General features: G+C 68.2%; 58 protein-coding genes and 3 pseudogenes (2 of these 61 running past the window's edge). 42 read left to right on the top strand and 19 right to left on the bottom strand.

From position 1 onward, the window contains the following. Positions 1–717: the 3' portion of a class I SAM-dependent methyltransferase gene (locus ABZ725_RS32300; protein ID WP_358806028.1), read on the top strand. The gene continues 27 nt to the left of window position 1, outside the view; 717 of the gene's 744 nt are visible here — the last part of the coding sequence; its start codon lies beyond the left edge, outside the window; the stop codon is at positions 715–717. Positions 718–795: 78 nt separating this feature from the next. Here ABZ725_RS32300 and ABZ725_RS32295 read toward each other — a convergent pair whose 3' ends face one another. After that, entirely contained in the window at positions 796–2,871 is a 2,076-nt protein-coding gene (locus ABZ725_RS32295) for a glycoside hydrolase family 36 protein (RefSeq protein ID WP_358806219.1), read from the bottom strand. A 258-nt stretch (positions 2,872–3,129) separates the two neighbouring features. Between ABZ725_RS32295 and ABZ725_RS32290 the strand changes: the two genes are divergently transcribed. Further along, positions 3,130–4,197 carry a LacI family DNA-binding transcriptional regulator gene (locus ABZ725_RS32290; protein ID WP_358806027.1) on the top strand — a complete coding sequence of 356 codons (1,068 nt, stop codon included), beginning with the start codon at positions 3,130–3,132 and terminating at the stop codon, positions 4,195–4,197. 571 nt (positions 4,198–4,768) lie between these two features. Then, positions 4,769–5,914: a tyrosine-type recombinase/integrase gene (locus tag ABZ725_RS32285; protein ID WP_358806026.1), complete on the top strand. Its 1,146-nt coding sequence runs from the start codon at positions 4,769–4,771 to the stop codon at positions 5,912–5,914. A gap of 34 nt (positions 5,915–5,948) precedes the next feature. Here the strand turns inward: ABZ725_RS32285 and ABZ725_RS32280 are convergent, their stop codons facing one another. The 6 genes from ABZ725_RS32280 to ABZ725_RS32255 all read right to left on the bottom strand — a co-directional run bounded on the left by ABZ725_RS32280 (position 5,949) and on the right by ABZ725_RS32255 (position 10,654). Beyond that, a complete protein-coding gene (locus ABZ725_RS32280) occupies positions 5,949–6,161 on the bottom strand; it encodes a helix-turn-helix domain-containing protein (RefSeq protein ID WP_358806025.1) in 213 nt (70 codons plus the stop codon). Then, a complete protein-coding gene (locus ABZ725_RS32275; protein WP_358806024.1) occupies positions 6,158–6,754 on the bottom strand; it encodes a WhiB family transcriptional regulator in 597 nt (198 codons plus the stop codon). Before ABZ725_RS32275 ends, ABZ725_RS32280 begins: the two co-directional genes overlap by 4 nt. A gap of 211 nt (positions 6,755–6,965) precedes the next feature. Continuing rightward, on the bottom strand, positions 6,966–7,859 hold the full coding sequence (locus ABZ725_RS32270; RefSeq protein ID WP_358806023.1) for an aminoglycoside phosphotransferase family protein: 894 nt from the start codon (positions 7,857–7,859) through the stop codon (positions 6,966–6,968). Continuing rightward, positions 7,856–9,256, bottom strand: coding sequence for a helix-turn-helix transcriptional regulator (locus ABZ725_RS32265; RefSeq protein WP_358806022.1), 1,401 nt, complete (start codon positions 9,254–9,256; stop codon positions 7,856–7,858). Before ABZ725_RS32265 ends, ABZ725_RS32270 begins: the two co-directional genes overlap by 4 nt. A gap of 264 nt (positions 9,257–9,520) precedes the next feature. Beyond that, on the bottom strand, positions 9,521–9,724 hold the full coding sequence (locus ABZ725_RS32260; protein ID WP_358806021.1) for a DUF397 domain-containing protein: 204 nt from the start codon (positions 9,722–9,724) through the stop codon (positions 9,521–9,523). A 12-nt stretch (positions 9,725–9,736) separates the two neighbouring features. Beyond that, positions 9,737–10,654: a helix-turn-helix transcriptional regulator gene (locus ABZ725_RS32255; protein WP_358806020.1), complete on the bottom strand. Its 918-nt coding sequence runs from the start codon at positions 10,652–10,654 to the stop codon at positions 9,737–9,739. 380 nt (positions 10,655–11,034) lie between these two features. Here ABZ725_RS32255 and ABZ725_RS32250 point away from each other — a divergent pair, with 380 nt between their 5' ends. From ABZ725_RS32250 to ABZ725_RS32215, 8 genes and pseudogenes are all read left to right on the top strand, one after another. Continuing rightward, positions 11,035–11,529: an ATP-binding protein gene (locus ABZ725_RS32250; RefSeq protein WP_358806019.1), complete on the top strand. Its 495-nt coding sequence runs from the start codon at positions 11,035–11,037 to the stop codon at positions 11,527–11,529. A gap of 237 nt (positions 11,530–11,766) precedes the next feature. Then, positions 11,767–13,113: an ATP-binding protein gene (locus tag ABZ725_RS32245; protein WP_358806018.1), complete on the top strand. Its 1,347-nt coding sequence runs from the start codon at positions 11,767–11,769 to the stop codon at positions 13,111–13,113. Further along, positions 13,106–13,525, top strand: coding sequence for a roadblock/LC7 domain-containing protein (locus ABZ725_RS32240; RefSeq protein WP_358806017.1), 420 nt, complete (start codon positions 13,106–13,108; stop codon positions 13,523–13,525). Before ABZ725_RS32245 ends, ABZ725_RS32240 begins: the two co-directional genes overlap by 8 nt. Before the next feature lie 23 nt (positions 13,526–13,548). Continuing rightward, complete coding sequence (locus tag ABZ725_RS32235) at positions 13,549–13,875, top strand: DUF742 domain-containing protein (protein WP_358806016.1); 327 nt, start codon at positions 13,549–13,551, stop codon at positions 13,873–13,875. After that, on the top strand, positions 13,853–14,473 hold the full coding sequence (locus ABZ725_RS32230; protein WP_358806015.1) for an ATP/GTP-binding protein: 621 nt from the start codon (positions 13,853–13,855) through the stop codon (positions 14,471–14,473). The genes ABZ725_RS32235 and ABZ725_RS32230 overlap by 23 nt, the downstream gene beginning before the upstream one ends. Then, positions 14,470–15,708, top strand: coding sequence for a cytochrome P450 (locus tag ABZ725_RS32225; RefSeq protein ID WP_358806014.1), 1,239 nt, complete (start codon positions 14,470–14,472; stop codon positions 15,706–15,708). The genes ABZ725_RS32230 and ABZ725_RS32225 overlap by 4 nt, the downstream gene beginning before the upstream one ends. Then, a complete protein-coding gene (locus ABZ725_RS32220; RefSeq protein ID WP_358806013.1) occupies positions 15,701–16,924 on the top strand; it encodes a cytochrome P450 in 1,224 nt (407 codons plus the stop codon). The genes ABZ725_RS32225 and ABZ725_RS32220 overlap by 8 nt, the downstream gene beginning before the upstream one ends. A 21-nt stretch (positions 16,925–16,945) precedes the next feature. After that, a pseudogene (locus ABZ725_RS32215) lies at positions 16,946–17,110 on the top strand (LuxR C-terminal-related transcriptional regulator); the annotation flags it as partial. A gap of 72 nt (positions 17,111–17,182) precedes the next feature. Here the strand turns inward: ABZ725_RS32215 and ABZ725_RS32210 are convergent. Next, a complete protein-coding gene (locus ABZ725_RS32210; protein ID WP_358806227.1) occupies positions 17,183–17,344 on the bottom strand; it encodes a hypothetical protein in 162 nt (53 codons plus the stop codon). An 80-nt stretch (positions 17,345–17,424) separates the two neighbouring features. Between ABZ725_RS32210 and ABZ725_RS32205 the strand changes: the two genes are divergently transcribed. From ABZ725_RS32205 to ABZ725_RS32165, 9 genes are all read left to right on the top strand, one after another. Then, positions 17,425–17,841 carry a 6-carboxytetrahydropterin synthase gene (locus ABZ725_RS32205; protein WP_358806012.1) on the top strand — a complete coding sequence of 139 codons (417 nt, stop codon included), beginning with the start codon at positions 17,425–17,427 and terminating at the stop codon, positions 17,839–17,841. After that, entirely contained in the window at positions 17,838–18,584 is a 747-nt protein-coding gene (locus ABZ725_RS32200; protein WP_358806011.1) for a 7-carboxy-7-deazaguanine synthase QueE, read from the top strand. Before ABZ725_RS32205 ends, ABZ725_RS32200 begins: the two co-directional genes overlap by 4 nt. Before the next feature lie 61 nt (positions 18,585–18,645). Then, a complete protein-coding gene (folE, locus tag ABZ725_RS32195) occupies positions 18,646–19,275 on the top strand; it encodes a GTP cyclohydrolase I FolE (RefSeq protein WP_358806010.1) in 630 nt (209 codons plus the stop codon). Next, complete coding sequence (locus ABZ725_RS32190; RefSeq protein WP_358806009.1) at positions 19,275–20,096, top strand: hypothetical protein; 822 nt, start codon at positions 19,275–19,277, stop codon at positions 20,094–20,096. The genes folE and ABZ725_RS32190 overlap by 1 nt, the downstream gene beginning before the upstream one ends. Further along, positions 20,093–21,184: a hypothetical protein gene (locus ABZ725_RS32185; protein ID WP_358806008.1), complete on the top strand. Its 1,092-nt coding sequence runs from the start codon at positions 20,093–20,095 to the stop codon at positions 21,182–21,184. The genes ABZ725_RS32190 and ABZ725_RS32185 overlap by 4 nt, the downstream gene beginning before the upstream one ends. Further along, positions 21,181–21,873 carry a thymidylate kinase gene (locus ABZ725_RS32180; protein ID WP_358806007.1) on the top strand — a complete coding sequence of 231 codons (693 nt, stop codon included), beginning with the start codon at positions 21,181–21,183 and terminating at the stop codon, positions 21,871–21,873. The genes ABZ725_RS32185 and ABZ725_RS32180 overlap by 4 nt, the downstream gene beginning before the upstream one ends. A gap of 26 nt (positions 21,874–21,899) precedes the next feature. Beyond that, the gene (locus tag ABZ725_RS32175; protein WP_358806006.1) at positions 21,900–22,823 is read left to right on the top strand and encodes a DUF2797 domain-containing protein; all 924 of its coding nucleotides are present in this window, start codon (positions 21,900–21,902) and stop codon (positions 22,821–22,823) included. Between the two features lie 66 nt (positions 22,824–22,889). Continuing rightward, the gene (locus ABZ725_RS32170) at positions 22,890–23,732 is read left to right on the top strand and encodes a class I SAM-dependent methyltransferase (RefSeq protein ID WP_358806005.1); all 843 of its coding nucleotides are present in this window, start codon (positions 22,890–22,892) and stop codon (positions 23,730–23,732) included. Positions 23,733–23,737: 5 nt separating this feature from the next. Continuing rightward, entirely contained in the window at positions 23,738–24,271 is a 534-nt protein-coding gene (locus ABZ725_RS32165) for an NUDIX hydrolase (protein WP_358806004.1), read from the top strand. Between the two features lie 20 nt (positions 24,272–24,291). Here the strand turns inward: ABZ725_RS32165 and ABZ725_RS32160 are convergent, their stop codons facing one another. Next, positions 24,292–24,822 (bottom strand): NUDIX domain-containing protein, encoded by a 531-nt coding sequence (locus ABZ725_RS32160; protein ID WP_358806003.1) that lies wholly within the window; start codon positions 24,820–24,822, stop codon positions 24,292–24,294. A gap of 113 nt (positions 24,823–24,935) precedes the next feature. Here ABZ725_RS32160 and ABZ725_RS32155 point away from each other — a divergent pair. The 5 genes and pseudogenes from ABZ725_RS32155 (at position 24,936) to ABZ725_RS32135 (ending at position 32,636) form a co-directional block, all read left to right on the top strand. Then, positions 24,936–25,867, top strand: a pseudogene (locus tag ABZ725_RS32155) (IS5 family transposase). A gap of 152 nt (positions 25,868–26,019) precedes the next feature. Further along, complete coding sequence (locus ABZ725_RS32150) at positions 26,020–27,258, top strand: hypothetical protein (RefSeq protein ID WP_358806002.1); 1,239 nt, start codon at positions 26,020–26,022, stop codon at positions 27,256–27,258. A 268-nt stretch (positions 27,259–27,526) separates the two neighbouring features. Beyond that, the gene (locus ABZ725_RS32145; protein WP_351902796.1) at positions 27,527–27,838 is read left to right on the top strand and encodes a CU044_2847 family protein; all 312 of its coding nucleotides are present in this window, start codon (positions 27,527–27,529) and stop codon (positions 27,836–27,838) included. Further along, positions 27,835–28,656 carry a serine protease gene (locus ABZ725_RS32140; protein WP_358806001.1) on the top strand — a complete coding sequence of 274 codons (822 nt, stop codon included), beginning with the start codon at positions 27,835–27,837 and terminating at the stop codon, positions 28,654–28,656. Before ABZ725_RS32145 ends, ABZ725_RS32140 begins: the two co-directional genes overlap by 4 nt. Positions 28,657–29,666: 1,010 nt before the next feature. After that, entirely contained in the window at positions 29,667–32,636 is a 2,970-nt protein-coding gene (locus tag ABZ725_RS32135) for a BTAD domain-containing putative transcriptional regulator (protein WP_358806218.1), read from the top strand. A gap of 137 nt (positions 32,637–32,773) precedes the next feature. Here ABZ725_RS32135 and ABZ725_RS32130 read toward each other — a convergent pair whose 3' ends face one another. Continuing rightward, a complete protein-coding gene (locus ABZ725_RS32130; RefSeq protein ID WP_358806000.1) occupies positions 32,774–33,214 on the bottom strand; it encodes a PPOX class F420-dependent oxidoreductase in 441 nt (146 codons plus the stop codon). Positions 33,215–33,944: 730 nt separating this feature from the next. On the opposite strand from ABZ725_RS32130, the gene ABZ725_RS32125 reads away from it, so the two are divergent. Genes ABZ725_RS32125 through ABZ725_RS32115 form a run of 3 tightly spaced genes read left to right on the top strand, consistent with a single transcriptional unit; the run spans position 33,945 to position 36,766 of the window. Beyond that, a complete protein-coding gene (locus ABZ725_RS32125) occupies positions 33,945–34,418 on the top strand; it encodes a hypothetical protein (protein WP_358805999.1) in 474 nt (157 codons plus the stop codon). Between the two features lie 3 nt (positions 34,419–34,421). Further along, entirely contained in the window at positions 34,422–35,537 is a 1,116-nt protein-coding gene (locus ABZ725_RS32120; RefSeq protein ID WP_358805998.1) for an MAB_1171c family putative transporter, read from the top strand. Between the two features lie 29 nt (positions 35,538–35,566). Further along, on the top strand, positions 35,567–36,766 hold the full coding sequence (locus tag ABZ725_RS32115; RefSeq protein WP_358805997.1) for an amidohydrolase family protein: 1,200 nt from the start codon (positions 35,567–35,569) through the stop codon (positions 36,764–36,766). A 39-nt stretch (positions 36,767–36,805) separates the two neighbouring features. Here ABZ725_RS32115 and ABZ725_RS32110 read toward each other — a convergent pair whose 3' ends face one another. After that, a complete protein-coding gene (locus ABZ725_RS32110) occupies positions 36,806–37,714 on the bottom strand; it encodes a helix-turn-helix transcriptional regulator (RefSeq protein ID WP_358805996.1) in 909 nt (302 codons plus the stop codon). A gap of 1,466 nt (positions 37,715–39,180) precedes the next feature. On the opposite strand from ABZ725_RS32110, the gene ABZ725_RS32105 reads away from it, so the two are divergent. From ABZ725_RS32105 to ABZ725_RS32055, 11 genes are all read left to right on the top strand, one after another. Further along, positions 39,181–39,579 carry a hypothetical protein gene (locus ABZ725_RS32105; RefSeq protein WP_358805995.1) on the top strand — a complete coding sequence of 133 codons (399 nt, stop codon included), beginning with the start codon at positions 39,181–39,183 and terminating at the stop codon, positions 39,577–39,579. Further along, positions 39,576–40,331 (top strand): ATP-binding protein, encoded by a 756-nt coding sequence (locus ABZ725_RS32100; protein WP_358805994.1) that lies wholly within the window; start codon positions 39,576–39,578, stop codon positions 40,329–40,331. Before ABZ725_RS32105 ends, ABZ725_RS32100 begins: the two co-directional genes overlap by 4 nt. A gap of 131 nt (positions 40,332–40,462) precedes the next feature. Beyond that, positions 40,463–41,080 carry a WhiB family transcriptional regulator gene (locus tag ABZ725_RS32095; protein WP_358805993.1) on the top strand — a complete coding sequence of 206 codons (618 nt, stop codon included), beginning with the start codon at positions 40,463–40,465 and terminating at the stop codon, positions 41,078–41,080. Next, positions 41,077–42,780 carry a hypothetical protein gene (locus ABZ725_RS32090; RefSeq protein ID WP_358805992.1) on the top strand — a complete coding sequence of 568 codons (1,704 nt, stop codon included), beginning with the start codon at positions 41,077–41,079 and terminating at the stop codon, positions 42,778–42,780. Before ABZ725_RS32095 ends, ABZ725_RS32090 begins: the two co-directional genes overlap by 4 nt. Then, complete coding sequence (locus ABZ725_RS32085; RefSeq protein WP_351902763.1) at positions 42,777–42,968, top strand: hypothetical protein; 192 nt, start codon at positions 42,777–42,779, stop codon at positions 42,966–42,968. The genes ABZ725_RS32090 and ABZ725_RS32085 overlap by 4 nt, the downstream gene beginning before the upstream one ends. A 100-nt stretch (positions 42,969–43,068) precedes the next feature. Beyond that, a complete protein-coding gene (locus tag ABZ725_RS32080; protein WP_358806217.1) occupies positions 43,069–43,305 on the top strand; it encodes a hypothetical protein in 237 nt (78 codons plus the stop codon). Positions 43,306–43,607: 302 nt separating this feature from the next. Then, entirely contained in the window at positions 43,608–43,964 is a 357-nt protein-coding gene (gene mobC, locus ABZ725_RS32075) for a plasmid mobilization relaxosome protein MobC (RefSeq protein ID WP_358805991.1), read from the top strand. Next, complete coding sequence (locus ABZ725_RS32070; RefSeq protein ID WP_358805990.1) at positions 43,961–45,688, top strand: relaxase/mobilization nuclease domain-containing protein; 1,728 nt, start codon at positions 43,961–43,963, stop codon at positions 45,686–45,688. The genes mobC and ABZ725_RS32070 overlap by 4 nt, the downstream gene beginning before the upstream one ends. 82 nt (positions 45,689–45,770) lie before the next feature. Then, positions 45,771–46,217, top strand: a complete 447-nt coding sequence (locus tag ABZ725_RS32065; RefSeq protein ID WP_358805989.1) for a hypothetical protein — start codon at positions 45,771–45,773, stop codon at positions 46,215–46,217. 103 nt (positions 46,218–46,320) lie between these two features. Beyond that, positions 46,321–47,016 (top strand): hypothetical protein, encoded by a 696-nt coding sequence (locus tag ABZ725_RS32060; protein WP_358805988.1) that lies wholly within the window; start codon positions 46,321–46,323, stop codon positions 47,014–47,016. A gap of 173 nt (positions 47,017–47,189) precedes the next feature. Then, complete coding sequence (locus ABZ725_RS32055) at positions 47,190–47,645, top strand: NUDIX domain-containing protein (RefSeq protein ID WP_358805987.1); 456 nt, start codon at positions 47,190–47,192, stop codon at positions 47,643–47,645. Between the two features lie 99 nt (positions 47,646–47,744). Here the strand turns inward: ABZ725_RS32055 and ABZ725_RS32050 are convergent, their stop codons facing one another. From ABZ725_RS32050 to ABZ725_RS32030, 5 genes are all read right to left on the bottom strand, one after another. Further along, complete coding sequence (locus tag ABZ725_RS32050) at positions 47,745–48,686, bottom strand: hypothetical protein (RefSeq protein WP_358805986.1); 942 nt, start codon at positions 48,684–48,686, stop codon at positions 47,745–47,747. Between the two features lie 48 nt (positions 48,687–48,734). Beyond that, positions 48,735–49,256, bottom strand: a complete 522-nt coding sequence (locus ABZ725_RS32045) for a hypothetical protein (protein ID WP_358805985.1) — start codon at positions 49,254–49,256, stop codon at positions 48,735–48,737. Positions 49,257–49,271: 15 nt separating this feature from the next. Further along, a complete protein-coding gene (locus ABZ725_RS32040) occupies positions 49,272–49,958 on the bottom strand; it encodes a DUF317 domain-containing protein (protein ID WP_358805984.1) in 687 nt (228 codons plus the stop codon). A 78-nt stretch (positions 49,959–50,036) separates the two neighbouring features. Further along, complete coding sequence (locus tag ABZ725_RS32035; RefSeq protein WP_358806216.1) at positions 50,037–50,321, bottom strand: hypothetical protein; 285 nt, start codon at positions 50,319–50,321, stop codon at positions 50,037–50,039. Positions 50,322–50,440: 119 nt separating this feature from the next. Beyond that, positions 50,441–50,800 (bottom strand): DUF317 domain-containing protein, encoded by a 360-nt coding sequence (locus tag ABZ725_RS32030; protein WP_358805983.1) that lies wholly within the window; start codon positions 50,798–50,800, stop codon positions 50,441–50,443. A 328-nt stretch (positions 50,801–51,128) separates the two neighbouring features. Here ABZ725_RS32030 and ABZ725_RS32025 point away from each other — a divergent pair, with 328 nt between their 5' ends. After that, positions 51,129–51,761: a DUF2461 family protein gene (locus ABZ725_RS32025; RefSeq protein WP_358805982.1), complete on the top strand. Its 633-nt coding sequence runs from the start codon at positions 51,129–51,131 to the stop codon at positions 51,759–51,761. A gap of 98 nt (positions 51,762–51,859) precedes the next feature. Here ABZ725_RS32025 and ABZ725_RS32020 read toward each other — a convergent pair. The 3 genes and pseudogenes from ABZ725_RS32020 to ABZ725_RS32010 all read right to left on the bottom strand — a co-directional run. Further along, a pseudogene (locus ABZ725_RS32020) lies at positions 51,860–52,241 on the bottom strand (IS30 family transposase); the annotation flags it as partial. A 268-nt stretch (positions 52,242–52,509) separates the two neighbouring features. Next, entirely contained in the window at positions 52,510–53,061 is a 552-nt protein-coding gene (locus ABZ725_RS32015; RefSeq protein WP_358805981.1) for a DUF4325 domain-containing protein, read from the bottom strand. 24 nt (positions 53,062–53,085) lie between these two features. Continuing rightward, a complete protein-coding gene (locus ABZ725_RS32010) occupies positions 53,086–53,934 on the bottom strand; it encodes a hypothetical protein (RefSeq protein ID WP_358805980.1) in 849 nt (282 codons plus the stop codon). Positions 53,935–54,050: 116 nt separating this feature from the next. On the opposite strand from ABZ725_RS32010, the gene ABZ725_RS32005 reads away from it, so the two are divergent. After that, a complete protein-coding gene (locus tag ABZ725_RS32005; protein ID WP_358805979.1) occupies positions 54,051–55,061 on the top strand; it encodes a cyclic GMP-AMP synthase DncV-like nucleotidyltransferase in 1,011 nt (336 codons plus the stop codon). Positions 55,062–55,165: 104 nt separating this feature from the next. Further along, on the top strand, positions 55,166–56,635 hold the 5' portion of the coding sequence (locus ABZ725_RS32000; protein WP_358805978.1) for a ThiF family adenylyltransferase. The gene runs 168 nt beyond the window's last position; 1,470 of the gene's 1,638 nt are visible here — the first part of the coding sequence; it begins with the start codon at positions 55,166–55,168; the stop codon falls past the right edge of the window.

The following is a 56,635-nucleotide window of genomic DNA, read 5'->3' as shown; positions in this document are numbered from 1 at the left end:
GATGTCGCCCAGCGCTATGACACGCCCGGCTCCGGCATGTTCGCGCCCGAGGTCTTGGGGCCGACAGTGGACCGTCTCGCCCGGCTCGCCGGGGGCGGAGCAGCGCTTGAGTTCGCCATCGGGACCGGGCGGGTGGCCGTCCCGCTCGCCGAGGCAGGAGTCCCGGTCACCGGCATCGAGCTGTCGCTCCCGATGGTGGAGCAACTGCGAACCAAGGCAGACGAAGCAACGATCCCCGTGGTCATGGGTGACATGGCGACCGCCGTCGCCCCCGGGGAGTACACCCTCGTCTACCTCGTGTACAACACGATCTCCAACCTGCTCACCCAGGATGAGCAGGTCCGGTGCTTCCGCAACGCGGCCCGCCACCTTGCGCCTGGTGGTCGGTTCGTGATCGAGCTCTGGGTACCCGAGTTGCGCAAGCTTCCACCGGGTCGGACGGCCACCGTCTGGCAGTCCGAGCCCGGCTACATCGGGTTGGACACCTACGACGTCCTGCGCCAGCACGTGGTGTCGCACCACTTCCGTTTCGATGAGACCGAGCAGGCGCGGTTGTTCCGGAGCCCGCATCGCTATATCTGGCCGGCCGAACTCGACCTCATGGCTCAACTGGCCGGATTCGAACTGGAGACCAGACATGCGGACTGGGCCGGCGCCGCATTCACCGCCGAGTCGCGTTCTCATGTCTCCGTCTACCGGATCCCGCCGGCGCGGTAGCTCCGCGCGGCCGGGACGGATGCCGCGTCTCCGACCTTGCCCCATGGGGATGCGGCGCAGTCGGTGCCGGGTGAGTCCTCAGACCGACGGTGTGGGGGTCAGGCGGAGGAGCACGGCGGTGTCGGGGCGCGGAAGGGAAACGGTGAGCCTGCCGTCCGCGGCGGCCCAGGTCGCATCCGAATGGGCGGTGGTGGGATAGAGCGTGCTGACGTGAACGTCGTATCCCCTCAGGTGCGGGATGAAGACAGCGCAGTCACTGTTGTCCTGGTCCGGGCGGTCGGCGATCCCCGACTGTCCGGCGGCGGCCGACTCCCGTCGCCAGACCGTGAGAAGCGTGGAGCCGGAACCACGCAGACCATGAGCGATCCAGGTGTCCTGCCAGGAGGGCAGGCCGAGCGGCCAGAACGGCCGGCCGCTTCCGATCTCCGGTCGAATGCTCCGGTAGACGGAAATGCCCGAGCGGACGAGTTCGAACTGCTCCGGGCTCATACGGTCGAGGAACCCGGACAGATGGACACGGCCCAGCAGCGCCCCGGTGACGGAGAAGGCGATCTCGTCGAGGCTGAAGTGCGGCTGGGGGTAGGCCCATACGGCGGCCTGCTCGGGCGTCGCTGCGGTGGCCGCCGCCGCCGCGATGGGCGGATAGCGCCACGGGTCCTGCTGGTCGCTCGTGGACTGCACCTGTACGACGCCGAGTTGCGCGTAGTCCATGCGCAGACCGCCCGACGCGCAGTTCTCCAGGACGAGGCCGGGGTGACGGTCGAGGAGGGAGCCGAGCCAGTCGAGATGCGCACGGTGGTGCCCGAGCAGGCCGGCGCCCGCGCTCTCGGCGCCGGTCTCGGTACCGGGGCCGATGTTGATGTTGTAGTCGAGTTTCAGATAGCCCACCCCCCAGTCGCCCACGATCCGGTCGACGACCCGGTCGAGGTGGGCGCGGGCAGCGGGGTGGCGCAGGTCCAGGTGATGGCGGCCGTGCTCGGTGACGCGCAGGCCGCCCCGCCGGAAGAACGCCTCGGGCGGCAGCGTGTCGGCCAACGGGCTGCGTACGCCGACCACTTCGGGTTCCAGCCAGAGTCCGGGGGTCATGCCGTGCGCCCTGATGGCGTCCAGGACCTGCTGGATTCCGCCGGGGAAGCGACTGGCGGAGGGCTCCCAGGCGCCGACGGCGTCCCACCAGCCCTGGGCGTCGTCGTCGTACCAGCCCGCGTCGATGACGAAGACCTCGGCGCCGACGGCTCCCGCCGCTTCGACGAGCGGCAGGAGCTTGTCGGTGGTCGGGTCGCCCATCAGGGTGTTCATGTAGTCGTTGTAGATCACCGGCAGTGCCGTGTGGTCCGGGTGGGCGCGGCGCATTCGGCGGCGGTAGGCGGTGAGTTCACCGAACGCGGCGTCCGGGCCGCCGGCCTCGACCCCCACCAGGACAGCCGGGACCGTGGTGAACTCCTCGCCGGGCGCCAGGATGTGGCGCCACTGGTGGTGGGCGTCGTCGGGTCCGAACAGGGCGAGGTAGGCGGCGCCCTCCCGTTCGCCGGTCTCGTAGCGCCAGCCGGCGCTGGACTCGATCTGCCAGAGCCAGGCGCGGCCGGTCCGGTCGGTGAGCGCGGCGATCGGCAGGTGCCGTCCCGTGGACCAACCGCCCTGCGAGCACCGCTCGAAGCAGCCGCGTCCTTCGTGGCCGTGGGCGGATCGGTTCAGGGAGACGATGTGCTCGCGGAAGGCGGCCTGCCGCCAACGGCACTCGGCCAGCCAGTCATTGTCCGCCCAGTGGAGGGTCAGACCGTCGAGCGCGCCCGTCTCGTCCACGATGCCGCCGAGGGCCAGGCTCGACACGCTCTCCAGCTGAATCGGGGCGCTCCCCTCGTTGACCAGGCGTACCTGTGAGCGGAGGAATCCTGAGCCGGGAAGCGTCCGCAGCGTGATGTCGGCGGCAAGGGCGGTCGCCGGGTCCGTCAGCCGGATCGTCGTGCAGTGCCAGTCCCCGTCATGGCCGGCCTCCCGACCCCGATAGACCATGCGGTCACCGATGGCGGTGTCGATGAAGCGTTCCCCCGACCAGGTACGGCCGTGGCCGGTGGCCGTGACCTCGACGAGAGGAACCAGCATGTCCCAGCTCCGGCCCGGCGCTCCCAGCCTGACCGACCCGACCGCGTCCATGACGACATGCAGCCCGAGGGTGTCATGGGACCAGAGAAGAGATCTCTCGGCTGCTCTGGCAGCTGTGGTCAACGCGGTTTCCCCTTCTGCGGTGTGCGATCTTGTGCGGGCCTGCAACCGGCATCGGTCGGCCCTTGGGGAGGGCAGGCTGCACTTGGGCAGGGCAAGCTGCACGTGGAGCTCGTGAGGTGACCGCTCGGGCGAATCGCCGGTTTCGATCCCTTGACCGCCGGCAGCGTGAGCGTTCACAATCCTGACATGGATGTGACCGGTCACACAAGCGGTAAGCCCAGTTCCGGACCGGCACCGCGCAAGGCAGCCAGTATTCGTGATGTCGCCCAGGCGGCGGGCGTCTCCTACCAGACCGTTTCGAGGGTCATCAACGGCCACCCGAACGTCCGGGAGGAGACGCGCAAGCGGGTCGAGGCAGCAATCGGTGCGCTGGGATTCCGGCGTAACGCCACCGCGTTCGCACTCGCCAGCGGCGTGACCCGGTCCGTCACCGTCCTGACCTCCGACACCACCCTCTACGGCTACGCGGCAACACTGCAGGGTCTGGAGGAGGCGGCCCGCGCCGCGGGCTACTCGCTGGGGGTGAAAGTCCTGACGGCCGAGGACGACCTCGACCGCACCGTCTCCTCAGCCGCCGCCAACGGCGGAGGGCTGATGGTCATCGGCTTCGACCGGCTCGCCGCATCGGCACTGAGCCGTGTTCCGGCGGACGTGCCGTGCGCCGCGGTCGTCGAAGCGCCGTCGCACGGCCAGGCCCCTCCCCGTCCGGCCGTGTGGGCCGACGACCGCGAGGCCGCCCGCGCCGCCACCGCGCACCTGCTCCAGCTCGGACACCGGACCGTCCACTACGTCGCCATCCCCACCTCGGCAGGAACCCGGCGCTCGGAGGGACCGCGCACCCAGGGCTGGCGAAGCGCCCTGGAGACTGCCGGCATCACCCCGCCCGAACCCCACGGCGGCAAGGGCTGGGACGCACAGGCCGGCTATGACGAGGGCCGCCGGCTCGCCGACGACCCGGACGTCACCGCGATCCTGTGCGGCAACGACGACCTGGCGCTGGGCGTACTGCGCGCCCTGCACCACGCCGGACGGTCCGTGCCGGGAGACGTCAGCGTCATCGGTTTCGACGATGCCCCGCACTCGGGGTTCCTCACCCCCTCCCTCACCACCGTGCGCATGGACTTCCAGGGGCTGGGCCGCGACGCCTTCAACCTCCTGCGCAGCCAACTGGAGGACCACTTCGAGCCGCCCGCCCCGACCTTCGTCGGCACCGACCTCATGATCCGCGAAAGCTCCGCGCCGCGGCACACATGACGGTGTTGCGACGGGTGCGCAGCCCCCGGCGAAGAAGGCCTCTCTCTGCGCCGGCGTCTGGTGGCCGACCAGGATTTCGGGGATGCTCGGTCCAGCGGGCCGCAGCAGGGATCTCCACTCCAGAGCCCGCATGAAAGCGAACCGTGCCCGAGCCTGGGATTGAGACGCGAAGTGCTGACGACGCTCACCACGAACAGCTCCGCGCTTCTGGTGAACCGTCCCACAGGCAGCGTCTCCACGCCTCCCCCCTCCGGCAGGACCACCCCCGGAAGCCGAACCACCACACCTGTCTCTCGGGCCGATCCACGCACGCGCCGGGCGCACCTGATCCCCCGTCACAGAGATCGGCGTTCGGTCGGCGTCAGCACCGACGGAACCCGCTTCGGGCCGCCCTGAACCGCCAAGATCGTTAACTGGCCCCACCCAGCCTGACCTGCAAAAATTGAGGTCAGGGGCTCATACGCTAGCCTCACAGGAGGTATCCGATGAAGATGCTGATCAACGTTCCCTAGTTTGGCGCGGCCGCAGGTCAGGACCATGCTGAGGGCTCCTTGGTCAGCAAACTCCCAGCATGAGTCAGGAGACGCGCACGTTGGCGACTCAACTCGTCCGTGGCATGGGCAGCTTCTTCAAGCTTTGCGCCTGCTCTCGCCAGAACCGGTGTCCCCACCCGTACGCCATTCGCTACCGCGACGCGGCAGGTCGCCAGCGCGAAGAGACAGGCTACGCGACGCAGCAATCCGCGATCGAGCGGCTGACCAAAGCCTATGCCGAGAAAAGCAACACCCCACGCCAGCAGGCAGACCTCAAGCGCGAAATCGGACGCCAGCGATTCGGGGCCTATGCCTCCAACTGGCTCACACGGCAGCGGCACTACGCCCCAAGCAGCGTCCGCTCAGTCAATCAAGTCCTCAACGGCCAAGTTCTTCCGATCCTGGAATCCCGCCGGATGAACACGTTTACTTCGACCGTCGTCGAAGACTTCATCAAGTCGATGGAGGATCACTCCGTCGGCCTGGCCGCACAACAGAATGCCTTCGAAACTCTCAAGAAGATCCTTCTCGACGCGCGGCGACGGGGCGGCATCACCGAAGACCCGTTCGACGGAGTCGTCCCGCCCGGGTACATCCCTCGAAAGATCACCATCCCCACCCTGGACGAGATCCACCGACTCAAAGAGGTCGGCAGCGATGAACTGCGCCTCATCATCGACCTGATGTCCGGCTGCGGACACCGGAACGGAGAGGCCTACGCCGCCAACCTGGAACGTATGGTCGCAGACGACGTCTATCGCATCACCGAGCAGATCGACGGAGTAAAACGCGAGCGGGCACGCCTCAAGCACCGCAAGCCAGGAGAATTCCGCGAAACTCCGATGCCTCCTACCGTCCGCGACTCGCTGTTGCGATACGAGAAGGACCACGGAACCGATCCGAACGGATACCTCCTCCGGACCCAGAGGGCCCCGTACTGGGCACACACCACGCTTGAGTACCAGTGGAACACCGCGAAGAAGAAAGCGGGCATCACAAGGAGGTTCACTACCTACTCACTCCGTCACTTCTTCGCGTCCAACTGTCTGTCCAGAGGGATACCTGTCACGGACGTCGCAGAGTGGATGGGTCACAAGAACATCAACATGACCTTCAAGATCTACCGTCACCTGATGCCGGCGTCGATCGGACGCGCGGCTAAGCTCCTCAACGAAGGCCTGTAGCAAACGAGAGGCCCGGGATATCCCGGGCCCCTCATCAAGAAACCTTCTGCTGTTGCGCCCAGCGATCCAGGTCCGTGACTTTGAATCTGAGCTTGCCACCGAAGTAGTACCGAGGCACCCCGTGGCGACCTGATTCTCGGTACATCCAACGCCGGCTCAGACCAAGATGCTCTGCGGCCTCTTCGACGCCGACATAACTGCTACCCGTCTCATTACGTGCGCCGCAGCCGGACTCACCTCTACTCACGCCAGGATCGCCTCGGCAGACGCCCTCGGATAGTCCTCCGCCCTCTGACCACTACTACCCTTGAGGTTGCGCCGCTCCATTCGCAAGAGCTTCCCAACATGCGCCTCCGACACCTTGAGAACTGCCGCCAGCCGAGGCGTGGATGTACCTGCCATGGCCACCCACCGGATCAACGTCTGCCGCTCCGTACGACTGAGATAGACGTCCCTCCCTGTCAGCGCGGCCTCGACTCTCGCAGGATCACATCGCAGCTCAAACTGATGCCAGGCCGCCCTACGCTCATTCACCGTCATGCCGCCTCGAATACCGCAGAAGTCGCCGCTCTCGAGAGCGGCATCAAGGCACATCTCTCTGACCGGGCAGGATGAGCAGATCCTTTTCGCGTCTGCGATCCGCCGTTCGTCAGCGGATTTTTCAGGAAAGTAGAGATCCGGGTCCATCGCCACCTCAACTGCTCCGACACACGCCGCCCTCTCCTGCCACGTTTGATCGCCTCTGCTCCTGGGCCTAATGGACCCTTCGTACGCCACTAGATTTTTCCTGTTCTGGTGCTTGCACTGGGCCAGCCGGAAGGATTTCGACCCAACGGACATACCAAGCATCCGAACAAACGCTGGTTTCCCTAACCGGGGATCATCGGCTACCTTGCTGGCTCGCGTCGACCTCAACGGCCGGAGCGAGGCCCCAGAGCTGCCACGGACGCATTGTCCAGCACACTCCGACACATCCGGACCAGGCACTACGACGCCTAGGTACAACCGTGTACACGACCTGGCAGTCGCCCCTAGGTAGTCTCGTCAACTGCTACGCGACCGCTTCCCACGCCCAGGGGCGTGATCCGTGACGTCCCCGGACACATTCCACGCGGTAGCGCGCCTGACTCAGCGCACGGGGGTTCTGGTCGGCAGTCTGCAGGGCGAAGGTGGTCAGTCTCAGCTCACGGATGCCACACAGTATCGGATACCCCGGCCAACGCATCACGTCGTATCCGTACAGTTCGCAATACCTTCGATACTCCTCCTGCGACAGCTTGCCGAAGGTGTCGTATGCGACCGCGGTCGAAGTGAGGTCCCACTCAGGAGGGCCGACGGAGGTCCGCTCGAAGTCCAAGAGCAGGGCCAGTCGGTTGGGCTTTTCGATCACGGCGCAGTTGCCTGCCCAGGCGTCCCCATGGATCACGCACTCGGGACGACCTGCCGGAAGGTCGTTCCACTCCGTCTGTAGATCTGACAGGCGCCGGAGCAGCCACTGTCGATCATCCTCTTCTACTGAAAGCGCAGACTTCAGGCGCTCAGCGATTCGGACGAAGGGATCCAGCCTGCCGAGAGGGAACTCCGGCTTGGGCAGGTCATGCAACTGACGCAGGAGGGGGGCCAGATCGGCTTCCGAGCCGTGCCGGTGAGGCGGCAGAAGCTCCCAGAAGGTCGCTGTCCGGCCACCTGCCTCGACGGGTTGGTTCATGGGCAGGGGCCGAACGGCCGGCACCTCGTTCTCGGCGAGCCAGCGCGCCACGGCCACCTCTCGGGCCGCAGCACTCTCTTGCCCAACTCGCGCAATTCGGACTACGACCCCGCCCGGCAGCCGCCACAAGTCGTTCTCGGCGAGCCGAATGGGCTCTGCTTGAGCCGCCGAGAGTCCCGCAGCAACGGCGATCTCCTTCAGTACAGCGAGCGACTCCTCAATCCGGGTGGTGGTCATGCGTCAACCGTAATGGCGATGCGTTCCCGCAGCGCAGCGACCTCCGGGTTCTGGGAGTAGCGTGCGGACGCCTTCGACAAAGCCCTGACGTCGTCGATGGCCCGTCTGGACCTCAGACGACCGACTTCGTCCAGTGCGCGGTGGGCGATCGAGACGGCTTGCTGGCGATCCCCCAACGCCATGATCAGCGTTGCAAGCTTCGTACCGGAGATCGCGCGTGAGCGCACGTACGCGTCTGTGTGCTCGTCGATCGCGGTCTGGAGCCGACGCACGGCCATCAGGGACGGCTGGCCAGGCATGAGCGCAACGTCGAACGCCGCATGCCCCGTGTCGCCGTGATGCTGGGCGTTGTCGTAGTAGGCCATCCAGGACTCGTCCTCGCCGGCCCGCGCAAGGCTGAAAACCTCGTCGGAGAGGCCGATCGCCGCCAGTGCCTCCTGAGGCCGCTGCATTTTCGCGAGTGCCCGTGCTCTGGCGTTATGGAGCATCGCTTGCTCACGTGGGGTGAGCCGATCGGCCCGCACCAGACCGTTCTCGGCATGGGTCAGGCCGGCGTCAGGGTCTCCACACCAAATGGCCTGTCTGGCCAGCCAGTTCAAAGCGTTTGCCCGGAGATGCCAGTTGTCGGCCTGTTCCGCGCATCTCCGACCGAACGTCAGAAGGTGGGCCGCATCGTCATGGGCATAGGCGTCGAAGGCGCTGGAGCCCATGACGATGGCCAAGCGTCCCACCGCGGTGAAGAGGTCCGCCTCCAGTTCTGGGGCGTAAGCAGCATCCAGAAGTCCACTGGCCCACGCAAGCTGTCCCATCAGCGAACTGCGTACGAGGCCACCGCCTCCGTACAGGTTGTCCCATCCCGCGAGTGTGGTCGCGGCGACTCGTACCTGCTCTACGTCCTCGGGCCGGACGACCTCGGGCAGCAATGGCTGGTTGAGGCGTGGAATGAGGTCGGCGAACGAGCCAGGAGCGACAGTCACGAGGCCACCGATGGCCATGATCGCGCGACGCTTCACGGGTGACGGGCTCCGATCCCGAAAGGTGCGTGCATCAGCCTTGAACGTGTCCGTTGACAGCTCAGCGAGGGTGTCCTCTGCAGGCGGAGCGGACGGCTTGTCCGCATCATCGGGGTTCCTCTTGTCCGCATCCTCTTCTACGAGGCACCACAGCCTCCGCAAGGCTCCGCCGGCCTCCAAAGCGTCGTCGAACCGCCCCGCCAGCGCGGCATCGCACGGCCGCTCATTCTTCTCGATGCGCTCGATCGTGGAGCCGCTGACGTGCACCTTCAATCCCAGGGCCCTCGTGGACAAACCCCGGACATTGCGCCAGTTCCTGAGCTCCTTCCCCCACCAGTCTCGAACCGACCTGCTCTCGTCCAAGGGCCTCGGTTTCTGCGGCATGACTTCTCCCTTCGAAGCCCTGATGCGGACAACGTCGGCGACTCGCGGCTGTCCGCGTCACCGGTCGGGTGCGGGAATCTTCGTGGCCCGGCTACGGTGCTTCCCCTCCTCAGTACCGTATAAAACGAGGTCAGTTCAGGTCTTCGATACAGATCAGGACGCTCCACCCGTGGGGATTGCCCGTCCGCCAGGGGCCACTGCACACGTACTACGGCCCGGACCCTTGCCTACGGGTTCCGGGCCGGCACGGCAGGTCAGGACAGGTCAGAGCTCGGCAAGATCGTCGAGCCGCAGCGCTGAAGTGAAGGTGATCCACGCAGTGCGCGGAAAGGTAAGGGTCGCCCGCTGCGGGTTCTTCGAGTCACGGACAAGGACAGCGTGTGGTTGCGCCGCACACTCCACGCACTCATTCGTGGGCGAGCCGCTGTACGTGCTCTTGAACCATTCGGGCTGGGGCTGTTCGGCCACGACTTGTCCTCGCTACTTTCGGTTTCGCAGGTGCGTCTTGCCGGCTTCGGCGATCAGCTCCGCCGAAGAGTCCTTGTCCAGCGCCACTTGACGCAGGAAGGAGAAGCCTGCGGCGTACTCCTCCAGAGCGGGCGTCTCCTCCAGGAACAGCGAGCCAACCTGGTGCTCGAGGAAGACGACGTCCAGGGAGGGGTCAGGACCACCGAAACCACCGAAGACGATAAAGCTGTTGAGCGCCGCGCTGTACGCGCCGGCACTGAACGGCAGCACCTGAATGGTGACGTTCGGCTCCTGCCCACGTGCCAGCAAGTGATCCAGTTGAGCAGACATGACCTCAGGGCCTCCCACCTGCCGGCGAAGCACGGCCTCGTCCAAGATCACGTGGTAGGAGGGAGGGGTGGGCCGATCGAGGATCCGTTGTCTCTGCATCCTCATCGCCAGATAGTCCTGGAGTTCTTCCGGCGGCAGGGTGTTCTCTGGCGTCGACTGGATCGCCTGCGCGTACTCCAGCGTCTGCAGGAGGCCGGGGACAACGCCCACCGTGTGGTGGCTGATGCGTGTCGCCTCGTTCTCAAGTGCGAGAAGCATCCGCATCGGGCCAGGCAGTTTCCCGGCGAAGGGTACCCACCAGGCCTCCGTAGCCCTGCTGTTCTTCGCCAGGTCCACCAGGGCGTCGCGCTCATCGTCTGTGGCCCCGTAGACCCTGCACAGCTGGTCGACCTGATTCCAGCGAACGTTGCCCTTGGCGCGCTCGTACCGGCTGACGGTGGCTTTGGAAACGCCTGCCCGCTCGCCGGCTTCTTCGGCCGACAAGGCGGCCACTTCCCTCAAAGCCAGCAAACGAAGCCCGAGTTGCCGACGACGTGTCGTCGGACCAGCCTCTTCGGCTAGCTCGTTCGTTGCGGCCGGCGTCGTCGGCCTTGTCGTCATGATGCTCCCTCGGACGAGTACTGCCAGTCTCCCTGCTGGCTTGTAGCCGCCACAAGGAAGTTACACGGCGGAACAAGCCTGGCGTCGCGACCCCCTGCATATGCCCGCAACGCTCATGCGGACACTTTCGCTGCGAGCGTTACACGGCGAGAGACGCAGGGACATACTCCAACTCGATCGCAGCCGACGGCGGTTCAAGCGCAACTCCGATTCATCCGGAGCAGCGCGTCACACCCCACGACACAAGGACGCCCGCGATGGCCCGGACTCTGACCACCTCCTTAGCAATCTCGTGCGGCAGCCCTTCCACGCTTCGCATGGTCGACGCGGAGCATCGCCGTCCGATCGCAGCGCAGACCAGGTGGCCCAGGGAGCAAGTCATGATCACCTCATCAGGAACGGGCGTCCGAGAGTTCCGGCAACACCTCAATGCCACTCCGGAAATCGTCGGCCCTGTTCGAAGGATCGTCGTAGAGCGCATGCAGTGTTGGGGCTGGGACGAGTTCATCAGCCCTGCGACCCTGTGTGTCACGGAGATGCTGACCAACGTTCATCGGCATGTCGAGTCAGACGTCTGTCTCCTTGTCTTGCGCTGCTCTCCGTCCCGCCTCCGAATCGTGGTGCGGGATTGCAGCCCGCTGCTTCCCGTCGTCGGCGAGCCCGACGACCTCGCAGAGAGTGGTCGCGGACTCTTGCTCCTCTGCTCGCAAGCAGACGCGTGGGGTGCTGCGCCGCGCCATGACGGCAAGGACGTGTGGGTCGAGTTCCGCCAGGACGTGACCGCGGCGGTCGATCCGCAACAGCAAGGGGTCGGGATACCGCCGCTTGGCCAGGAGAACGACCACCGCCTTCGCCTACTCGGACAAACCCGCTGATGCAGATGCTCGGCCTGCCCCTGACCCACTACTCCAGATCAAGGACCCCACCGTGTCACTGATCGTGGACCACATCCTCGTGGGAGACCAGCGCACCGCGTGCCTTGTCGATCACGGCGGCAAAGCCTCGTGGCTCTGCCTTCCGAGGTTCGACTCGCCAGCCTCAGCTCATCCGCATTGCTGCCAGCCACTCCGCGGCTCTTCACAGGCCTTCGAGCCCACACCAACGAGGATCTGATGACTGACCTGATACTGACGATCGCCGCACTGATGGCGGTGGCCGAGGCCTGGGCAGCATGGCATTACCGGAAAAGGCAACGTGCCTCGCAATGCCGCGCCGACCGTCTCCACGCGCACTGCCAAAGGCTCACTCAGCAGTTGCGCTCCGCGGAGATATACGTGGGGCAGTTGTCCGACACGGTCATCCCGACCATCGTCACCGCCGCAAAGAACGGTCGCGGGCCACAGCTCGATCTGGCAGTGCCTGACCAGCTCAGAAACACCCCACTGGCCGACCGGCTCCACGAGCTCGTTGAGCGACTCGGGGCCGGCATCGTCCAGGTAGGCCAGCAGGCGCAGATTGCGTCTACTCAGCAGATCACGCATGTCCGCTTGGAGACGGAGCGCCAGGTTGCGCAAGCGCGACATGAATCGGTGGACGTCGCCCGAGCCTCGGTACGTTCCTTCGCCAAGTCCGTGGTCCAGCGGGCCGCGAAGCTGAGCAGCATGATCAGCGCCGGCGTGCGCCAGCATGTGTCGGACGAGGCGTACGCGACGCTGGTCGAGATCGATCACCTGGCGCAGCAGATGCTGCTGACCGCCTCCGGCTACGCCGTGCTCGCCGGGGACAAGTTGACCCGTCGCTGGCCGGCCACCACGTTGACCGAGATCGTGCGCAGCGCGATGGGGCGGATCGAGGGCTACGAGCGTGTCCAGCACCCCTCCATGGACCTGGTTGCCGTCGAGGGCCGGGCGGTGGAGGCTGTGGTGCACACCCTTGCCGTCCTGCTGGACAACGCGCTGCGCTACTCGCCCCCGGCTGCCGGCGTGTACGTCACGCTGCAGCAGGGCCACAGCGCCAGCTTCCTGATCGTGGACGACGCCGGGCTGCGGATGGAGGACGAGCGGCTGGTCTGGGCCCGGGATGTGATGTCCGGCAAGCGACGCGACGACATCACGCAGCTCGGGGCCTATCCGCAGACCGGTCTGCGCGTGGCGTCCCGGCTCGCCGAGAATTACGGCTTCCGCGTCGAGGTGACCGCGCCCAACCTCTACCAGGGCACGCGCACGGTGATCGTGCTGCCGCCGGCCCTGCTGACCGCTCCCGTACCGAGCCAGCCGGTGACCGCACCGGTCGATGCCCCCGGTACAGCGCTGCCGGAGCCGGGTTCGGCGTCAACGACGGCGAGCGGGCTCACCGTCCGCCGGCGCGCCACCCGTCCTGCCCCTGCCGTCCGCGCGCTGTCCGGCGACGTGGTGGAACCGGGCCGTCCCGAGGTTGCGGCCGCCTGGGTCGCCGGCTCGCGGCGCGGACGCGAGGGCCAGAGCACTCCCGTATCGACGAAGGACATGGATCATGGCTGACACGACCTCCAACGATCTCGGATGGCTGCTCGACGAACAGCTCGGCTCCGTCCCCGGCGTCCGCTACGCCGTGCTGATGAGCGGCGACGGCCTGCTGAAGGCCCGTACCAAGACCATCGGCCAGGACGACGGGGAGAAGTTCGCCGCACTGACCGCCGCACTGCGTGCCGCAGGCAAGGCGTGGGACGAGTTCACCGGTGGCCAGAGTCTGCGCCAGGTGCTGATCGAGTCGAACCAGTGCTTCGGCCTGACGACCTCGGCAGGGGACATGACGATGCTGTCGGTCTGCACCGATCCTGACGCGGACATCGGCTTGATCAGCCATCAGATGGCGCAGTTGGCCGTCCGGCTGGGCACGCAGTTGGGCACCGCGGAGCGCCGTACCAGCGTGGAAAGCGGCTCGCCGGCATGACCGGGCCGCGGCGGGATCCCGACATGGTCAGGCCCTACGTCCGTACGGTCGGGCGGGTCCGCCCGCGCCGGGATGTGCGCCTGGAGAGCGTGGTCATCGCCGCGAGCGGTCCTGCCGAGAGCCTGGTTCCGGATGCCGTCCGGGTGATGAAGCTGTTCTCTTCCGGCCGAGGTGGCCTGGCGGTCGCCGATATCGCCGCCGCGCTGGAACTGCCGCCCTCGACCGTGCGGATCCTCGTCTCCGCCCTGATGGACAGCGGTCATCTGACCAGCCCGGTCGCCGCCGTAGCCGACCAGCCCGACCTCGAATTGCTGCAGGAGGTGCTCCGTGGACTGCGCGCCATGGTCTGACCCGCCCGTCACCTACGTGCCGGCCGTGGTGACCCGGTCCGCAAAGATCGTGGTCGCCGGCGGCTTCGGCGTGGGCAAGACGACGTTCATCGGGAGCGTGTCCGAAGTGGCCCCGCTGCGGATGGAGGAACCCATCACCGCCGACAGCGTCGGCGTGGACGACCTGCACGGAACCCCGGAGAAGACCACCACGACCGTCGGCATGGACTTCGGGCGAATCCACATGTCCGGCGGGCGTCTCGTGGTCTACCTGTTCGGTCTGCCGGGCCAGCTCCGATTCCAGCTGCTGTGGGAGGACCTGACCGAAGGCGCACTCGGGTGTCTGGTCCTCGTCGACACACGCAACCTCGACGCCTGCCACGGTGCGCTCAGCCTCCTGGAAGCCCGGGCAATCCCGTACGCCGTCGTCATCAACGTCTTCCCCCATGCCCCCATGTACGAGGAAGACGAACTCCGTCACGCCCTCGCCCTGGATGCCCGCACCCCGCTGATCACCTGCGACGCCCGTGACCGCACCGACTGCGTGCACGCCCTGATCACGCTCACCGAACACCTCGCCGCGCTCCGCGCAGCCACCCCTCTGGAGCCTCTGCGATGACCCCGCCCTTCCCCGGCCCAGCAGCATCGCCGGACCGGATCGCCCTGTACGAACCGGATTTCGCCGCCGACCCACACGCCGCCTACGAGCGCATGCGGCGCCGACACGGAGCCTTGGTGCCCGTCGAGCTGTCCCCCGGAATCCCGGCGACGCTGGTGATCGGATACCAGCAGGCCCGCCAGATCCTCAACGACCCCCTCCGCTTCCCCGCGGACCCACGGGTCTGGCAGCAGTTCGTGCCGGAATCCTGCCCGGTGCGGCCGATGATGGAGTGGCGCCCCAACGCGCTGCGGTCCGCCGGCCCCGAGCATGCCCGCTACCGGGCCGCCAACACCGCTAGCCTCGACGCCGTCGACCAACACGAACTGCGCGCCCACGTCGAGAAGATCGCCTCCAGCGCCCTCGGCGACTTCCGCGCCGTCGGCCGCACGGACCTACTGACCCAGTACGCCTGGCCCATCGCCTTCCGTGTCCTCAGCGCACTGCTGGGCTGCCCGGATCAGATCGGGGCACGCATCGCCGACGGCATGGCCAAGATCTTCGAGGCCGAGGCCGCCGAGGCCGCGCGCGGCAACCAGATCCTCGGCCAGGCCGTCGCCGAACTCGTCGCCCTGCGCCAGCAACAGCCTTGCGACGACGTCACGTCCCGCCTGCTCGCACACCCCGCCCATCTCAGCGACATGGAGATGGCCCACCAGCTCGTCACCCTCTACGGTGCCGGCATCGAACCGCTGACCAACCTGATCAGCAACGCAATCCTGAAGATCCTCACCGACGAGGACTTCTCCGACACCCTGCACGCGGGCCAGTCCACCGTGCGCGACGCCCTCGACACCGTCCTGTACACCGATCCACCGCTGGCGAACTACTGCATCACCTACCCGCCCTACCCGGTCGACATCGACGGTGTCCTGCTCCCCGCCCATCAGCCTGTACTGATCTCCATGGCGGCCTGCAACACCGACCCCACTCTCACTCTCGGAATCCCCAAGAGCGCTCTCACCGGCAATCGCGCCCACCTCGCCTGGAGCATCGGCCCTCACACCTGCCCCGCCCGCTCCCACGCCTACCTCATCGCGGAGACCGCGATCACCTACCTCCTCGACGCCCTGCCGGAGATAGACCTCGCCGTTCCCGCAGCCGACCTGAAGTGGCGCCCCGGCCCCTTTCACCGTGCCCTGGAATCCCTCCTCGTTCTCTTCCCCGCAGCCCCCAAGGAGATCGTTCATGCCTGAGCAGCAGGTACTCGTCCTGGACCCCACCGGATCCGACCACCACACCGAACATCTGGCCCTACGCGCGCAGGGCCCTGCGGCCCGCGTGGACATCCTCGGCGTCCAGGCGTGGGCCGTCACCGACCCCTTCCTCCTCAAGCGCCTGCTGACCAGCCCCGACGTCTCCAAGGACGGCCGCACGCACTGGCCGGCACACGCCGAGACCGTCACGCGCTGGCCGCTCGCACTGTGGATCGCGGTGCAGAACATGTTCACCGCCTACGGCCCCGACCACACCAGGCTGCGGCGCATGATCGCGCCCGCCTTCAGCGCACGCCGTATCGCCCGCATGCAGCCGGCCATCGACGCGATGGTGACCACCCTGCTCGACGACCTGGCCACAGTGCCCGTCGACGAGGTGGTGGACCTGCGCGAACGCCTGGCCTACCCGCTGCCCATCGCGGTGATCGGCCACCTCATGGGCGTACCCGACAGCCAGCGCGACGACTTCCGCCACGTCGTGGACGGCGTCTTCGACACCACGCTGAACCCGGACCAAGCCCGGGCCAACACCGCCCGGCTGTACGAGCACCTGGACCACCTCATCGCCGCCAAGCGCCACGACCCGGGCGACGACATGACCTCCCTGCTGATCGCCGCACGGGACGACGAAAACGGCGGCGTCGGGCTCGCACACCAAGAACTCCGCGACACCCTGTTGTTGATGATCAGCGCCGGCTACGAGACGACCGTCAACGTCATCGACCAAAGCGTCTTCACCATGCTGGTGCTCCCCGACCAACTACAGCTGGTCCGCACTGGAGTCATCGACTGGGACGACATCGTCGAGGAAACCCTGCGTCACGAGCCGGCCGTCAAGCACCTCCCCCTGCGCTACGCCGTCAACGACATCCTCCTGCCCGACGGCCGGACCATCGCGCGCGGCGAGGCGATTCTCGCCTCCTACGCAGCAGCCAACCGCCACCCCGAATGGCACCCTCGCGCGGACACCTTCGATGCCGTCCGCGCCGACAAGGACCACCTGGCGTTCGGCCACGGCGTCCACTACTGCCTCGGCGCGCCCTTGGCCCGCCTCGAGGTCGCCACCGCCTTGCAGATGCTCTTCGAGCGGTTTCCCCACATCCGGCTCGCGGCCTCCGCCGCTGAACTGAAGCCCGTGCCATCTCTCATCAGCAATGGTCACCAGACGCTTCCCGTGCGCCTGCACGCCAACTAGCCGGCCACCACTGGACCCTTCATGACCACAACAGGAACCATTCCGCTCTCCCCAGCCGAAAAGCGCATCGCCGAATACCTCATTGGCGGTGCCAGGCCCGGGGAAATAGCCGCCCAGACGCACCTGTCTCCGCACACGGTCAAGAACCACCTCCGCGTACTGCGCAGGAAAGTCCGCTGCCCTCACCGCTGTTCCCTGCCGGTCCTCGTACACGCTCTCCTCACTTCGCGGCAGATCGCTCCGCCCACTCCAGTCGAATCAGCGCCAGACCTCGGCCCCGAACAGCGGCTGTTGCTCCGGGCTGTCGCCAACCAGACCGGTGCGTACGACATCGCTGAAGCCGCGCAGATCGTGCCTGCCGACGTCCGCGCCAACGTCGAGGCGCTCGTCGCCGGCACAGGCGCCAACGACGCCGTCCACTTGGTGGTCCTCGCACACGGTTGGGGCTTGCTCGCTCAGGAGCGGAAGGTTCCCTTCCGGCCTCACGAAAGGTGAGTCATATGAACAGTGCACTCGACGCTGTTTCCCTGCCCAAAGGCACGACCACGATCGGCAAGACCTTCGACTTCGAAGCCGGCCATCTGCTGCCCGACCTGCCGAGCGGGCACAAGTGCTCACGCCAGCACGGGCACAGCTACCAGGTCGAGGTCGTGCTGACCGCCTCCACCCTGGAAGCTCCCGGGTTCGTCACCGACTTCGGCGCCCTCGCCCCCTTCAAGAAGTTCCTGGACACCGAGCTCGATCACCGCAACCTGCACGAGATCCTGCCCTGCGCCCCGACCTCAGAGAATTTGGCACGGTTCTTGGCGGGCTGGTTCATCCAGCACCTTCAGCCCGACATTCCCGGACGCCTGGTCGCCGTCCGGGTCCGCGAGACCGAGCGGAGCTGGGCACGGTTCGACGTGGAGGAGCAGTGAGCGCGCCGGGACCGGTCCCCTCGAAGCTCACTACGGGCGACGCCGAGTTCTGGCTTCTCGTCGCGGAGTGCTTCGGCATCGAGAAGCCGACCTTCCAGGGAGAGGGCCCCAGCTGCGGGCACCCGGCCCTGTTCATCCGCCTGTCCCGATGCAACCTGACGTGCACCCGCTGCGATACGAAGTACACCTGGGACTGGACCCAGTTCGACCCCCGAAAGGAGTCGACGAGGCGGTCCGTCGCGGACCTGATCAGCTGGGCCGCGTCCTCGCCGGTCGAACTGGTCGTGATCACCGGCGGTGAGCCGCTGATCCAGCAGACCAAGCTGATCCCGCTTGTCGAGGGCCTGCTGGCGGGCGGAAAGCGGGTGGAGTTCGAGACCAACGGCACTCTGGCGCCCGACCATGCCCTGTTGCTCGACGGCGTCCGCTTCAACGTCTCCCCCAAGATCTCCAGCTTCGGGGAGTCCGAGGGCAAGAGCATCGTGCCCGCCGCCCTGGACGCCTTCGCCAGGTCCGGGCAGGCAACCTTCAAGTTCGTCGCCTCCTCGATTCAAGACCTCGACCGCATCGCTGAGCTGGCCGATGCGCACGCACTCGCACCGGTGTGGGTGATGCCGGAAGGCACGACCACAGAGTCGATCACCGCGAGGACTCAGGTGCTCGCGAACGCGGTGGCGGCCCGGGCTTGGTACTTCACCACCCGATTGCACGTCTTGGCGTTCGCCAGTGCCCGAGGCCGCTGATCGCTCTCCCTCGCTCATTCCCCTTTGGTTCCCTCCCGTCCCCGGAAGCGAGACAAAGCCCATGACGAACGCCGTCGTCAACCCCACTGCCGCCGCACCCCCGCCCACTCGGCACGCCTCGGGCCAAGGCAATGCCAGTCGCGTCGCCGACCTGATAGCCCAGCTTCTGATCGCACTGGGTGAGGACCCTGGCCGCGAAGGACTGGCCGGGACGCCGGACCGAGTCGCGGCCTGGTGGGGCGACTTCCTGTCCCCGGACACATCCCCGAGGGCGAATTGCTTCACCGAATCCCACCTGAGCGGCCAGCTGGTCGTCGTGGGCGGCATCAGTGTGTGGTCACTCTGTGAGCATCACATCCTGCCCATGAACTTGCAGGTGGCGGCCGGGTATGTCCCTGACGGCGAGGTGGTGGGGCTGTCAAAGTTCGGCAGGATCGCACAGCGTCACGCCGGGCGGCTTCAGGTTCAGGAGCGCTTCACGCGGCGGGTCGCCGAGGAGATCACCGACGTGATCGGGCGTGAGGACGTGGCTGTCGCCGTCCGCGGCACGCACTTGTGCATGAGCATGCGCGGGGTGCGGATGGAGGGCGCCCGGACCACGTCGGTGCACGCGGGCGGCTGCTTCCGCAACGATGCCGTCCTCTCGCAGCAGTTCCTCACGATCGTCGGCGGGCAGTGGGAGGCGATGTGATGACCCGCGGCATCGACTTCTCCGTCATCGCCCCGTCGGCGTACCTGGACTCCTTCGTCGCGCAGGATCCGGCCCGCGTCCATCACGTTGCCGCGCATCAGGTCCTGTCCGATGAGGCCTACCGGTCGTTCTTCGCTCGCGAGGCCGAGCGCGGTGCGGAGATCATCGTCGACAACGGCGTATTCGACCTCGGTCGCTCTCTGCCCGCCGCCGACCTTGTCGCAGCAGGCCGGGCGGTCGGCGCGAGGGAGGTCATTCTCCCGGACGTAATGCGGGACGGCCCGGCGACCCTCAGGGCGAGCGAGCACGCCGCCCGGGAGATCCAGGACCTGGCCGGGGACGCCTTCCGGCTGTGCGCGGTCCTGCACGCCGCTGACGACGAGGAGTGGCTGCGCACCTACGACGAGCTCGTCACCAGCGGCTACGCCGGAGCCATCGCCCTGCCCGCCTCCCGGTGCCCGGAACGCATCGGGCAGCTGTGCCGCACGCGTTGGGCAGCGACCCGCTACCTGGAAGACCGCGGCTTGGTCGACGACCGGATCGTCTACCGGCTGCTCGGTCTGGGCTTCACCGGACACCTGGAGTTGATCGAGCAACGCGATCACGAATGGATCGCCTCCGTGGACGGCGCGGCCCCGGTCATCCTCGGCACGATGGGCATCGCCCTTCTGCCGGACGGCCCGTACGACAAGCCCAGCACGCCCCGCATCGAGAAGCTCGGCCCGATCCCCACGGACCGCTTCGCCCTCATCCGGCAGAACATCGACGTGGTCCGTCAGGCGGCCGGCAGCAGCGTGCGGATCGCCGAGGTCCGCCGATGAGCCTGACGCCGAACTCCCTGCTCGCCGAGCCCGCGCGTGGCCTGCTGCGGGCAGCCCCGATCGCCGTCGACGGGCACACCATGAGCTCCGAGAGCCTGCTGCGCTACCTTCAGATCAAGGTCCACCACCTCATCCAGGAACAGGACTGGGACAGCATCCGCGTCGTCGGCGGCTACGACCGGACGGCGGTGATCTCCCGGCACGAGAAGACCGGCAAGCTGTTCAACATCGAGCGGCCCACGGCCGAAGCCCGCGGCCGTGACCTGGTCATCAAGACGTTTCCCGGCGCCGACTACGTCCATCACTACGCACTGGTCATCGCCACCTATCTGGCCATGACCGGCCGTACGTCCGACGCCGTCTCCTATCAGCCGCCCGGCGAGGAGGAGTGCCGCACGGCCGTCGAAGCCCTCGACCTCGATCTGGACGGCGATCTCGTGATCGTCGGCTGGGGCCTACAGCACCTCGCCCCCGCGGACGGTGTGTGGACTCGCGGAAACGGCTACGCCTGGCAGCGCGCCGAGGTCGCCGGTCGCCGAGTGGTCTACCTCGGCTTTCTCCACAGCATCTGGGGCGACGTCGCGGGCCGGGTCGTCGCCCGCTTGGCCGCGCTCGGCGCACGCGACGTCGTCTACGTCGGCAAGGTCGGAGCGCTGTGCCCGGGCATCGAGCCGAACACGCGCCTGGCCACCGGCAACGAGAGCCTCGTCGCCGGCGCGCTGGTCGCCTGGGACGACTTCTTCGGCGAGTTCGCCGCTGCGCAGCCCGGCGTACAGGTCGGCCTCCACGCCACCTCGCCGTCGATCCTGTTGGAGAACCGCGCATGGCTTGCCGAACACGCCGAATACGCCTTCGTCGACCCGGAGATCGGCCCCATGGGAGCGGCCTCACGCCAGGCGGGCATCAGATTCGGCTACCTCCACGTCATCTCCAACAACCTGGCCCGGCACTACCCCGCCGACCTTTCCAATGAACGCCACGGCGACGTCCTGCGGCGGCGCGCCGTCCTGGTCGACCGGATCCGCGGCATCATCGCGGACCGACTTGCCGCCAGCCCGATCCCCTCACATGGAGGAAGCAGGCCATGACGGTCGCACCACACCCCGCCCCCGCGCCCGGACGGGAGATCACGGTCACCGGCATCGACGGAGCGGGCAAGTCCACCCTCGCCACGCGTCTGCACCACGCCCTCAACGACGCCGGCCACCAAGCGATCCTCGTCGGCAAGCACAGCACCGAAGTCCCCATGGACGCGGAGCTCTCCGCGTACGTCGACCGCTTGAACGCGCTGGTCTACCGCCGCGACGCCCGCCTCGCCCAGGCATGCGGCGATCACTACTGGCTGCTTGCGCTGGCCTCCTGGTACACCCTCCAGGACCGGCTCGTGATCCGTCCCGCGCTCGCCGCCGGCACCCACGTGATTCTCGACAACGCGCACCACAAGATCCTCGCCCGGTACGCCGTCAATCCCGCCGTCTCCACCCGCCTCGCCGAACAGGTCTTCGCCCACCTCACCCAACCGGACCTAGTGATCTTCCTGAGGGTCAGCGCCCGCGAAGCCCTCGCCCGCAAAGGCTCGTTCACCTCTCTGGAGACCGGCCACTCCGGCAGCGGCGACGAGGACTTCATCCGCTACCAGGACACCGTCCTGAACCAACTGCGCGAGCAGGAGCAGCGCGGTGGGTGGCTGTCGATCGACGTCACCGGCATGGACCGGGAAGCAGTCTTCAAGGCCACGGCGACCGCGCTTGCCGACCACTTGAATCTCAGCGTCTGACCCGCCCCCATCACGAGGAACACGCCATGCCAGCGACGCCGCCCACCAACGGCACATACGTGTGTCACGGCATCACCTGGGCGACCGGAGAGCCCCGGCTCCTGCTCGCCCTGCTGTCCGGCGGGCCACCGGCCTACGCCGAGATCATGAACCAACGCCTCGGATTTCAGGTGAACGGTACCGACCGGTGGTGCACCGGCCGGTACCGCTTCGCCGACGCCGTCCGCGTCGAAGCCGTCCCGTGCCCCGACCGGGCACTCGTCGAGCAGAACGGCCAGTGCTCACGCTGCCAGAGCCAGGACGACTTCCGGTTCGCCCACCGGTTCCACCACGGCGGCCACGCCCCCGAGGCCCTGACCACGTACATGGCCCAGCCGCACTGGCTGTACTTGGCCACCTTCGCCGACGGCACCAGCAAGGTCGGGACCGCGGCCGAACCACGCAAGCGCTCCCGCCTCGACGAACAGGGCACCCTGTTCGCCACCTACCTCGCCAAGAGCGCCGACGGCCGCACCGTACGCCTCATCGAAGACGCTCTCACCCGCCACATCGGGCTGCCCCAGGCCGTCCGGGCCACAACCAAACTCCAGGCCCTGGCCGATCTACGCGATCTCTCCCAGGCCCGAGCCAAGCACGAGCACAATCTGGCCCGGGCGGCCGCAGCCTTGACCGACATGAACATCCCCACGGCAGTTGAGTCGTGGACTCCGCCCAGCGAGGGCGACCGGCTGCGGACGGCCGACTCCGAGCGGTCGCTCTACCCTCACGACCTACGCCAGGGCGAGCACGGCCTACGGCCCATCTCCTGCGTCGGCTCGCAGGTGCTCGCCCTCGTCGACAACGACGACGAGATGGCCTACGTGCTGGACCTCGGTGCTCTCAAGGGCCGCCTCATCACCCTCGGCGAGTTCAGCTCGCAGAGCAGCGCCGTTCAATCCGCGCTCTTCTGACCCTGGCCCCCGGCGGGACCCAATCCGGCCGACCGGGGCCTCTTCCCTGAAGCGAGGCACTGAACGATGGCACCTCACGACGCGGTACTCGGCTGGGACGAGTACGCCACCGCCGAGGCGTACGCCGCCTTCACCCGCGAATACCCCATGTACAGCGCCACCAGCCGCGACCTCGCCCACCGCGCCGGCCTGGCCGACAGCGAGCTGGTGGTCGACCTCTGCGGGGGTGCCGGCGCAACCGCCCGGGCGATCCTCGACCTCGCCCCGCACCGGGTCAGAGTCATCTCCTTGGACAGTGCCGCCGCGATGCAGCGCGTAGGCCGCCGCACCCTGAACGACCCTCGCCTGTCCTGGATCGCCGCCCCGGCGGAGAACATGTCCCACCATGTCCCGCCCGCTGACGTCGACGCCGTCGTGTGCAACTCTGCGATCTGGAAGACCCACACCCCCACGGTGTTCGCCGCAGTCCACCGCGCCCTGCGGCCGGCCGGGCGGTTCGTCTTCAACGTCGGTGGCGGCTTCGCCGGAGTCCGCCACCCCGACGAACTGACCGCCCGCACCAGGCCTTCGCTGAACACCCTCATCAGCCAGATCGCCGCCCGCGACTACGGCTGCAGCCCGGCCCCCGCTGTCGACAGCTCCCCCAGACTGCCGCTGGAAACGATCACCAAGCAGCTGACCGCTGTCGGCATGACCGTCCTCGCGACCGAAGTCACCGTCCAGCGCAGCACCATGGCGGAGAAGAAGGCGTGGCTTTCCATCCCCGTGTTCGCCCGGCCCGCGGGCGACTTCACCCATGCCCAGCGCATGAAGATCCTGCAGACGGCGTACGCCTTGACCACTCCCGATGCTCCGACCGTCACGAGCTGGCTCGTCGTGGTCGCCCAGCGGCCGGGCGGGACACAGTGAGCGCCGTGACAGCCTCCACGGCCGGCGAAAGCCACTGTGACCACACTAGCGTCGGGGTGCTCATCTCCTCGCCGGACGGCCTTCTGGTGTTCGAGCGGGCGACGCCGCCCGCTGGGATCGCACCGGTCGCCGGCCACCTGGACCGTCACGGCAGCCCTGAGCACGCCGCGCGCAGGGAAGTCGCCGAGGAAGTCGGCCTCACCGTGACCCATCTCCGTCTGCGGCTGGAAGGGTGGCGGCCAAACCAGTGCCGACGCATCCCCATCGGGCCCGTCGGCCACCGCTGGTGGATCTTCGACGCCCAAACATCCGGATCAGTCCGCCCCTCCGCCCGAGAGGTACGCAATCCCCGATGGATGACTCCCGACCCACTCAAGTCGTACGCGCTGCGCACGGCCGCCTACGCCGAAGGTCACCTGGGCAGGCAGGAGTTCGAGCAGGAGCCCGGCCTTGCACCTGTATGGGTCCGCTTCCTGCACGACCTGCAAGTCCTCACCTTGCCCCGCGACGTCCTCGACGGGATCGAGACGGTCGTCTGACCGGCAGCCAGAAGCAGCTCTCAGCGAAGTCCGACCGCGCGATCCGCCACCATCCGCCGTACGTGCGCGCGGATCCGAGCGCGATCCTCCGGGAAGACGCTCTCCCACTCCTCGTCGAGGCTCATCCACGCCGCCGGCTGCCCCTTCTCTCCGGCCAACGGCACCTGACGGTCGACGATCGCCGCATAGGACAGACCCAGAGTCAGGGACCAGTCAGCCCGATAGGACCGAACCGCGACGGCCGCAGGCTCGGGCAACAGCTTCGCCGACAGGCCGGTCTCCTCCAGCAGTTCACGAGCTGCGGCGTCGCGCGGGGTCTCGGTCGGCTCGACCTTGCCGCCGGGGGGAACCCATCCGCGCACGCGGTGCTTGACCAGCAGGATGTGAGCGAAGCCGGGGTCGGTGACCCAGACCTCGGCTGCCAAGGGCTCCATCGCCTGCTGCCGGGCTTGTACCAGCCAAGCCCGGGCGCCGTCGAACTCCAAGGCAGCGAGGCGAGCGTCGGCGACCGCCGCCTCCAAGATCATTTGCTCAAGTTCATCATGACTCACTCGGATCACTTTAGGTCGACGGCAGGTACCCGCCACGGAAACAGCCAAGAAGCACTAGGCGCTGTTTCTCGGATCTCCTGACGTGAGTGGGGTGTTGGGGCCAGGCTGGCTGTATGGGCCGTGGGGATCTGACGAATGCGGAGTGGGATCGGCTGGAGTCGTTCTTACCTCGTGGTGGTGCGCGTGGGGGTCGGTGGAGTGACCACCGTCGGGTGATCAACGGGGTGCTGTACCGGGTGCGGACGGGTGTGCAATGGCGGGACCTGCCGGAGCGGTTCGGCCCGTGGGAGACGGTCTATAAACGGCATCGCCGCTGGTCGGCGGATGGAACGTGGAAGATGCTGCTGTCTCGCATTCAGGCCGCCGAGGACGCTGCGGGTGGGATCGACTGGGATGTGTCGGTGGACTCGACGGCGGTGCGGGCCCACCAGCATGCAGCCGGCGCGAGGACGGCGCCGCCCGCCGCGATGCCTCAAAAGGGGGTCGGCCCAGGGACGAACCAGGCCGATCCGGTGCTGCGGAAACTGGCTGTCCGCCTGGAGGAGGTGGTCAGATCGGCGAATGCCTGGGACGTTCCCGAGGCGGATTCACCACCAAAATCCACCTCGTCGCCGACGGGCGATGCCGGCCGCTTGCCTTCGTCCTGACACCCGGACACTACGGTGACGGCCCCCAACTCGAGTACGTGCTGGGGCAGATCTCCGTGCCCCGCATGGGAGTCGGACGACCTCGCACCCGGCCCGACCGTGTCCTGGCGGACAAGGCCTACACATCCCGCAGCAACCGCCGTTACCTGCGACGGCGCGGAATCCAGCACACGATCCCCGAACGTCTGGACCAGAAGAGACACCGGCAGGGCCGAGGTTCCCAAGGCGGTCGGCCCACAGGATTCGACAGCGAACGCTACAAGAAGCGCAACACCGTCGAGCGGGCCATCAACCGGCTGAAGGGCTTCCGCGCCGTCGCCACGCGCTACGAGAAACGCGCCTACATCTACCTCGGAACCGTCACCCTCGCGGCCCTCATGACCTGGCTCCGCACATGATCCGAGAAACAGCGCCTAGACCGGGTCCGGTGGGCGATTTGGGCAGCAAGGTGACGCGCACGGTGGCTGACCAGAGTGAGGCAACATCCAGCGGTGAGGGCTCTCTCGTGATGCCCGCTCCAGGCGGGGAGGCAGCCATTGGCAGTGACAACGTGGCGAGAAGAAGGGCCTGGGTGGTCCTCGGCGGAGTCCACCTCCTCAACCAGACCGCGCCCCGTCGGCCGGACGACCTGACCGTGCTCGTCCGGGTAGCTCCGCAGGAAGTCTGCGTGCCGAGTACCACCGTGGTCATCCGATGGGACGCGCTCGGGGAGTGCCCGGTCAACGCCCTGAGCCAGGACGGCACCCGGCGCGGCGAAGCCCGCATCGAGGGCGACTCCCTCTTCCCTGACGCGATTGCCGGAACCGCTCTTCGCGAGCTGGTGGGTGCCGGCGCCGCTTCGACGCTCGTGCCGCTGTGCTACCTCGCAGAGCACCCCACTGGCGGCTACCACGCCTACGGGCAGATCCGCTTCCACCCCGAGGACGCCTGCTTCGTCCGCACCACTCGCGAGCCGGTCGGCCAAGGCCCGGTCGAGGTTTTGGATTGGGTGGATCCGGTCCTGTCCGCCCACTCCGATTCCCGCATGGCGCTGAACAACCACCTCCGGCACTTCCGCACCCACTTCACCGGGACAGAGCTGGAGTACAAGTACACCCTCGATCCGGCACCGGACATCTGGGCCGCGTCCATGGAACTGCTCAAGGCCCTGCGCGACGGCGAGTTGGAGGACTGCCGGCCGGAGTACCGGGAGGAGTTCCAGATCCACCACACCGAGAACCACCTGTTCGACGTCACCGGTCCCGAGAGCGAACTCGGTTACGCCTCCTTCATCCCCACGGTCTCCGCCGGGTACGTACTCAAGCGCAAGTGGTTCGCCGAAGACGCCTTCGCCCGCCGCGAAGAGCTCTCATCCAGCGTCGTCGTCACCCCGGACGGTTTCGAGGAATACCTGCGCTCGGAACTCGGGCTTCAAGTGCGAGCCATGCCCCCCTTCCAGCGCGTCCGATACGACGTCCAGTGCGAGTCGATGCGCACTGGCCACGTCTACGGCATCTTCTTCGACCGCTGCTCTGTCTTGGCCAAACCCGAGGTGGTGCTCTCACAGTGCGAACTGGAGTACCGCCGCTCACGTAGCGTCCTGGACCACAACGAGGACGAGGTGCTGCGCGAGATGGAGCGCATCAACGCCTGGCTTCGAAGCCACCTGGCGGCGCGCGGCTGGGCAAAAGAGCACACCTTCTACTCCAAGCGCAGCTTCCTGCGCGACGCCGTCACCGCCAACCGGGAACTGGCTCCATCACGCCCCGCTGCCAGCACGCCCCACCGTGCGGACAACGCGGAAGGCTAGCCTTGACACGGACACTCGACGAACTGCACGCCGAAAACGGCGAAGCCGACGACGACGCAGGTGAGACCCTGCCGTTCGACCATCCCAGGAAGAAGCAGGCCAGGACCGATCCACGGCCCACTGCCGTCGGACGTCGGGTGCGGTCGGTCGACGGCACGTGTGACCGGATCTTGTCGTCGAATGGGTCGCCGATGCCGCGTGTCGCTGGCTACGCTTCCGGCGGGGACCGAGAGTCGGTGCGAGCCCCGCCGCGCCAACAAGGGGATGTATGGCCGATGTTCGGGTCGAGACCGTGGCTGTGGATGCGGCGGGCGGTCGGCAGATCTCCAGCCGTACGCGGTCGAGTTCCGCCCTCGGCGAGCGGGCTGCGGAGTTGGAAGAGGCCATCGTCCAGGCGTCGGCCATCGCCCAACAGTCGCTCTCGCAGGTTCCGCGCCGTGACGGCTGGCAGGTGGCAAGCATGGAGGTGACGTTCGGGCTGACCCTGGCGGCGGAGGCCGGGGTCATCCTGTCCAAGGCGTCGGCTGAGGCGTCGTTCGAGGTCACCCTCACCGTGGAGCGGGTCCCGGAGTCGCCGTGATCGACGCGAGTTACTGGGTCGAGCTCTTCCAGTCGCAGCAGCGCCTCGGCGGCGGGTTCCTGCTGACTCGCCGCTATGTGCTCACGGCACTTCACTGTCTGCGGGGCCTCACCTCGCTGGAGGAGCACGTCGACATCGTCCTGACAGACGGCAGCCGGCTCTCCGGCCAGGTCTGCCGCCGCGACAAGGACGCCGACCTCGCGCTGATCATGATCTCCGCCGCCTACGAGGTGCTGCTGCCGATCCCCCGGGCCGGCGTCGCCCATGGCGGGGACGACTGGCACGGGCCGTACCGGCCCGCGGCGTGCGAAGTGCATCTCAGGGGGCAGGTGGACAGCGGCACGGCGGAGTACCTCTGCGAGGGCGGCGGGGTCATCCAGGCGCTGCAGTTGACAACGCACCAGTCCCTGGGCGACTACTCGGGCTATTCCGGCGGCCCTGTCGTCAAGGGTCTCCCGGAGGATCAGGAGCCCGTGGTCGTGGGCATCCTTCTAGAGCAGGTCCCGGACCGAGCCGCCGCCGACCGGGCCGCCAATGTGCTCTTCGCCGCCACCATCGGGGAAGCCATGCGCCGCTTCGACCAGTTCGATGTGGAGCATCTGATGGATGTGGTCCATCCGGCGAGTTCGCTCCCTCGACAGGCCGAGCACGGCCAGGAGTTGACCGTCGATGCGGCGGCCGCCTCGGCGGAGTCGTGGTTCGACCGGATCGACGAGTGGTCGCGGCGCAGGCTGCTCGATCCGTCGCAGGTCGCCGAGCTCAGGTTCCTCGCCGCCAAAGGGGCCATGGAGCGTCAGTTGCGTGGTGACGACGCATGACCGACCTCTGGCAGGAAGCCATCGACCGGGCTGAACTCGGCCTTCGCGGGGACACCGGCACCCGGCGCAGTGCGGCTTCGGCCGCCATGGCGCTCAGCAAGGCCCCCGATCTGCTCCGGCGGTCGCATCCCGGCCGGGATCTCGCCTATCTGGTGACCCTGCTCGAAGCACTCGGCCTGGCCGAGGAGTCACACGCCCTCCTACGGAGCGTGGTTTCGCAGCTCCAGTGGGATCCGACGTCGCTTGCGCTGCCCAGTGACGTCCGCAACGAACTGGCTGTCGTTCTGGCCGACCGGGGTCTCGTCCCGGCCGCAGTCGGTGTCCTGTCGACGGCCGTCGTCTTCGGGGCGCACGACGACGCAGGTGGCGCCGCGGCCCGGAGCCTCGCCAATCTGGCGTCGGTCAAGCTGCGGGTGGGAGACCTCACAGGGGCCACAAGCGCGGCTGAGGAGGCGCTGAACCTGGGGGTCCGCGACGACTCCCTCCAGGAACAGGAGCGGATGGAGATCCAGCTCCTGGCGGAATCGGTACTGGCGGAGAGCGCCCGCCGACAGGGACGTCACGCCGAAGCGGATGAGCGGGTACATGCCGTCGCCGTCACGGCTCGGGGGCTGGTGCGGCTGCTCGGCGGCGGCCATCCGAATTCGCTCTCCGCCCTGATCACCGTGGCCCGGGCCGAGTTCGGATCGGCGCTGGCCGCAGGGGACCGCGAACGGTGGGAGCAGGCCGCAGACGTCCTCGCGATCACCGCCCAGAAAGTGCCCGCGGTACTCGGACCACGCCACCCCCTGTCCCGCTCCGCGCTGGTCAACCTGGCCATCACGGAGTTCGAAGCCGCGGAGGCAACGGACGATGAGCGTCGCCTGGAGAGGGCGCGGCTCATGGTCATGGCTGCGGCCCAACATTCCGATGCGGAACGACGGACCGTCCCGGTGCCTGTGCCTCCGCCCTCCGCCACCCGCGAAGCCGACCGATCAGCCGTTGCGCAGATTTCTACCGGGTACGGGCCTGTGCCCCCCACGCCCGGGCAACGGCGGCCCACCGCAGAAGAGCCTGCTCTGCGTTTCAGTGTGCTCGGACCTGTGCGCGCCTGGCGCGGGGACGAGCAGCTCCCCACCGGATCCCCGCAGCAGCGGACCCTGCTGGCAGCACTGCTGCTGCGTGAGGGCCGGACGGCGACGGCGGCCGAGCTGATCGACGCGCTGTGGGGTGACAACCCGCCGTCGTCCATACAGGTGCTGGCGGCTATACGGACGTACGCCTCTCGCCTGCGGAAGGAGTTGGGCCCCGAGGTTCTGGTGAGCGAATCGGGCGGGTACGCCGTTCGCGGTCTGCCGGAAGGCGCCTTGGACAGCTCGGTGGCCCAGGGGCTTGCCGCGGAAGCGGAGCGGGCGAAAGCCTCAGGGGACCTGCGCCGGGCGCGCGAACTCCTACAGCGAGTGCTGTCCATGTGGGACGGGGAGTCGCTCGCCGCGTTGCCAGGCCCGTACGCAGAGGTGCAACGGGTGCGGTTGGAGGAGTGGCGCCTCCAACTCCTGGAGACACGCCTGGACATGGACCTGGAGGAGGGTTATCACGCCGAGGCGATCTCGGAACTGACCGCCCTGACGGCGGCATACCCCTTGCGGGAGCGGTTGCGAGAGCTGTTGATGCTGGCGCTGTACCGGAGCGGCCGCCAGGCGGAGGCCCTTGCCGTCTATGCAGACACGCGACGCCTGCTGGCCGACGAATTGGGTGTGGATCCGCGAGCGGAGCTACGCGAGCTGCAAATGCGCGTCCTGCAAGCGGACCCGAGCCTGGCGCGGCCGTCGGAGCCGGACGCCGAGTGGTGGACTGTCGCACCCGTACGTCCAGCCCAACTCCCCGCCACGGTGCCGGACTTCACAGGCCGGGCGTCCTTCGTGTCGGGGCTGACCGATGTGCTCGCCGCCGGGGGGAGCCAGTTGATGACGGTGGCGGCGGTGGCGGGCATCGGAGGCGTGGGCAAGACAACCCTGGCCGTGCACGTGGCCCACCAGGCCCGCGCGGCCTTCCCCGACGGGCAGTTGTACGTCGATCTCCAGGGCGCGGTTTCACGAGCGGCGGAGCCGGAGACGGTGCTGGGCTCGTTCCTGCGGGCGTTGGGCACGCCCGACACCGAGATACCGGATTCGTTGGAAGAGCGGGCGGCGCTGTTCCGGTCCGTCCTGGACGGCCGTCGCGTCCTCGTGCTGCTGGACAACGCGAAAGACGCGGCGCAGGTGAGGCCGCTCCTGCCGGGTACGGAGGGCTGTGCGGCGCTGGTGACGTCGACGGCGCGGATGGTGGAACTGGGCGGTGCCCATCTGGTCGACCTGGACGTGATGTCCCCCGAAGAAGCCCTTCAGCTGTTCACCAAGATCGTGGGCACGGAGCGGGTGGCGTCTGAGCGGAGCTCGGCGCTGGACGTGGTCGCGGCGTGCGGCTTCATGCCGCTGGCAATCCGTATCGCCGCGTGCCGGCTGGCCGCCAGGCGAACATGGACGGTCTCGACTCTGGCGGCGAAGCTGGCGGACGAGCGCTACCGCCTGGATGAGCTCCAGGCCGGCGACCTGGCGGTCAAGGCGACCTTCGAGCTGGGCTACGCCCAGCTCGAACCTGCCCAGGCCCGGGCATCCCGACTGCTGGGACTGGCCGACGGACCGGACATCTCACTGCCCGCGGCCGCAGCTCTGCTGGACCTGCCGACGAATGGCGCGGAGGACCTGCTGGAGTCCCTCGTCGACGCATCCCTTCTGGAGTCGGCGGCACCTGGGCGCTATCGGTACCACCAGTTGGTGCGGCTCTACGTGCGCGCATGCGCGGAGCGGGACGAACAGCCGCCTTCCGAAAGGGGGGCGGCCCTCTCCCGGCTGCTGGACTTCTACCTGGCCACCGTGTCACGGGTGTACGCGATCCACCGGCCGGGGGACGTCCTCGTCGACCATCTGGCAGCCACGTCTGTTCAGGGGCTGGACTTCAACGGCCCGGCCGAGGCTCTCAGCTGGTTCGACACCGAGAGAGGCAACTTGCTGGCGTGCGCGAGGCAGTCGATCGGCGCACCCGCACTCCGTCGGGCCACCGATCTGTTCTGGTGCATCCTCTCCTTGGACGAGCCGGGCACCGGCTTCGAGGAGTACAAGCCGGGAACCGCGTTCTCGGAGTACGAGTCGACGGCCAGGGCTCTCGGACACGCTGCCCAGGAGCACGACGACCCACACGCGGCCGTGCGGGTCCTGGTCGCTCTGAGCACCGCCCACCACTTCGCCGGACGATTCGACGAGGCCGACCGGGACGCGGAACGCGTGCTGGTGCTGGCCGACACCGTCCGGGATCGGCTGGCCGGCTGCTGGGCCGCCAACACCCGCGGCCTGATCGCCATTCAGCAGCAGCGCTTCACGGACGCCGAGGCCCACCTGATGCAGGCCGCCGAGGGGTACCGTGCGATCGGGAGCCTCCCGGGTGAGGCGAGTGCGCTGTGCAGTCTGTCCCGTGTCCACGTCGCGATCGGCCGCACGGAGAGCGCGGTTTCCCTCGCGCAGCAGGGAGTGGCCATCTACGAGGAGCTGGGGGATGTCCCGCACGCCGCCAACGGCCGTTATGTCCTCGGCCTCGCACTTCGGGCGGCGGGCCGGCTCCGCGAGGCGGATGCAGAACTCCAGCGGGCACTGGCGGTGTTCCGGGACAACCGCCGGCAACTATGGCAGGGCACCACGCACTTCCGCATCGCCGAAGCACACCTCTCCGCCGGCCAACCAGCGCTCGCGGCGCAGCACGCCGAGCAGGCACTGGCGTTGGGATGCACCGGCGGCGACGTTGCCCGGGCCCAGGTGCTCACGACTCTCGGCAGCGCGTTGAACGCCCTCGGCCAGCTTGTCCGGGCCCAGGCGTGCTGGATTGACGCACTGAGCATCCTGGAGCAAGCACAAAGCGCGGAAGCGGCGGAACTACGGGCCCTCATCCGGTCGCGAGTCAGTGCCTGACCACCCCGCCTCTGTCCGCAACCGCCTTGCAGCCCGTCACGCCAAGCCCTACCGCTCAGCGACGGCGGCGTCCCTCGCCTCCGTGCAACGCAATGGCAGTGTGGATGACCGGCATCCCCGGAAGCTGCGCTTTCAACTCACTCGGCACTCTCAGTCGACGCCGGGCGGGGAACTGCGGCCAGTCCCATGGCCCGCTCGATCGTGATCTCGATGACCACGCGCTCGGGGTCCGGGGCCGGCGTACGCCCGTACCGGCCGGCGTAGCGAACCACGGCGTCGTCGACGGCTGCGGCGTCGGTGAGCACCTCGGCCGTGCCTTCCAGCGTGGCCCAGCGTCCTCCGTCGACCTGGCAGACCGCGACGCGGGCTTCGCCGGGGCGGGACGCCTGGATATTGGCAACCTTCTTACTTGATTTGCGTGTGATAACCCGAGCGACCCCGGCGTCGGCGTCAACGGTTACTCCGACGGGCACTACGTGCGGACTTCCGTCCGGTCGCAAGGTGGTCAACGTGCACAAGTGGTATTCATTCCAGAACGTAGCGTGATCAACTATCTGGCTGAATTTATCGCTAGACATGCTCGGGATCGTAACGCGGAGGACCTTGCGAGTCGACGCAGAGGTGACTGCTTCCACGCAGGCACCCGCACCCTCAAGCGCAGCCACTATGCCGCGTAAGTGACAACATGCCCGCATCCACCCACGGCGGAATATCTCATTCCGATAACAGATGCATACACCACTCAAGTGGGGCGTGACCAAAATGACCGCAAGTGAATCAGCAGTTCACGGCCATGATCCAAACTCGCGAATGAAGGATTTGGCAGGTTTTATTCGGACTGATCACCGCACCTAGTTGATCTTCGATGTGCCACTGTCCGACCTTGATCCCTGCGCGCCTCACGTAAGGTCCGAGACGGTTCCTGAGCCTCAGTGAAGGTTTCGACCGGGCTGATTGCCTCGTTCGCGCTAGCGACCACATGGAGTCGGCGTGCGCCCTTCGGCGGGTACTGGTCTCGGCGTCCGTGGTCACTTTCATGGGCGAGGTCCGGGGACCCGAACGTCGTTGATCCGTGGTGGCTGGTACCCGGCTCTCTGCAAGAGCCCCGATCGGCCGGTACGAAGGGATTGCTCAATGTCTCCGGGAGATAGTCGTCGCGCTCCGGAATCTCAGGTTCCTGCGCAAGAGCGGGCGAGCCAGCGGCGCTTGGGGCGGTGGCGTCGCGCTGAAAGACGGACTGTCGAGCGCGACCTCCACCGCCGGCTGCGACAAGAACTGCGCAACCTCGGGATCCGTCCTCCCCTGGACGTGGAGGAGTTGGTCCGGGCGCTCAGCGAGAGGCGCGGCCGCCCGATCGTCCTACGCCCCTTCCCACTTGAGAAGCCGGGGCCCTCGGGGCTGTGGATCGACACGTCCCAGATCGACGTGATCCTCTACCAGCAGGAGACGACCCGGCTGCATCAGCGGCAGATCATCCTCCACGAGATCCTCCACATCCTCGTCGCCGAGTGGGAAGAAGACCAGGCAGAGGAGTTGTCTCAGGAGTCCCCGGACGACTTCGTCGAGGGCTGGGCGACCCTCATTCCCGTGCTTGATCCCAAGCTGATCCGGCGGGTCGCCCTCCGCTGCTCGTACGAGGACGAGGAGGAGTGCTCGGTCGAGCTCGCGGCCACGATCATCCTGGAGTGGTCCTCGGTGCTTGACGAGCTCCCTCCCCTGTCGGACGACCCGGAGGTACGCCGGGTTCAATCCGCCCTGGGCGACCGGCGAGGGTGGCTGTAAGCCGTGAGCCAGTTGCTCCTGCTGATCATCGCGGCTGCTGTCGTGTGGCGGCTCTATCTGTGGTCGCGTGCCCCGCACGATGGTCCCACCCGGTCTGTCGCCCTCTCCCTGCTGAGCGCCGGTCTGTCGTATCCGGTCGCCATGCCAGGGGGAGGCACCGGCATCGACACAGTCGCCGGCCATGGCGCGGCAAAGCTGGTCCAGAACATCCTGCTGCTCGCGACGGTCTACTTCCTGATGTGCTTCTACCTGTTCTCGGCCGACGGGCAGGCAGCGCGGCGTCGCGCCCGCTGGGAAGCCGTCGTCGTGACCGCGGTCGCGGTCGCGATCATCCTGGCGGCCGTAAGCGTGCCTCACGAGGCGCTGGCCGGCTCGTTCAGCACGGCGAACATGACGATCTCCCAGGTCGCCTTCTTCTACGCCGGCGCCGGTCTGTATCTGATGTACGCGCTCGGTGCGGCCGGACGGTGGTCCGCCCGCTACGCCCGAATGTCGCGCCGCCCACACTCGACGGGACTGTGGATGACCGCGCTCGGCCTCGGTGCAATGGCACTGGCCTGTGCCGTTCGCGCGGCCTTCGTAGCCGTCCGGTGGAGCGGGGGCTCCGTGCCTCCCCAGCTCACGGCGAGCGTCGCGGTCGGGCTGGTGGTGTCGAGTCTGCTCTTCGTCGCGGGCATCACCTATTCGGGGGTCCGCGCCAGGATCACAGCCATGCGCCTGTGGCTGCGCCGTCGGCGGGATCACCGCCGTCTGACTCCGCTGTGGCAGCTGCTGATTGAGGTCTACCCCGAGAACGAGCTGCGTCCGGCCTCCCGTGGGTGGTGGGACCGGTGGCGGGCACGTGGCGTGCACCGCCGTTACCACCGGCGGATAGTGGAATGCCGTGATGGACTGGTCGACATCAGTCCATACCTGGTGCACGGGGCGGACGGCCCGGGCCTGCTGGACCTTGAGCCGGCTCAACTGGCCCGGCGCCTGCGAGTGGCCGTAGCCATGATCGAGAACGGTGCCCCGGCACCGGGGCAGGCGGTTGCCCTGGCGGTGCCAGAGGAAGCCGACCAAAACGCTGATGTCCGTCAGCTGATTGCGGTGTCGGACGCGCTCCGGCTGACCGCGTGACTGTGGAAGAACGAGGGAGACGAGACAAGATGCTGATCACCGCCGGCCGGGTCCTGACCGACTCCGGGACGTACCTGGAGGACGGCGCCGTCCTTGTCGAAGGTGACTCGATCACCGAAGTCGGGCCGCGCACACAGTTCGCTGACCGCGCCGGCGCTGACGGGACACACCTGGCGTTTCCCGCCGCGACGCTGGTTCCCGGGCTGATCGACGCCCATGTGCACCTCGTTTTCGACGGCGGCGGCGACCCCGTGGCCGCTCTCCACGAGTCCAGCGACGAGAAGCTGCTGCAGGGCATGCGCCAGCGCGCTGAGCAGCTCCTGTCCAGCGGTGTGACGACGGTCCGTGACCTGGGCGACCGCAATGGTCTGGCACTCCGCCTCGACGGCGAGATCAGCCGGGGCTCCGCTCCCGGCCCACGCATCGTGTCCGCGGGCACACCGGCTACCCCGCCCGGTGGCCACTGCCACTTCCTCGGCGGTGAGGTCTCCGGCGTGGCGGAGGTCCGTGAACTCGTGCGGCGCAACCTCGCCGGGGGTGCCGGCGTGATCAAGGCGATGGTGACCGGCGGCGGTCTGACCAAGGAGGGGCCGAAGAGCTGGCAGAGCCAGTTCTCCGCGGAGGAACTCCAGGCCCTGGTGGACGAGGCGCATCAGGCCGGCGTGCCGGTGGCCGCGCACGCTCACGGAGCGGACGGCATCGCTGCGGCCGTGGACGCCGGCGTGGACACGATCGAGCACTGCACCTGGATGACGGCGGATGGCTTCGACCTGCGTCAGGACGTCCTGAAGAAGATCATCGACCAGGGCATCGCCATCTGCCCGGCCGTCAGCCCGCACTGGCAGATGCTGCCGCGCTTCTTCGGAGAGGAGCGGGCCGCCGAAATGTTCGGACTCGTGCGGGAGATGGCCGAGGCCGGTGCCAAACTCATCGCCGGAACCGACGCCGGCGTGCAACGAGCCGGGTTCGACGGGCTCGTGCCGGCGCTCGCGTTCTACGAACACCTCGGCCTGCCCAACAGCAAGATCCTCGACATGGCCACCACGGACGCGGCCGGAGCCCTGGGGCTGGGTGCCAAGACGGGCCGGATCGCCCCTGGGCTCCGCGCGGACCTGCTGGTCGTCGACGGAGACCCACTGGCCGACCTCGGTGCCCTCCGCCAGATCCGGACCGTGATCGCGGCAGGACGGGTGCACGAGGCGGACTCTCCGGCAGGGAAGAAGGAGTAGCCGCGCCACCGGCCCGGAGCCCACAAACTGCGGGCCGGACTACTTGCCCTCGCCGGGTTCCTTCTCCTCCATCTCCGCCACCAAGTCGTTGACGAACGCCATCGCCTGGGGTGAGAGGCCCCGCGCACCCAGTCCACGGGCCCTCACCTGGCTCACGGTCCCCTTCTTCGCGGCGGCCAGCAGCTGGAGTCCCTCGTAGACCTGGGCGGCGACAGCCTCGTCCGACTTGAAGTACATCTCTGATACGCCGACAACCCCTGCCAGCGCGTCCAGGACGCCGGGGGGTGCCGTCTCGGCGGTACCCGTACGCAGATCGCAGAAGTCCTCTTCGGTCAGGACCTCCGCCCCGAGATGGGCGTTCACTTCAGCCGCCATCTCAGCGTCCGAGGGGGGTCCCTGTGGACCAGGGTAGGAACGCTGCAGGATCAGGGTGATCTTCTCGGCGAGTGATCCCGGCGGCCCGCTGGAGTCCGCAACAGCGGATGCCAGGGGGGCAGGCTCCGCCAGTGTGCCGTTCTTCCTCGTCTCTGCGGCCGCGATGGAACGGTCCTCGGCGCGACGCAGCTCCGCTTCACTGACGCCGTACTTCGCTGCCAGAGCCGGAACGTACTTGTCCTTGAGCCGACGGTCACCTCGCTCGGATCCCGCGACGGGGCCGGCGCTCTTGGTCCCGATCACCTCTGCCGTCTCGTACTGGTAGATGCCTGCATCGCAGCGCAGATCGGCCAGATCGGGCAGGCCGGTACGCGGAAACAGATCGTCCAGGTCGCCTCTGAGCCCCGCCGCGTACGCGGGCAGTTTTTCCGGATCGGGCGAGGAGTGGCCGGCCTCCCAGTTCGCCACCGCAGAGTCGGATACGCCCAGCTCGGCCGCCACCTCGCTCTGGAGGATGTCGGCAGCTCGCCGTACCGCGCGAGCACGGTGTCGGTCAAAGTGGCGGGCAGGCATCAGACCTCGCTTTTTCTCCAAGTTGAAGCGAATGCATCTTGTTGACTTTTACTTCGGCTGGGAATAGCTTCAGCGTAGCGAAAACAGAGCGCCTTCGCATACCGCTGGCCCTCCAGATTCGGCCTCCCACCAGTACCTCCGGGCAGCGGTGAGGATCCGGACCGCCGCGCGAGAGGTTGCCTCTTCGCGGCGGAGCGACGTATTCCAACGTGTCGCCCCAGCCAGCCGTGCTCCCGCTTCGTAGTGGGCGACCGTTTCCCTCATCCCCGTCAGGAAGTCCTCGCCATGCCGCAGCACCTCTTAACCCGAGCGGCCGGTCCGCTCGGTGCGTGCGCCGCGTGACTCCGGGGATCGCCTGTCCTTCGCCCCGCTCTGTCTCCACGGTCTGCCCTGGCTTCGCCGCACCGACGAGTTGTCGAGAAGGCAAGAGCTAAGTCTGGATGACTTCGCAGGCCACACGTATGTTGCTGGTCCCCCGCCGGGCATCCGCCCGGCGACCGGCGCGAAAGGAGACGAGTGAGGCGCGCACCGCCCACCGGAACGGGCTACGGCCCCGCAAACGCCGACGGCGCCTGAGAGCGGGAACTCTCAGACGCCGAACGGCCAGGACACCCGCGCCCCGGGAGGGCGCGAAGATCACCCAACGAATCCGCTCTGGTCCCTTTCCACCAGCACCGGAACGGATCCTGCTTCAAGGGAGAGTTTCGCATGCCGACTGGCCTGCGTGAAAGGCCGAACACCCCGGCCTGCGCGGCAGCCTGTGCCCCTGTCGCCCCGTTGGTGCGGCGACGCGGCGGAGATGCCTGATGGCACGTATCCGCACCGTCAAGCCGGAGATGTTCGAGTCAGAGTCGCTTGCCGAGTGCTCGGTGACCGCCATGCTCACCTTCATCGGGCTGCTGACACAGGCTGACGACTCCGGCCGTCACCGCGACCATCCGGCGATCATCGCCGGTCGGCTGTGGGCACTGCGCCCTGAGCACACCGCCGCCCACGTCGCCCAAGACCTGGAGGAGTTGGCCTCCTCTGGGCTGATCTGCCGCTACACCGGATGCGACGGACGCACCTGGCTGCACGTCGTGACGTGGGAGCAGCACCAGAAGATCAACAAGGCGACAGCGTCCCGGGTACCGCGCTGCACTCGTCACCAGGGCCACCAGCAGTGCGGCAAGTGCCAGACCGGTGCCTGCCCCACCACGCGCACGGCACCGTCCGTGACGTCTCACGGAACTCTCCCGGAACACTCCGGGAGCCCGCAAGGAGGGGTGCACCGCCCGGTCACGCCCGCCACTCGGCCCGCAGAGACCACGACCGGCCCCGAAGAGGTGGTGTCCGTGCCGCAAGCCGGCCCAGCCTCATCTGCCGCGGCACTGCCAGGGAAAAGTGCAGGTCAGACGGCACTCCCGGAGGACTCACGGAGGACTACGGGAGGAGTCCCGGAGGACTCCCGCCCTGGATCTAGGATCTTGGATCCTGGATCATTCCTTACGGGGTGCAAGGCGCCCGCACCTGAGACGCTCCCCGGATCGGTCTCTGCGAAAGAGCTGGTCGCCGAGTACGTCCGGGACTGCCCGCGTCGACCGCCAGCGGACGTCCTCGGGCTCCTGGGACGCAAGATCCGGGTCCTGCTGGACGAGCGCTTCGATCCGCAGGACATCCGCACCGCCCTGGAGCGGCTGCGGGCCAAGGGGCTGCACCCGAGCGTCCTGCCGAGCCTCGTGAACGAGGTCGTCAACGCGGCCCCGCAGGCCGCCTCGGCATCATCCTCCGCCTCCGGCGCTGGGCCCTGGGCCAGCACCGCCTCCAGCTACACGCCCTACCTCAACCCGACCGCCGAACCCACAACGTTTGGAGGCCGCCTGTGACCCGCGCACACCTCGCCGACCCGCAGCCCGCCATCGGCGAGCGGCTCCGCGCCCGGCTGGAGGCCAGGCTGGCCGAGCGCGGCATCGACCCGACCACGCCGCTGCCGGACACCCCGGAGCCGATCCCGGCGCTCGAGGCCGCGCAGACACGTATCCCGGTCGACTACCGCGATGCCGTGGTCGAGCACCCCGAGGTCGCCGCCTGGGTCCGCGCCATCACGGAGGCGGCGGTCGAACCGAACGCCGGGGGGCTGAACCCGCACTTCGGTGCGGCCGGACGCCGGCGGATCGCGCACGGACCGTCGCTGCTGCTGTGGGGCAGCACCGGCGCGGGCAAGACGCATCAGGCGTACGGCGCGATCCGAGCCCTGACCGCCGCCGGGTGTGGCGTGTCCTGGCACGCGACGACCGCCGCCGACCTGTACGCCGACATGCGCCCGCAGTCCGGCGTGGATCCGGAGCACATGCTGCGCCGGGTTGTGCGGGTGCCGCTGCTGCTGCTCGACGACCTCGGCGCTGCCAAGAGCAGCGCGTGGACGGAGGAGATCACCTTCCGGCTGGTGAACTGGCGCTGCCAGAACCGGCTGCCGACGATTTTCACCACGAACCTGCCACCCGTGCGCGATCACGGCATGCCCCGGCACCAGCCAGTGCTGCGCGACGTGATCGGCGACCGGATCCTGTCCCGCCTGTCCGGCATGTGCACCCCGGTCCACTTCACCGGCCCGGACCAGCGCTATCAGCGCCGCTGAACCGGCCCATCTCGTACGCCTCCCTCACCTCCGGTGCGGCCCCGCCGCGCCCCCACCCCGCCTCACCGCAACGCCACGGCACGGCACCCTGTCGGTACCGCGCGAGCGCTGAGGCGTACCCGGAGATCCTCTTGCGCACCATCACCACGAACGACACCCCGCGCCCGACGCTGCGCGGGATCGCCGACCACAGCTGGCACGCCCGGGGTCTGTGCCACGGCATGCCCACCGAGGACGCCGACGAGCTGTTCTTCCACGCCCCGCGCGCCCACGAGGCCGCCGCGGAGGCCAAGTCCATCTGCGGCCGGTGCCCGGTCAAGAAGGACTGCTTCAACTACGCCCTGGACAACGACATCCGCCAAGGGATGTGGGGCGGGCTGACCGAGATCGAGCGCCGTCCCTGGCACGCCCAAATCAGCAAGCGCCTCGACTACGCCCGGGTGAAGGCGGCCTTCCAAGGCCGCGATGTACATCTCAGCGACGCCGAACGCGAGACCGTCGTCCGCCACGCCTACGTCCGTGGGTGGAGCCCCGAACGCCTCGCCCACACCCTCCGGCTCGAACTCGACTGGGCCCGTGACCTGATGCGCCGGGCGTCCCATGCCATCGCCGACCGTGACCGGTACTGGGGCCTGTACGACGAGGCCGAGCCCACAGCTGACGACGACGAGGAAGAGGCCACGTCCTCGCCCGTGCCCCGGCAGGTTCACACCCAGGCCCTGATCGCCGCGCTCGGAAGGGCAGCATGACCCACGCCACCGCGATAGCCCTGGCTGCCGTCTCCTTCGAGCTGTCGCCCGTGATCGCAGGTGCCGTTGCGCTGCCGGTCCTCGCCGTGTTCGTGGGCGGGTGGCTTACCCTGCGCCGTCGTGCCCGCGTGGGAACGGCGCGGTCATCCGCCCCGGCGGTTCGGGTCGCGGCGCTCGCCGCGCTCGGCTGCACCGCCTACAGCGCCGACACCTCATGGCGGTTCGCTGCCGACTACCTCGACATGGCCGGCACCGCCGAGCGCGCCGCCATGTTCGGCGCCGCCGAACTCGCGCTGTTCGCCACCGCGCTGATGGCCCGCCAGAACCTCACCACCCAAGGCGCGCCAGGACTGCCCGGGGTCCTCGTCTGGATGATCACCAGCGTGCAGGTGATCCCCGCCTACGCCGAGTCCGGACTGGTAGGCGGAACGGTGCGGGCTTTCGTCGGCCCCATCATGGCGGCGATGCTGTGGCACCAGGCCATGGGTATCGAGCTGCGGCTGCGCAAGCCCGGCGCCGCCTCCCACGGCATCCTGGCCACCCTCGGACGGGAAGCACGTGAGCGCCTGCTCTCCCGACTCGGCATCGCCGAACGTGACCGTGACGCAGCCCAGATCACGCGCGACCGGGCCACCGCCAAGGCCGTCGCCCTGGCCGCTCGCTTGGCGGAACTTTCCGCCCAGAGTCGCCAGAGCTGGCAGGGGCGGCGGATCACCCGGCGGCTGTCCAAGGCCCTCGCCAAGGCAGGCGTCGGCACCGACCTTCAGCAGAGACGCGAGCTTCTGGAGCAGCTCGCCGCCCGCCGCCATGCCACCGCCCTCGCGACCGTCGACCTGCCTTCGCCCTGGACACAGCCGTCACCGGACGCGGACTACGGGGACCGCGATCCCATCTGCCCGTTTCTCGACGACGGGACGGCATCCGGGGACCCTACGATCCGCCTACTCGCGGCCTCCACTACGAGCACGACGCCGATCAGGCACGGTCCCGAAGAGGACCTTCGGGATCCGGTCCCCAAGCTGAGATCCGCCGAGAGCGGGGACGGTCCCCACGCAGTCCCCGAAACAGGGGACCGCACGCCGACCGAGGACCGGGACGTCAGTGGGGACCGGGACATGGGTGCCGCCACTGGCGAGGCCGTGAACGGGGACCGGGACAACGCGGCCCCCGGGACTGACAGCACCGGGGACCGCGCGGAGGTCAGCCCGAAATGTGGGGACAAAACCGCAGCTCAGAGCCCTGCTCTCCCGTCCCCGACTCCGGTCCCCGGTGAGGACCACGATGCCCGCGACTCCGATACGGGGACCGAGCCTAGCGGGGACCGCCCCCAGCCGGTCCCCAACGACGGGGACCACAGTGACTCCGACACCGAAACGGGGACCGAGTCGGGCGGGGAACGTCCCCACTCGGTCCCCGCACGGAGGCGGCCGAAGGCGTCCCGAAGTCGGGCCCGGGGCGATCAGGGCAGCCCGTCCCGAAGGAAGGGAAAGGTGACGGTGGACCAACTCGTCACCCAACTCCGTCCCCACGTGCCCGAACTGCTGGAACGGGACGGCAACGCCGAGGTCACGCGCACCCAACTCAGGGAGATCATGCGTGCCCAAAGCATCGGCATCCGCAACGACCGCCTCACGCCGGTCCTAGAACGCCTGCGCCACGAAACGGCCACGTCCACCACAAAGAAGAGGAGCGCACGGTGAAGACGTGCCCGCGCCTATCGCGCATCCGGTCCGACTTCGAGAAGGACATCCGCTTCCTGACCGCCTATGCGGAACGCAAAGCCGGCACCCCGCCGGCCAAGACCAGCGCGAAGCAGGCGATCACGGTCAAGCACAACATGGCCCGCGCGTTGAGCCAGCACTTCGCCCGCTGCCCCGAGTGCGGCTGACACACGCATAGAAGCAGGTCAGACCGCTCCACATCACTCAACCGCTGCGGTGGACCGGCTTCACACCGGACCACCGCCCCTCCAGAAGGAAGGAAACGCCATCCGACCCCCACAATCACGAACGTACGCCCCCACCGCCCCCGAGGCCGCCACCTGGGCGGACGTCCTGGTCCACCACCAGCTCCTGCACACGGCCGTTTCGGCCCCGAACGGCCAGTGGCTCGTCCAGGACACGCCCGAAGCGCGCGTCCAAGTCCTTGACGGACCAACCGCCATGGTCAACCTCGCCGCCGAAATCCAGCACCGCCTCCGCACCACCAGGAACCGCACCCGATGACGAACCCGACTAGCAACCCCACTCCCCCACCGGACGAGCCGGTCCCCAACTCGCTTACTGCGCGAGCAAGTTATCGCAAGAGCATTGCTCCCGTCGGGAGCAATGCTCTTGCCTCCCCCGCCCCTGAAGTGGCGGGAGTCGTACGGCACCAGGGGGCGCCGAACGAGCAGGACGCGACCGAGGGCGGCTCGCGTCCTGGGGAAGAGCACGCACGCGCCTGCCACACCGAGCAGTGCACCCGCACCGAACCATCGAAGCCTCACATTCAGCAGCGCGAGCGCCTGCGTGACGAGCACAAACGCGTGCGTCAGCCCAGCTGCCGCATGAACGACGACGAGTACCAGCTGCTCGCCCGCGCAGCGTCCGCCTGCCGCATGAGCGTCGCCAGCTTCCTCGCCCACGCCGCTCTCAAAGCCGCCCGCGATCTCGACCGCACCGCCGCCGAGATCGCCACCGAACGCGAAGTACTGAACGAACTGTTCGCCCTGCGCCGACACCTCGGACACATCGGCAACAACGTCAACCAGGTGGCCAAGGCCCTGAACTCGGGAGCGGATGCCCCGAACACCCTCGCAGTCCTCGACGCCGTGACCCGCGCGGCCCGCCGTGTGGACGCCTTCACCCAGAACTACCTTCAGACCGTGACCCCCGCAGCATGATTCCCCGAGTCCACAAGCGCGGCCAGCGCACCATCGGCCTGCTCTACTACCTCTACGGGCCCGGCACCCACGAGGAGCACATCGACCCCCACCTGGTCGCCGCCTGGGACAGCCTCGCCCCCGACCCCGGCCGCGACCCGAACGCCACATACGCCGACCTCCAACAACTGCTGGACCTGCCCGTCGACGCCCTCGCCAAGAGCCGTCGGCCCAAGAAGCACGTATGGCACCTGTCCGTCCGGGCGGCCCCGGAAGACCCCGTCCTCAGCGACGAGCAGTGGGGCGACATCGCCCGGCGCATGGTCGTGGCCACCGGAATCGCCCCCGCCGGCGACGACGCGGCATGCCGGTGGGCCGCCGTACGGCACGCCGACGACCACATCCACATCATCGCCACCCTCGTCCGCGAGGACCGCCGCCGACCGCGGCTGAACAACGACGCCGCCCGTTCCCAGGCCGAGGCCCGGCTGATCGAAGCCGAGTACGGGCTGAAGCAGCTCAACGCCGGGGACGGCACCGCCGCCAAGCGTCCCACCAGCGCCGAGCGTCACAAGGCCGACCGCGAGGGCCGCGAGCGCCCCGCCCGCGAGGAACTGCGCGAGACCGTACGGCAGGCAGTTGCCGGCGCCACGAGTGAGGAGGAGTTCTTCGACCGCCTGGCCGACGCCGGCGTACTGATCCACAAACGCGTCGCGCCCTCCGGCGACCTCCTCGGCTACAAGGTCGCGCTCCCCGACGACCGCAATGAGGACCAGGAGCCCGTCTTCTACGCCGGTTCCACTCTCTCCCCCGACCTGTCCCTGCCTCGTATTCGTAAACGCTTCTCCAACGACACCCCCTCACCGAGCGCCGACACGTCCTCCGACCAAGCCACCCCCCTGGCGCCGAGCGGCCCGGCAACGGCACGGCGCCGGGCCGCCAGGGCCACGTGGCAAGCGGTGCTCGTCATCGACGGCGGCCAGGACGCGGCGGCGGCCGCGCAGATCGCGGCGGCCGGGGAAATCCTGGACGCACTCGCCCAGACCTCAGCCGCCCACACCCGCACCCAACTGCGCGATGCGGCCTTCGCGTTCGAACGCGCCACCCGCTCCCACGTACGAGCTGAACGCGGGCACGACCGCGCCCTGCGCGAAGCCGCCAGGGACCTCGTCTACAGCGGACCCGCACTCGGCCGGGGAGAAGACGGAGCCACCACGGCGATACTGATCGACATGGCGTTCTTCCTCGTCACGGCCGCAGCCCACTGGCATGCGAAGAAGAACCACGCCCAGCAGGCGGCCGCCGCCCGCCAGGCCGCCGAGCACCTACGCGCCGCCTACCAGGCTGCCGCCGACGTCCCGTTGGGGGTGCTGTACCAGCGGGGACTGCATCTGTCGCAGCCACTGCGGCACAAGCAGGCTGCCTGCCTACGAGCGGCTGTGCCGCAGTTGGCCGAGCAGATCCTGGCTGAGCCGGGCTGGTACGCCCTCGCGGCCACCCTCGCCGACGCCGAGAGCGCCGGCCACGATCCGGCGGTACTGCTGGCCGAGGCCGCCCAGCGGCGAGAGCTGGGCACCGCAGACTCCATCAGCGACGTGCTGGTGTGGCGGCTACGCCACATGGCCGATCTGCCCGCCGACGCGACCACGATGCCCATCAACGCCACCCCTACCTCGGCCAGTACGCCGGGGCGTGCGACAACACCCTCAGCGGGCCGCGGCGAGGGGCCGGGCAAGGCCCGCTGATTACGGAGTCTGAGAGTTGAAGCAGGTCAGGCGCATGAGGCACCCTCCTTGTGGCCAGTCAGACGAAGAGAAGGGAAAGCGGATGTTCGGACGTGCTCGTGCCCACCGTGAATTCCGTGAAGCCCAGCGTGCCGGCCACGCCCTGCTGCACACCATGCAGTCGCGTCCCGGCTTCCAGCCTCCGGCACCCCATGCTGATCAGGCTGCGGACCCCGCCGCGGAGGCGGTAGTGCCCGACTTCCTGCCGCCGGACCTGCGGGTCCCCTCGCGCCAGGACGTCGAGGGCCTGATGATGCGCTGGCAGCAGCCACTCGTCATCGACGGCGAGGTCCGTTCGTGCCCCGAGTGCGGCGCATACCGGGACTGGATCATCTTCAGCATGTGCGACGACACGATCCACCTGCGCTGCCGGGCTGGCCACACAACGCCGGAGCCCCGCCTCGACCCGGTGTGGTTCAACCGCAACTCCGGTCCGGTCGATCACTTCCATCCCACCCTCGACGAGGGTCTGCGCCACCTCGGCCACTGAAGCCGGCGAAACCCCTGAAACCCCAACTCCCCTTCTCTCTGCCGGTGCCCGGAGGGCCGGCGCAGTCAACCTGTCCGCTTCGCAGGCCACTTAGGGGTTTCGCATGCGCCTTCCCACCACGACCGTCCTCAGCCTCAGCGCTCTCGCCGCTCTGGTTCTGACCGGCTGCTCGACGGGCAGCACCACCTCCGCCGAGCCGGCCTCCGCCACAACCGCCGCGCCGCGCAAGGTGGGCTCGAATACCGCAGCGTCGGCGCCGCTGTCCTCGGCCGCACTGAGCAAGCGGCTCCTTGATGAGAGCGACCTCGGCGAGGGCTACAGCCGCAAGCCGCAGCGCCCGGCCACCCACGACGATGTCACCGTGATCGGCTGCCCGGCACTGGCCAAGCTCGGCAGCAGCGCGGCCACCGGCACCGGCCTGTCCTTCCCCCGCAAGGCGAAGGCGTCCTTCACCTACGCCGGCGCCAGCGACTCACTGGTGTCCGAGGAGCTGTACAGCGACACCGCGACGAAGCTCTCGCAGGGCATCGGGGAGATCTTCGACGCGATGACCGCCTGCCCCACGTACCAGCTCGTGTCGGGCAACATCGTCATCGACATGGGTACGAAGCAGACGGCCGCCCCGGACCTGGGTGACGAGCAGTGGAGCCAGCTGCTCACCTACGCGGTCGGCGGGCAGCGCAGCGTCGTCAAGCAGACGGCGATCCGCACCGGCACGATTCTGGTGGTCCTGTCCGGGGCGCCCGCTCTCGTCGACGCCCATCTCGCCGACGCCGTCCAGGCGGCGCAGGCCCGCTGACACTCGACGCTCCGTCGTGCCCCGTTCTCCCCGCTGCCAGGCAGTGGAGAACGGGGCGTTCGTCATCCAGCATTACCGTGCTGCAGGGCCCTGCACACGGCGAGGGCCATGCTCCGGCTCCGGCTTCGGCCGTGGGCGATCCGGACGCTGTCGTACGAAGAGAGGTCACCGGCGTGGTGGACCGTCCCACGATGACCCGCGGGTGTTTCGCGTTCGTCACTACACCGCGCCGGGAGGTCGTGCTGCAGCTGCGGGACGACAAGGCCGGCATCGGCTGGCCGGGGCGCTGGTCGCTTCCCGGCGGCGGACGTGAGGCGGACGAGACGCCGCTCGAGACGGTCCTGCGCGAGTTGCTGGAAGAGACTGGCATCGTACCGACGGTGATCGAGGAAGTGGCTGTCACAGCCTACGAGGAGGGCAAGACGCCACCCCACGTGTTCGCCGCAGTCTGGGACGGCACCGAGAGCGAGCTGGTCCTCGGCGAGGGGCAGGCCCTTCGTCTGTTCCCGCTGGACGCTCTGCCCGAGCCGATGCCGCCCCATGTCCGGCACTACGTCGAACAGCTTGCACTGCGCCTGCCACCCCTTAGGAACGACCCCTCGCCACCCACATCCTCCGGGTTCCTGTGAGCACCGGGACGGAACGGCACGGCCTGGCGCAACGAAACCGGGCCCGGTTTCCTCACCTTGACGAAGGTGAGGAAACCGGGCCCTTTGGTGACGCGGCGGTCAGGCACGGCGCGTCCAGAGCAGGCTGGTGCGTGCCGCCACAGGGGGCCATAGCAGCGTGGGCATGCCCGCCTCCGGCGCGTGCGGCCGTTCGATGGCAAGCAGGCGATCGGGGTGAAGGCCCAGTTCCACGATCTCGTCAGCGGCGGGGACATAGACCAGGACGGCAAGCCGCCGACTCCGGCCGGAATGTGCCACGGTCAGGACGTGGTGCTGGTCCGGGCAGCCGGAGAGCGTATAGGCGTCGCCGGAGTTGAGGCCATCGGCACGGCCCTGGACGGTGTCCAGTTCACGGCGTTGGTCAGACCAGCGGGCGCGTTCCCTCATGTGGGGAAGCGCGGCGGTCCGCCGGTCGCGCTCGGTCCTCCATGCTCGGCGGCAGGGGGCGCATTCGTTGGTGGCCTCGGGGTTCGGTCCGGCCAGCGGCGTGTCGCACAGGCCGGTGCCGGCCGCGGCGCGACGGCGGTGTCCCGTGACGAGATTGGCGTGGCCTTTGGGCGCCCACAGCAGGTCCTCGTCGCGCGGGCAGGATCCGTCGAAGTACACGCTCACCTCGCCCGCGAGCCGGTGGAAGCGCTCCAGGGCCGCCGCGAGCGCCGAGCAGTTGGCGCACACCCGGCGGGCCGAAGTCGAGCGAGGGCCAAGGGACTTGCCGCAGTAGCCCAGCAGATGGCCGGGGATCGGCAGGTGGGCGGTGGCGCCCTTGCCGGTGCCGGCGGCGGGCCGGAGATCCCGTTCGCCGCCGGGGTGCGGCTGAGTGGTCAGGATCAGCCAAGCGCGTGTACAGCTCTGGCACAAAGAGTGCGTGGTGTTCTCCGCGCTCGGTGCGAGATAGGTCGAGTGCGTAGCGCACACCGTCAACGGCTCGGTGCCGATCAGGACGCCGTGGTGAGCGGTCCCGCTCGTGGGAGAGATGGACAGCCGGATCATGGGCAGGGGCAAGCAGACCTCCGAGGGTCAGTGTGGGGCGGGTGGGTGACGAAAGGCTCGTCAGAGAAAGCCGAAACGGCCGGGCAGGGTGGCGAGCGTGCGCGCGTCCTCGGCCGCTCTGTCAGCCTCGACGCGGGCGAGCGTGACCGCGCATTCGCCGTACTCGCGCGCGTTCAGCTCTCCGACCTCGGTGCACTGCCCGTCTTCGATGATGTACCGGGTCACCGTCCGGGCCGGGCTCGAGTCGGTGGGGGCATCGGACACCAGCGACAGCACCGACAGCACCGACGACCCGCACCGATTACCCGCATCCTCCAGGGCCCGGTCTACCAGGCGCGTCAGACGGTCAAAGCGCTCCATGCTCACCAGCCCGAGCACAAGGGTGTTGCCGCCCAGGTAGAGGAGTTCGGCGAGCACTTCCTGGGCAACCAGCGGCCGGATGACGTGCAGGTAGTGACGTCCCGGCCCGGCCGCCGCGATGGCATTGGCGACCGCGAGTCGTCCAGGGGACGAGTATGAAACCGACAGATCGGTGTCCTTTCGCAGCGGAAGCGACCGCCCGGGGCGAGGGGCGGCCGGCATGAGGAGGCGTCGTCGTCAGTCACGGCGCACGACGGTGAGACGCTCTTGCGCGCCCTCGGGCAGGGTGCGCCGAGGCACGGGGACTGGGGAGGCGAGCGAGGCGGCGAAGGCCGCGACCAGGTCGTGCGGGACGCTGGCGCTAAAGCTGGCGCACCACAGATAGGGGGCGCCCAAAACGGGTTCCGCCCACGCCTGCCAGCCCATCAGATCGGGGCGCGGGTCGGCGTCCTGAATGAGCTTGGGCAGTTCCTCCAGCGACACGCTGGAAGCGAAGCCGGGGTCCGTGGCCGCGGTCGCGGGGCGGTCCACGTCCCGGATCCAGCCCTGGGAGACAAGCGCGGCCATGACCGCCTGAGGCCCGTCGAACCCGGTGTCGGGCGCCTCGCGGGCATCGAGCGCGACGAGGAGGTCGGCAAGCGCCTCGTGCGGGACGCCCGTGGTGAAGTAGGCGTTCCACTCCGTCAGGGCGCTCGCGGCATGCGGACGGGCGGACAACTGCCACGCCACGGGCAGTCCGCCGAGTTCAAAGGGGTAGCCGGCGAGGATCCACTCGGCGCCGCGCAGCTCGTCCGGGCTCACGTACAGCAGGGTGTGGCGGGAGGTCGGCCACAGCCTCCAGCCCAGGCCGGTCAGCAGGTCGCCGATCCGCTCGCCGAGCGCGCCGTCGTCGCCGGCCAGGTGGCGCGGGGTGACCCAGTACACCGCCTCCTGCGGGTCGCGGTGGGCAGGGTCGTGGGGGTCGTGCGGGTGCAGGGGCGCCTCCGTAGGGTCGTTGGTGGTTCAGATGCCGTCGTCGCGTGGTCCGGTCGCCCTGCGTCGGCGGCGTGCGGGAGCCTCGGTCGGCTCGTGCCAGGTGAGTTCGACGGCGACGTCCGGTGGGAGGTGGCCGACCTGCTCGGCGTCCTTGGCCTCGGTGACGAAGACCAGCGGGTCGCCGTTCTCATCCTGGGCAGCGATCACCCCGCCGATACGGTGGGCCATGGGAAAGAGCGGGTTGATGGCGAGCCGGGCCGTCGCTTCACGGTCGCAGGCGGACAGAAGGTCGACGAGTTCGCCGACGGTCATCTCGTGCAGGTGCGGTTCGTCCACAGCGTTCTCCTCGCGGTAGCGGACAAGGGTGTCCCGAAGCTGGGCAGGGTATGCGGCGCGCAGGGCGCCCGGTGGTGTGGCGCCGGCGCCGCTGTTCAGAGCGGCTGGGAGGTGGCGAGGACCTGGGCCACGGCGGCGGCGACGATGGCCGCCGGAGTCTCGGTGTCGAACGACATCCGGTACCCGCGGACCTTAGCGGTGCCGGTGACCGCGATCACCCAGCCCTCACCGTCGGTGCCGGGACGACCCGTCGGGAACCACCCGAGGTAGAACTGCCCGTCCTTGCTGTTCACGTGGACATCGGCGCGGTCGTCCACGACCAGCTTGAAGTCGGCGTCCGTGAACTGGTCGGTCACCAGCGTCGGCTGGCCCGGACCGAGGCTCCAGGAGCGCAGCCTCAGGGCCTCGACAGTCGCGGAAAATCCGGGCTGGGCAACCTCCACGATCACCGGCATCACCTCTCTGACCTGGCATTTTCCGGGAAGGCGTCTACGTTGACATGCTCCAGAAGCGTTGGCCAGTCCTTCCGCGATCTTTCCTGTCTGCCCCGGGCGAACTGTTGTCCTTCAACAGCTGTGGGATCTCAAGTTCGGCTGCACAAATCTCACCGCCCGCTTCATATCGACAGCACTCTCTATGTTCGTCGACGAACTCGCCCACCACGCACGGCACATCGAACTGGCCGGCGAGCCCCGCCGCAGCACCTCCCACCTTGTCTGGGGTTACGCCTCCCTGCCCGTCTCACTCTCCGCGCGCCGATCACGGGTGAGCTATCCTCCGCGCATGCGCGGACAGTTCACCGGCTGGCCAGAGCAGGCCATGGACGTGTTGTGGCAGCTCCAGGGCGAACCGACCCAGGCGACCCGAGATCGCTACCGCACGCACCGCGAACGCCTGGTCCGGCAGCCGATGATCGCCCTGCTCAACGAGGTCGCGGACACCGACCCCCGGTACGAGGACTTCTCCGTCTGGCACTACCGCACCGACTCCTGGTGGTGGCAGCACCAGGGCGCGGTGATCCGGCTCGGCCGCAAGATCGAGATCGGTCTCCGGTTCAACCTGGACGGCCTGCGGATCCAGGGCGCCTGGTGGTACCCCGATCCCGGCCAGGTGGACATATTCCGCAAAGCCGTAGCCTCCGAGGGGAGTGGCCGCGAACTGTCCGCCATCGTCGAGGACGTGCGGAAGAAGGGCTACTACATCTCCGGGGACGTGATGAAGCGCCCCCCGCGCGGCTATCCGACGGACCACTCCCGTACGAACCTGCTGCGCCACCGTTCGCTGATAGCCGCCCGCCCCCTCGGCTGCGAGGAATGGCTGCACACCCCCGAGGCGGTCGACCGGGTCCTCTCGGCCGCCGCCGACCTGGACGCCCTGCTGATGTGGCTGGTCCGCCACGTGAAGCGCACCACCTGACATCACGAGGGCGCCGCGCGGCGCGGGAGGAACCACACCCGTGCCGCCAGCCCCTGCCCTCAGAAGGGCGGATTCCTGTCGTCGTCTCAATGTGGTGATCATTCCAGTGTTGCGACGAGCTTAGCGAAGAGGTTCGCGGGGGTGTTCCAGTTGAGGATCTTGCGGGGGCGGCTATTGAGTTCGGCGGCGACGATGGCGAGGTCCCCGGCGCGACACGGACAGGTCGGTGCTCTTGGGGAAGTACTGACGCAGCGGGCCGTTCGTGTTCTCGTTCGAGCCGCATTGCCAGGGGCTGGCGGGCTCGCAGAAGTAGACGGGGATGCCTGTGGCGCGGGTGAATTCGTCATGTCGACTCATCTCGCTGCCCTGATCCCAGGTCACCGAGCGGGCCAGCTCGGCGGGGAGGTCGCCGAGGGCGTGGACGAGCGCGTTGACGTAGCGGGTGGACCGGTCGACGAGGGTGCCGATCGAGGGGTTCTTCTTCCATCCCGTACACATAGTGGGGTTATGGGGGGGTAGATACGGACGGGCGAGGGCAGGCCGGCTGCCGGTGGTGGATGGAGAGGACCGCGGTGGCTCGGGCTGATCCTGGTACGGCGACTGACAGATGCTGGGCGCCGCCGGTTGTCACTGACTGCTGTGACACTCTCACCCGGAGGGCGGTGCCGCGCGGGGGAGACCCATCTGCGTCGGCGCTGCGGAGCGCGGGATCGGGGTCAAGAAGTCGTATCCGTACACCGGCAGAGCGTCACTGCGGCAAGGTGTAGAGAAACTCCTTGCCGCCTCGCTCTGGGCCGGGTGCGCGGCTGCGACCCAACGCTCCGGCTTGGACCAGGCGTTTGAGCCGGTTGTTCGCGTTCGTGACGGAGATGCCGAGGACTTCGGCTAGGTCCTGGGCACGGAAGGTGCGCAGCTGGCGCGCCTGCAGGTAGGTGTCCGGCATGACATTGGTGTCACCCAGCAACATGTGGTCTTCACCTTGCACGGCGAACTGCTTGCGCCGTTCCAGGCACACGGCGACGGACTCACGGGTCTCCTCGTTCAGCCCGATCAGTCTGACGCCTCCTGCTTGCAGGTCGCCGGCCGCGAGGGAGACGTAGAGTTTGCCCAGGAACTCGTCCACGAAGCTGTGGGTCATGGCTTCGGTTCCAGTGAAGTCGATCTCCAGTACGTGGGCTGGGCTAGCCGATCGGAGCAGGGTCTCCAGCTCGCTGCGCTTCTGTGCCCCCGCCTCGCGGGTGGATAGAAACGTACCCGGTTCGCTGACGGGGAAGGTGAGCAGGTACTTATTCGCCTTCATTGAACGCATTGAAGCACAACGGGGTCAGCCAGGGAACGATACTCTCAGCCAGGCCCAGGTGCCTGTCACCCAGTCGGGGATGCGCCGATAGGCGGTGAAGGTGTGCTCCCGGTAGTGGCTGGCAGCCACTACCCCATTGCCGCTGCGCAGGATCAGGCTCGTGATCGCTGTCTCCTTCGCTCCACACAAGACGTCGGGGAGCCCGTTACCGCGGTCCTCGCCGGTTCCGCTGATGCAGGGGCTCAGCGCACGCTGGAGCGCATGGACGCTGTCGGCTAGGTCGGAGTGCTGCGGATTGCGCCGAAGGTGATTCAGGACGCCGATTCCGGTGTCGCAGACGGACACTTCCAGGCGTCGTCGGCCCGTGGTCTTGCCGCTGTACGCCTGCGCGGTGATGAAGGCGCCCAGGTTGCTGGCCCCGTGGCTCACCGCGTTGTCGATGAGCTCGCCCAGGCCCGTGAACGCCTGCCTGCCGAAGCGTCTGCCGAGATGGGTGGTTGCCACAAAGCCGATCCGCTGATTCACGTCGCCGACCGCCGCCCCCGACAGGGGAGTCACCTCCAGCAAGCTGGCGGAATGATCGTTGCGAACTTCCGGCGGCAGCGCCCCCTCGACACGAACTCCCTCCGGGAGATGCTTCAAGAGGTCCATGCGCTGCAGGTACGAGGCTACGCTGCGACGTTCTGGCAAGAGCATGACGATGTCTGCCCCGTTCGCTGCGTGAGAGTGCGTCAGGGCGGCAACGGCGGCGAGGTCCAGCGGGCTGGCGAACTCCAAGCGGCGGCAGTCGATGACCAGTTCGGGGCGAGAACGGTCCTGCAGGCGCAGGTTGTCGCGCAGCAAGGGGTGACGGCCGGTCAGCAAGAGCAACACGACGCACCAGCATGCCAGGTCCGCGGACGCGAATCTCATCCGTTCGGTCGCGTCGCGGCCGCTTGTCGTACTCCCGTGCTACGGTTTCACGAACTTCAATGAAGACGATGTACGGGATGGTTCCAGTGGAGCTCACCGCCTGCTTCAACACACTGCTCACCGACACGGTCAACCTGAGCCGGTTCAAGCTCGAACTGCTCGACGACCGGACGGACAGCGTCTACCGGGCTCTGAAGGCCGACGAGGAGATCGGGCACCTCGTCCTCGACAAGATCCCTCAGGGGTCGTGGGCGCAGCGGACCATCATCGACCCGGTCGGCGACAACGAGTTCGACGCCGACTTCCTCCTCCTCATGGAGGAGAACCCGGACTGGCACGGCAGCCCGAAGACCTACATCGACAAGGTCTACGCGGCACTGCACCGGCACAGCCGCTACCGCGAGATGCCGCATTCACGCAAGTGCCGCTGCGTGCGTCTGGTGTACAAGAACCTCATGCACGTGGACATCGTCCCCTACGTGCAGCTCAGCGACGGCCGCGGTGTCATCGTCAACCGGGACGACAATGTCTGGGAGGCGACGGACCCCGAGGGCTTCACGGCCTGGATGCGCAAGCAGGACGGCATCACCGGCGGGAACCTGCGCAAAGTCATCCGGCTGCTGAAGTACCTGCGCGACCACAAGAACTCGTTCACCGGAACCCGGTCGATCATCCTGACGACCCTGCTGGGCAACCAGGTCAGTGAGACACGGGCGTTGACCGACCCGGGCTACTACTCCAACGTGCCCACGACCCTGCTGCACCTGGTCCAGGACCTCAACACCTACCTGCAGGCTAACCCCACCAAGCCGTCGATCGCCGACCCCTCCGGGTCGGGTGTCACGTTTGACCATCGCTGGACCCAGGACACCTATGCCTACTTCCGCGAGCGGATCCGCGTGCACACGGGCGAGATCGACGCCGCCTACCACCATCCGGACAAGGAGACCAGCATCGAGCTGTGGCAGAGCCTGTTCGGCACCGGCTTCAAGGAGCCCGAGGCGCAGCAGAGCAGCGGGAAGTTCCCCGCCGCAGCCACGTCCGTGGCCGCCGTGACGACGACGGGGCGGCCGGGGCGCGCTGGATGAGCAAGCGAAAGCCCGTGCGGCCTGCCGCTGCCACTCCGTGGCAACGGCAGGCCCTTGCGGACCTCCGTGCGATCGCGGTGGAACAGTCGGACACCCTGCGGGTGGTGGGAGCGTCTGACCGTACGGGCAACGGCGCCCTCGCGGTGACGATCGAGATCGACACGACGGAGATCGCCTCCGAGGAGGGAGGAATCCGACTGGAGCCGCGCGAGCGGTTCGTGCTGCACATCCCCTCCTCCCCGCTGCTCTCCCCGCAGGTCGACGTTGCGCACACACGGTTCATCGGATCCCCCCACGTCCTGCAGGGCCACCGGCTGTGCCTGTATCTGGACCCCGCACGGGAGTGGAACCCTGCCGGGGGTATCAGCTCGTGCCTCAACCGCCTGTGGAACTGGCTCAGCGACGCCGCAGGCAACCGCTTCGACGCTTCCACTGCCCTGTACCACGCGGTCGGTGGCGTCCTGCATCAGTCCGCGGGCACACCCACCATCGTCGTACGCGAACCCGTGCCCAAAAAGCGGGTGCAGGCCGGGTACTTGACCCCCAGGACCCCTCAGCGCCTGGATCTTGCATTCACCCCACAAGATCAACAGACGGCACGCCTGCCGGTCATCACCACCCCGGCGCCCCTTCCGATGGGAGCCGGCACCACACTCCTCCAGCTCCTGCAGCAGATCGATGGGCCACTCGTCGGCAGCGCCTCCGCCGACAGCCCGTTCGCGCCGGCCGTGCTGACCTCGCTCGTGACCAGCGTGGTGAGAAACGCTGAAGACACACCCCAGTACTTCCTCCTAGCCGTTCCCCATCCCGCGGGCGGGCCACCTCATCTGCTCGCGGGCCGGATCCCGGCAAGCGCCGCGAACGAGCTGCGCGCTCTAGCGCGGCGGCAGCCCGGTTCCCTCAGCAGTCTCACGCCTAGCGCGGTGAACCCGACTCTCCCGATCGAATGGTGCCGAGTGTCCGACGAACGACATGCCGTCACGACCCGCCGAGACGAGAGCCGTCCCGTTAACAACTACCAGGGCAAAGGCATTCACATCTGGGGCTGCGGAGGCATCGGATCCTGGACAGCTGAGTTCATCGCGCGTGCCGGAGCCGCTCACATCACACTGTGTGACCCCAGCGTAGTCACGGGCGGACTGCTCGTCCGGCAGAACTACCTCGAGCCCGACATCGGCGCAGCCAAAGCCGCCGCACTCGCCGACCGACTGCGCAGCATCAACGACAGCCTGACCGTCGACGTCGCCGACGGCATGCTCCCCGAGGACACTGAACAGATCATGGCCGAGGCTGACGTCGTCATCGACGCCACGGTCAGCCGGGCCATCGGGCAGTTCCTCGACATCCTCGCGCAGACTCCGCACCGAAAGGCAACCCTCGCCCAGTTCGCCACAGATACCCGCACCGGGACGCTGGGCATCCTCACCGTCTCCGCACCGAGAACTACCCAAGGGCCCTACACCCTGGACGCGTTGGCAGGCGCCTCCGTGCTCGACGACCCCCACCTCGAGCTGTACCACCCCCTGTGGCAAGACGCAGAGCGCGGCGACGAGCTGGTACCGACCCGCGGCTGC

The organism is Streptomyces sp. NPDC006872 (genome assembly GCF_040635845.1).
Classification (GTDB): Bacteria; Actinomycetota; Actinomycetes; order Streptomycetales; family Streptomycetaceae; genus Streptomyces.
Note: the sequence above shows the minus strand (reverse complement) of the source record. Positions and strands in the feature narration are given on the sequence as shown.

Coding starts and splice junctions, on each gene's coding strand:
- ABZ725_RS32295 (WP_358806219.1), bottom strand. CDS start 2,871: ATGGACGCGGTCGGGTCGGTCAGGCTGGGAGCGCCGGGCCGGAGCTGG.
- ABZ725_RS32290 (WP_358806027.1), top strand. CDS start 3,130: ATGGATGTGACCGGTCACACAAGCGGTAAGCCCAGTTCCGGACCGGCA.
- ABZ725_RS32285 (WP_358806026.1), top strand. CDS start 4,769: ATGAGTCAGGAGACGCGCACGTTGGCGACTCAACTCGTCCGTGGCATG.
- ABZ725_RS32275 (WP_358806024.1), bottom strand. CDS start 6,754: ATGTCCGTTGGGTCGAAATCCTTCCGGCTGGCCCAGTGCAAGCACCAG.
- ABZ725_RS32270 (WP_358806023.1), bottom strand. CDS start 7,859: ATGACCACCACCCGGATTGAGGAGTCGCTCGCTGTACTGAAGGAGATC.
- ABZ725_RS32265 (WP_358806022.1), bottom strand. CDS start 9,256: ATGCCGCAGAAACCGAGGCCCTTGGACGAGAGCAGGTCGGTTCGAGAC.
- ABZ725_RS32255 (WP_358806020.1), bottom strand. CDS start 10,654: ATGACGACAAGGCCGACGACGCCGGCCGCAACGAACGAGCTAGCCGAA.
- ABZ725_RS32250 (WP_358806019.1), top strand. CDS start 11,035: ATGATCACCTCATCAGGAACGGGCGTCCGAGAGTTCCGGCAACACCTC.
- ABZ725_RS32245 (WP_358806018.1), top strand. CDS start 11,767: ATGACTGACCTGATACTGACGATCGCCGCACTGATGGCGGTGGCCGAG.
- ABZ725_RS32240 (WP_358806017.1), top strand. CDS start 13,106: ATGGCTGACACGACCTCCAACGATCTCGGATGGCTGCTCGACGAACAG.
- ABZ725_RS32235 (WP_358806016.1), top strand. CDS start 13,549: ATGGTCAGGCCCTACGTCCGTACGGTCGGGCGGGTCCGCCCGCGCCGG.
- ABZ725_RS32225 (WP_358806014.1), top strand. CDS start 14,470: ATGACCCCGCCCTTCCCCGGCCCAGCAGCATCGCCGGACCGGATCGCC.
- ABZ725_RS32220 (WP_358806013.1), top strand. CDS start 15,701: ATGCCTGAGCAGCAGGTACTCGTCCTGGACCCCACCGGATCCGACCAC.
- ABZ725_RS32205 (WP_358806012.1), top strand. CDS start 17,425: ATGAACAGTGCACTCGACGCTGTTTCCCTGCCCAAAGGCACGACCACG.
- folE (WP_358806010.1), top strand. CDS start 18,646: ATGACGAACGCCGTCGTCAACCCCACTGCCGCCGCACCCCCGCCCACT.
- ABZ725_RS32190 (WP_358806009.1), top strand. CDS start 19,275: ATGACCCGCGGCATCGACTTCTCCGTCATCGCCCCGTCGGCGTACCTG.
- ABZ725_RS32185 (WP_358806008.1), top strand. CDS start 20,093: ATGAGCCTGACGCCGAACTCCCTGCTCGCCGAGCCCGCGCGTGGCCTG.
- ABZ725_RS32180 (WP_358806007.1), top strand. CDS start 21,181: ATGACGGTCGCACCACACCCCGCCCCCGCGCCCGGACGGGAGATCACG.
- ABZ725_RS32175 (WP_358806006.1), top strand. CDS start 21,900: ATGCCAGCGACGCCGCCCACCAACGGCACATACGTGTGTCACGGCATC.
- ABZ725_RS32170 (WP_358806005.1), top strand. CDS start 22,890: ATGGCACCTCACGACGCGGTACTCGGCTGGGACGAGTACGCCACCGCC.
- ABZ725_RS32145 (WP_351902796.1), top strand. CDS start 27,527: ATGGCCGATGTTCGGGTCGAGACCGTGGCTGTGGATGCGGCGGGCGGT.
- ABZ725_RS32130 (WP_358806000.1), bottom strand. CDS start 33,214: ATGTCTAGCGATAAATTCAGCCAGATAGTTGATCACGCTACGTTCTGG.
- ABZ725_RS32115 (WP_358805997.1), top strand. CDS start 35,567: ATGCTGATCACCGCCGGCCGGGTCCTGACCGACTCCGGGACGTACCTG.
- ABZ725_RS32110 (WP_358805996.1), bottom strand. CDS start 37,714: ATGCCTGCCCGCCACTTTGACCGACACCGTGCTCGCGCGGTACGGCGA.
- ABZ725_RS32090 (WP_358805992.1), top strand. CDS start 41,077: ATGACCCACGCCACCGCGATAGCCCTGGCTGCCGTCTCCTTCGAGCTG.
- ABZ725_RS32070 (WP_358805990.1), top strand. CDS start 43,961: ATGATTCCCCGAGTCCACAAGCGCGGCCAGCGCACCATCGGCCTGCTC.
- ABZ725_RS32065 (WP_358805989.1), top strand. CDS start 45,771: ATGTTCGGACGTGCTCGTGCCCACCGTGAATTCCGTGAAGCCCAGCGT.
- ABZ725_RS32060 (WP_358805988.1), top strand. CDS start 46,321: ATGCGCCTTCCCACCACGACCGTCCTCAGCCTCAGCGCTCTCGCCGCT.
- ABZ725_RS32045 (WP_358805985.1), bottom strand. CDS start 49,256: ATGCCGGCCGCCCCTCGCCCCGGGCGGTCGCTTCCGCTGCGAAAGGAC.
- ABZ725_RS32035 (WP_358806216.1), bottom strand. CDS start 50,321: ATGACCGTCGGCGAACTCGTCGACCTTCTGTCCGCCTGCGACCGTGAA.
- ABZ725_RS32030 (WP_358805983.1), bottom strand. CDS start 50,800: ATGCCGGTGATCGTGGAGGTTGCCCAGCCCGGATTTTCCGCGACTGTC.
- ABZ725_RS32025 (WP_358805982.1), top strand. CDS start 51,129: ATGCGCGGACAGTTCACCGGCTGGCCAGAGCAGGCCATGGACGTGTTG.
- ABZ725_RS32015 (WP_358805981.1), bottom strand. CDS start 53,061: ATGAAGGCGAATAAGTACCTGCTCACCTTCCCCGTCAGCGAACCGGGT.
- ABZ725_RS32005 (WP_358805979.1), top strand. CDS start 54,051: ATGGTTCCAGTGGAGCTCACCGCCTGCTTCAACACACTGCTCACCGAC.